At 63.4% G+C, this 57671-nt stretch carries 50 protein-coding genes and 1 pseudogene (2 of these 51 running past the window's edge); 27 read left to right on the top strand and 24 right to left on the bottom strand.

Features of this window, described 5'->3' with window-relative positions:
• The 3 genes from JG739_RS27835 to JG739_RS27825 form a co-directional block, all read right to left on the bottom strand.
• A protein-coding gene (locus tag JG739_RS27835; protein ID WP_202364319.1) for a putative bifunctional diguanylate cyclase/phosphodiesterase crosses the window boundary here: on the bottom strand, positions 1–1337 show its 5' portion. Its footprint begins 571 nt before the window's first position; 1337 of the gene's 1908 nt are visible here — the first part of the coding sequence; its start codon is at positions 1335–1337; its stop codon lies beyond the left edge, outside the window.
• A gap of 164 nt (positions 1338–1501) precedes the next feature.
• Positions 1502–3001 carry an ROK family protein gene (locus tag JG739_RS27830; RefSeq protein ID WP_202364318.1) on the bottom strand — a complete coding sequence of 500 codons (1500 nt, stop codon included), beginning with the start codon at positions 2999–3001 and terminating at the stop codon, positions 1502–1504.
• 154 nt (positions 3002–3155) lie between these two features.
• Positions 3156–4061 (bottom strand): tagatose-bisphosphate aldolase, encoded by a 906-nt coding sequence (locus JG739_RS27825; RefSeq protein WP_202364317.1) that lies wholly within the window; start codon positions 4059–4061, stop codon positions 3156–3158.
• 284 nt (positions 4062–4345) lie between these two features.
• On the opposite strand from JG739_RS27825, the gene JG739_RS27820 reads away from it, so the two are divergent.
• The 5 genes from JG739_RS27820 (at position 4346) to JG739_RS27800 (ending at position 9513) form a co-directional block, all read left to right on the top strand.
• Entirely contained in the window at positions 4346–5251 is a 906-nt protein-coding gene (locus JG739_RS27820) for a sugar-binding transcriptional regulator (RefSeq protein ID WP_202364316.1), read from the top strand.
• A gap of 516 nt (positions 5252–5767) precedes the next feature.
• A complete protein-coding gene (locus JG739_RS27815; RefSeq protein ID WP_202364315.1) occupies positions 5768–6748 on the top strand; it encodes an ABC transporter substrate-binding protein in 981 nt (326 codons plus the stop codon).
• Positions 6749–6831: 83 nt separating this feature from the next.
• Complete coding sequence (locus tag JG739_RS27810) at positions 6832–7884, top strand: ABC transporter permease subunit (RefSeq protein WP_202364314.1); 1053 nt, start codon at positions 6832–6834, stop codon at positions 7882–7884.
• On the top strand, positions 7877–8632 hold the full coding sequence (locus JG739_RS27805) for an ATP-binding cassette domain-containing protein (RefSeq protein WP_202364313.1): 756 nt from the start codon (positions 7877–7879) through the stop codon (positions 8630–8632). The genes JG739_RS27810 and JG739_RS27805 overlap by 8 nt, the downstream gene beginning before the upstream one ends.
• A gap of 626 nt (positions 8633–9258) precedes the next feature.
• Positions 9259–9513, top strand: a complete 255-nt coding sequence (locus tag JG739_RS27800; protein WP_202364312.1) for a DUF768 domain-containing protein — start codon at positions 9259–9261, stop codon at positions 9511–9513.
• 56 nt (positions 9514–9569) lie between these two features.
• On the opposite strand, the pseudogene JG739_RS27795 reads toward JG739_RS27800, so the two are convergent.
• From JG739_RS27795 to JG739_RS27785, 3 genes and pseudogenes are all read right to left on the bottom strand, one after another.
• Positions 9570–10704, bottom strand: a pseudogene (locus tag JG739_RS27795) (DmpA family aminopeptidase).
• 26 nt (positions 10705–10730) lie between these two features.
• Positions 10731–12296 (bottom strand): exodeoxyribonuclease VII large subunit, encoded by a 1566-nt coding sequence (gene xseA, locus JG739_RS27790; RefSeq protein WP_202364311.1) that lies wholly within the window; start codon positions 12294–12296, stop codon positions 10731–10733.
• A 73-nt stretch (positions 12297–12369) separates the two neighbouring features.
• Positions 12370–13326: a LysR substrate-binding domain-containing protein gene (locus tag JG739_RS27785; protein ID WP_202364310.1), complete on the bottom strand. Its 957-nt coding sequence runs from the start codon at positions 13324–13326 to the stop codon at positions 12370–12372.
• A gap of 232 nt (positions 13327–13558) precedes the next feature.
• Here JG739_RS27785 and JG739_RS27780 point away from each other — a divergent pair, with 232 nt between their 5' ends.
• Complete coding sequence (locus JG739_RS27780) at positions 13559–13849, top strand: DUF1127 domain-containing protein (protein WP_202364309.1); 291 nt, start codon at positions 13559–13561, stop codon at positions 13847–13849.
• Positions 13850–13980: 131 nt separating this feature from the next.
• On the opposite strand, the gene JG739_RS27775 is transcribed toward JG739_RS27780, so the two are convergent.
• The 5 genes from JG739_RS27775 to JG739_RS27755 form a co-directional block, all read right to left on the bottom strand.
• Positions 13981–14205, bottom strand: a complete 225-nt coding sequence (locus JG739_RS27775; RefSeq protein WP_202364308.1) for a type II toxin-antitoxin system HicB family antitoxin — start codon at positions 14203–14205, stop codon at positions 13981–13983.
• A 26-nt stretch (positions 14206–14231) separates the two neighbouring features.
• Positions 14232–15113: a DUF937 domain-containing protein gene (locus JG739_RS27770; RefSeq protein ID WP_202364307.1), complete on the bottom strand. Its 882-nt coding sequence runs from the start codon at positions 15111–15113 to the stop codon at positions 14232–14234.
• 119 nt (positions 15114–15232) lie between these two features.
• On the bottom strand, positions 15233–16606 hold the full coding sequence (locus JG739_RS27765; protein WP_091595268.1) for a glutamate--cysteine ligase: 1374 nt from the start codon (positions 16604–16606) through the stop codon (positions 15233–15235).
• 259 nt (positions 16607–16865) lie between these two features.
• Entirely contained in the window at positions 16866–17600 is a 735-nt protein-coding gene (locus JG739_RS27760; RefSeq protein ID WP_202364306.1) for a 16S rRNA (uracil(1498)-N(3))-methyltransferase, read from the bottom strand.
• 31 nt (positions 17601–17631) lie between these two features.
• Positions 17632–18294, bottom strand: coding sequence for a hypothetical protein (locus JG739_RS27755; protein ID WP_202364305.1), 663 nt, complete (start codon positions 18292–18294; stop codon positions 17632–17634).
• A gap of 87 nt (positions 18295–18381) precedes the next feature.
• On the opposite strand from JG739_RS27755, the gene JG739_RS27750 reads away from it, so the two are divergent.
• Positions 18382–19080 (top strand): type 1 glutamine amidotransferase, encoded by a 699-nt coding sequence (locus JG739_RS27750; RefSeq protein ID WP_202367673.1) that lies wholly within the window; start codon positions 18382–18384, stop codon positions 19078–19080.
• A gap of 274 nt (positions 19081–19354) precedes the next feature.
• Complete coding sequence (locus JG739_RS27745; RefSeq protein WP_167378775.1) at positions 19355–19495, top strand: hypothetical protein; 141 nt, start codon at positions 19355–19357, stop codon at positions 19493–19495.
• Here JG739_RS27745 and JG739_RS27740 read toward each other — a convergent pair.
• The 3 genes from JG739_RS27740 to JG739_RS27730 are packed head-to-tail and all read right to left on the bottom strand — an operon-like array spanning position 19492 to position 22293.
• Entirely contained in the window at positions 19492–20268 is a 777-nt protein-coding gene (locus JG739_RS27740; RefSeq protein ID WP_202367672.1) for a metallophosphoesterase, read from the bottom strand. The two genes, JG739_RS27745 and JG739_RS27740, sit on opposite strands and share 4 nt — an antisense overlap.
• A 35-nt stretch (positions 20269–20303) precedes the next feature.
• Entirely contained in the window at positions 20304–21440 is a 1137-nt protein-coding gene (locus JG739_RS27735) for an alpha-hydroxy acid oxidase (RefSeq protein WP_202364304.1), read from the bottom strand.
• Positions 21441–21489: 49 nt separating this feature from the next.
• Positions 21490–22293 (bottom strand): FadR/GntR family transcriptional regulator, encoded by an 804-nt coding sequence (locus tag JG739_RS27730; RefSeq protein ID WP_202364303.1) that lies wholly within the window; start codon positions 22291–22293, stop codon positions 21490–21492.
• Positions 22294–22490: 197 nt separating this feature from the next.
• On the opposite strand from JG739_RS27730, the gene JG739_RS27725 reads away from it, so the two are divergent.
• From JG739_RS27725 to glcF, 4 genes are all read left to right on the top strand, one after another.
• Entirely contained in the window at positions 22491–23813 is a 1323-nt protein-coding gene (locus tag JG739_RS27725) for a DUF3422 family protein (RefSeq protein WP_202364302.1), read from the top strand.
• Positions 23814–23974: 161 nt separating this feature from the next.
• Positions 23975–25471 carry an FAD-linked oxidase C-terminal domain-containing protein gene (locus JG739_RS27720; RefSeq protein WP_202364301.1) on the top strand — a complete coding sequence of 499 codons (1497 nt, stop codon included), beginning with the start codon at positions 23975–23977 and terminating at the stop codon, positions 25469–25471.
• A 224-nt stretch (positions 25472–25695) separates the two neighbouring features.
• Positions 25696–26901: an FAD-binding protein gene (locus tag JG739_RS27715; RefSeq protein WP_202364300.1), complete on the top strand. Its 1206-nt coding sequence runs from the start codon at positions 25696–25698 to the stop codon at positions 26899–26901.
• Between the two features lie 10 nt (positions 26902–26911).
• Complete coding sequence (gene glcF, locus JG739_RS27710) at positions 26912–28243, top strand: glycolate oxidase subunit GlcF (protein ID WP_202364299.1); 1332 nt, start codon at positions 26912–26914, stop codon at positions 28241–28243.
• Positions 28244–28255: 12 nt separating this feature from the next.
• On the opposite strand, the gene JG739_RS27705 is transcribed toward glcF, so the two are convergent.
• Complete coding sequence (locus tag JG739_RS27705) at positions 28256–29176, bottom strand: bifunctional 5,10-methylenetetrahydrofolate dehydrogenase/5,10-methenyltetrahydrofolate cyclohydrolase (protein WP_202364298.1); 921 nt, start codon at positions 29174–29176, stop codon at positions 28256–28258.
• A 260-nt stretch (positions 29177–29436) separates the two neighbouring features.
• Positions 29437–30183 carry a L,D-transpeptidase gene (locus JG739_RS27700; protein ID WP_202364297.1) on the bottom strand — a complete coding sequence of 249 codons (747 nt, stop codon included), beginning with the start codon at positions 30181–30183 and terminating at the stop codon, positions 29437–29439.
• Positions 30184–30397: 214 nt separating this feature from the next.
• Here JG739_RS27700 and JG739_RS27695 point away from each other — a divergent pair, with 214 nt between their 5' ends.
• The 6 genes from JG739_RS27695 (at position 30398) to JG739_RS27665 (ending at position 37778) form a co-directional block, all read left to right on the top strand.
• Positions 30398–31033, top strand: a complete 636-nt coding sequence (locus tag JG739_RS27695) for a DNA-3-methyladenine glycosylase I (protein WP_202364296.1) — start codon at positions 30398–30400, stop codon at positions 31031–31033.
• A 516-nt stretch (positions 31034–31549) separates the two neighbouring features.
• On the top strand, positions 31550–33079 hold the full coding sequence (gene hisS / locus JG739_RS27685; RefSeq protein WP_202364295.1) for a histidine--tRNA ligase: 1530 nt from the start codon (positions 31550–31552) through the stop codon (positions 33077–33079).
• 174 nt (positions 33080–33253) lie between these two features.
• On the top strand, positions 33254–34375 hold the full coding sequence (locus JG739_RS27680) for an ATP phosphoribosyltransferase regulatory subunit (protein WP_202364294.1): 1122 nt from the start codon (positions 33254–33256) through the stop codon (positions 34373–34375).
• Positions 34372–35073, top strand: coding sequence for an ATP phosphoribosyltransferase (hisG, locus tag JG739_RS27675; RefSeq protein ID WP_202364293.1), 702 nt, complete (start codon positions 34372–34374; stop codon positions 35071–35073). Before JG739_RS27680 ends, hisG begins: the two co-directional genes overlap by 4 nt.
• 197 nt (positions 35074–35270) lie before the next feature.
• Positions 35271–37043, top strand: coding sequence for an AMP-binding protein (locus JG739_RS27670; protein WP_202364292.1), 1773 nt, complete (start codon positions 35271–35273; stop codon positions 37041–37043).
• A 261-nt stretch (positions 37044–37304) separates the two neighbouring features.
• Positions 37305–37778, top strand: coding sequence for a VOC family protein (locus JG739_RS27665; RefSeq protein ID WP_202364291.1), 474 nt, complete (start codon positions 37305–37307; stop codon positions 37776–37778).
• Positions 37779–37972: 194 nt separating this feature from the next.
• Here the strand turns inward: JG739_RS27665 and JG739_RS27660 are convergent.
• The 6 genes from JG739_RS27660 to JG739_RS27635 all read right to left on the bottom strand — a co-directional run bounded on the left by JG739_RS27660 (position 37973) and on the right by JG739_RS27635 (position 44389).
• Positions 37973–38916 (bottom strand): IS630 family transposase gene (locus tag JG739_RS27660; protein ID WP_446720497.1). Its coding sequence is split into 2 segments (ribosomal slippage): positions 37973–38580 and positions 38580–38916, totalling 945 coding nucleotides; the frame shifts between segments, so codons are not numbered across the junction.
• 96 nt (positions 38917–39012) lie between these two features.
• Positions 39013–39537, bottom strand: coding sequence for a hypothetical protein (locus tag JG739_RS27655; RefSeq protein ID WP_202364290.1), 525 nt, complete (start codon positions 39535–39537; stop codon positions 39013–39015).
• 385 nt (positions 39538–39922) lie between these two features.
• On the bottom strand, positions 39923–41344 hold the full coding sequence (locus JG739_RS27650; protein WP_202364289.1) for a TRAP transporter large permease: 1422 nt from the start codon (positions 41342–41344) through the stop codon (positions 39923–39925).
• Positions 41341–41988, bottom strand: coding sequence for a TRAP transporter small permease subunit (locus tag JG739_RS27645; protein ID WP_202364288.1), 648 nt, complete (start codon positions 41986–41988; stop codon positions 41341–41343). The genes JG739_RS27650 and JG739_RS27645 overlap by 4 nt, the downstream gene beginning before the upstream one ends.
• 70 nt (positions 41989–42058) lie before the next feature.
• On the bottom strand, positions 42059–43189 hold the full coding sequence (locus JG739_RS27640) for a TRAP transporter substrate-binding protein (protein ID WP_202364287.1): 1131 nt from the start codon (positions 43187–43189) through the stop codon (positions 42059–42061).
• Between the two features lie 291 nt (positions 43190–43480).
• On the bottom strand, positions 43481–44389 hold the full coding sequence (locus JG739_RS27635) for a hydrogen peroxide-inducible genes activator (RefSeq protein ID WP_202364286.1): 909 nt from the start codon (positions 44387–44389) through the stop codon (positions 43481–43483).
• A gap of 162 nt (positions 44390–44551) precedes the next feature.
• Here JG739_RS27635 and katG point away from each other — a divergent pair, with 162 nt between their 5' ends.
• The gene (katG, locus tag JG739_RS27630; protein WP_202364285.1) at positions 44552–46747 is read left to right on the top strand and encodes a catalase/peroxidase HPI; all 2196 of its coding nucleotides are present in this window, start codon (positions 44552–44554) and stop codon (positions 46745–46747) included.
• A 112-nt stretch (positions 46748–46859) separates the two neighbouring features.
• Here katG and JG739_RS27625 read toward each other — a convergent pair whose 3' ends face one another.
• Positions 46860–47537: an MIP/aquaporin family protein gene (locus JG739_RS27625; protein ID WP_202364284.1), complete on the bottom strand. Its 678-nt coding sequence runs from the start codon at positions 47535–47537 to the stop codon at positions 46860–46862.
• Between the two features lie 281 nt (positions 47538–47818).
• Here JG739_RS27625 and JG739_RS27620 point away from each other — a divergent pair, with 281 nt between their 5' ends.
• From JG739_RS27620 to guaA, 4 genes are all read left to right on the top strand, one after another.
• Positions 47819–49108, top strand: a complete 1290-nt coding sequence (locus JG739_RS27620) for an RsmB/NOP family class I SAM-dependent RNA methyltransferase (protein ID WP_202364283.1) — start codon at positions 47819–47821, stop codon at positions 49106–49108.
• 96 nt (positions 49109–49204) lie between these two features.
• Positions 49205–49663: a PaaI family thioesterase gene (locus tag JG739_RS27615; protein ID WP_202364282.1), complete on the top strand. Its 459-nt coding sequence runs from the start codon at positions 49205–49207 to the stop codon at positions 49661–49663.
• 4 nt (positions 49664–49667) lie between these two features.
• Positions 49668–50330 (top strand): 5'-methylthioadenosine/S-adenosylhomocysteine nucleosidase, encoded by a 663-nt coding sequence (locus JG739_RS27610; RefSeq protein WP_202367671.1) that lies wholly within the window; start codon positions 49668–49670, stop codon positions 50328–50330.
• Positions 50331–50386: 56 nt separating this feature from the next.
• Positions 50387–51949 carry a glutamine-hydrolyzing GMP synthase gene (gene guaA / locus JG739_RS27605; RefSeq protein ID WP_202364281.1) on the top strand — a complete coding sequence of 521 codons (1563 nt, stop codon included), beginning with the start codon at positions 50387–50389 and terminating at the stop codon, positions 51947–51949.
• Between the two features lie 649 nt (positions 51950–52598).
• Here the strand turns inward: guaA and JG739_RS27600 are convergent.
• Positions 52599–53246: a TetR/AcrR family transcriptional regulator gene (locus tag JG739_RS27600; RefSeq protein WP_202364280.1), complete on the bottom strand. Its 648-nt coding sequence runs from the start codon at positions 53244–53246 to the stop codon at positions 52599–52601.
• Positions 53247–53353: 107 nt separating this feature from the next.
• Here JG739_RS27600 and JG739_RS27595 point away from each other — a divergent pair, with 107 nt between their 5' ends.
• From JG739_RS27595 to JG739_RS27580, 4 genes are all read left to right on the top strand, one after another.
• Positions 53354–54250: an NAD(P)/FAD-dependent oxidoreductase gene (locus tag JG739_RS27595; RefSeq protein WP_202364279.1), complete on the top strand. Its 897-nt coding sequence runs from the start codon at positions 53354–53356 to the stop codon at positions 54248–54250.
• Positions 54251–54271: 21 nt separating this feature from the next.
• Positions 54272–54745, top strand: a complete 474-nt coding sequence (locus tag JG739_RS27590) for a methyltransferase family protein (RefSeq protein ID WP_202364278.1) — start codon at positions 54272–54274, stop codon at positions 54743–54745.
• Between the two features lie 269 nt (positions 54746–55014).
• Complete coding sequence (locus JG739_RS27585) at positions 55015–56214, top strand: IS256 family transposase (RefSeq protein WP_202362577.1); 1200 nt, start codon at positions 55015–55017, stop codon at positions 56212–56214.
• Positions 56215–57326: 1112 nt separating this feature from the next.
• A protein-coding gene (locus tag JG739_RS27580) for a CBS domain-containing protein (protein WP_202364277.1) crosses the window boundary here: on the top strand, positions 57327–57671 show its 5' portion. 87 nt of this gene lie beyond the right edge of the window; 345 of the gene's 432 nt are visible here — the first part of the coding sequence; it begins with the start codon at positions 57327–57329; its stop codon lies beyond the right edge, outside the window.

The raw sequence follows: 57671 nt of genomic DNA, 5'->3' as shown, positions 1-57671 counted from the left end.
TGAGTTAACAGTTGAAGCATTCCGGTTTCGCGTGCCGCTGCCATGATTTCGGGTGGAGAGATAGAACCATGGATCGGATGGGACCACCTTAGCAAGGCTTCAAAACCGATCACGGCCTCGGTGTCGAGTCTTACGATGGGCTGGAACCAAGGTGCCAGCCTTCTCGCCTCTATTGCCGCATGAAGGTCGCGTTCGATGGATTGGCGACGTTGCAATTCCCTGTCGAGTTCGGCATCGAACAGGCGAAATTCGTTCCTGCCACGACGCTTGGCCGTGTAAAGGGCGACGTCCGCCCGCAGCAACATTTCCGTCAGCTTCGGCCTTTCAGCCAAGTATATTCCAATGGATGCACCAATCCGGACGGACGCGACCTCGGGATAGGGGCTGGCGATTTTGGCTATGATATTGGATGCGAGGCTGCTGGGAGAAAGCGGACTCCTGAGTGAGGGAAAGAACAGCACGAACTCATCGCCGCCGATGCGGGCGAGCGTTGAGCCTGCCGGCGCTTCCTGCTCTATCCGGCGGGCGATCCTGACGAGCAGTTCATCACCGGTCCTGTGACCGTAGGTGTCGTTGACAGATTTGAAGCCGTCCAGATCGATCAGCATTGCAACGAAGGGGCCGTCTTTATTATCGAGCTGACTGATCGCGTGTTCGAGACCGCGTCTGTTGAGAAGCGCCGTCAGGTGGTCCTCCCTGGAATTGCGCTCCATTTCCGCCGCAAGCCGCTCCGCCTCATGTGTCAAGCGGCTCGCTTCGCGGAAGCGGGCTTGTCCAACAAACACGGCTCGAACCAGACCGCCCAAGAAGAGCAGAACGGCGAAAGCAAGAACATAGGCTTCAAAGTTGCCTGTCGCCAGCAAGCACGCCGCTGTGATGAGGAGCGGGGGCGTGATGAAGTTTATCGCTGCCGCGGCATATGAACTGCCATATGTAACCGCACCAGCCGAGATCCCCGCCAGAATAATCAGATGCAGCGGCGCTTGGGTGGTTGTGTAGCCAGCAGTAAGGACGGCAAGAAACGACCAGGCAAACCCTGCCAGGAGAGCAAGGATGCCAAACCGGCGAAGCCGCTGCGAAATCCCTGTTAAATCGTCCTGATGCCCCGTCTCTTTTAGCTGATAACGGGCGAGTCTGAGGCGGGCGGCATTTATCGCATTGACAACCAGGAACCAGATTGCGGCGGCAAAGCCTCCGCCAGAAAGCGCCTGCACCGTCAAAATCAGGCCTGACAAGATGGCGCTTATCGGCATTGAGACGAAGAGACCGGCCCTCAGGTCAGCAAGCTGATCTCCGAGGATTCTGGCCTCCAGCGCGTGTTCTTTCTTGAGGGCCATAGACCAGTCAGTTCGCTTCCGATGCCGCTTCGCAACGCAAGCTTATGCAAGCCCCACTGAAGGACGGGTTAACTGCTCGGCTTGTATCGGCCTTCTGCGACACCTTTGTATGGGTCTCTTCATTTTGTGTGATGGTCGAGAACATGGATCGGCGGCCGCGCTGCCTATCTGTCAGCCGCAATCGTCGCCTGCAGCCATTGCGCGATGGCGTCGAAAGCGATCGGTTTGGTCGTGTCGACGTCAAACAGCGGTCCGCGACGCAGCGGCTCGGCGCGCCTGGCCAGTTCGATCAGTTCGGGGATGTAGGCCGCGCCGGGATGGCCGGCCGGACGCTGGTCGAGCCGTGCGCGATAGCGCTCAGCCAGAATCTCGCCGGGCGCATGGCACCAGATCTCGGCGGTCTGCTCGACGCCGGCGCTGCGCAGATGATCCTCGAGCACCTGGCGCGGCTGGAAGCCGAACCAGGCGTCGACGACAAATATGGCGCCCGCCGGGGCCTCGCCGACGACTGACCAGATCGCCTGGTAACTGGCGCGTCCGAGCGTGCGGTTGAATTCGCGATCGCCGCCGCCGAGCGCTTCGAGGAACGGATTCTTGATCGTATCGAGCGCGAGCAATGGCCAGCCCATGCGCTCGGCGATGCCGCGCGAGACCGTGCTTTTGCCGCTGGCGGGGATGCCGTTGACGAGCACGGCGCGCCGGCCGGGCACGGCGCGCCTGGTGCGATCGAGCCGGGCGGTCGGCGAGAACACTGGCGAGGCTTGTGCAACTTCTGCTTGTGCAACTGCCGCTTGCGCGGCGAGCGCATGCAGGCCGGCGCCGATGACGCCGGCGTCGTCGCCCAGTTGCGCCGCTTCCACCGGGCATTGGTACCAGGGAGCCAGGGCAGGCGCCCTGGCAAGCGCCCGATGGGCCGCCAGGCCGAGTCCGCCGCCGAGCAGTACCAGGTCGGGGTCGAACATGGCCACGGCCGTATCGATTGCCGTACGCAGCGGCCCAGCCCAGGCTTCAAGTACGCCGCGTGCCAACGGATCGCCGCCCGCATCCCGGGCAAAAAGCTGATCGACCGAAACGTCCGGGCCGAGGCCTGCCCGCGCGATGTGACGGGCAAGTGCGGTGCCTGAGCTGGTGGTTTCAACGCAGCCGCGCCGGCCGCAGACGCACGCTTCGCCTGACATGTCGACGGTGATATGGCCGAGCTGCCCCGCCGTCCCCTTGCCGCGGACGATCCGCCGGTCCTGGACCACGGCACCGCCAATGCCGGTTCCGATCGTGAACATGACGATGCTTTCATGGCCTCTGGCCGCGCCGAGAGCCATTTCGGCGACCATTGCCATGTTGCAGTCATTGTCGATCACCACGGGCTTGCCCACCAGATTTTCCAGTCGTTGCGCGGGGGAGACCGAGGCGAGGTTGACATAGCCTCCGGACAAGACCGCGCCAAGCCGCGCATCGACGCGTCCGGGGACGCCGATGCCGATGGCAGCGACTTCGGGGGAATCGAGCCGGCGCGCCATTTCGGCGATCCGGGAGAGCACGAGCTCGGGGTCCGGCGCGCTTTTCTCGGAAATGCGCGCGAGGATTTCGCCCGTGCCGGAAACACGGGCGGCGCGCAGATTGGTGCCGCCGATATCGATCCCTATGGCCATCGAACTAAGAGGCATGTCGTCCTACGCGTGCCTGGTGTGAATGTCGGATAACTACAGCGCCGCGCATCCTGGTGCGCACCAACGCCATAGTACTTTGATCTGCACATGATCCTTTTTCGAAGATCGACTACGATTTTGCATCGCTGATCTTCGGTTCGGGGTCATTGTGCTAGGCGGCTTTCTGCCGGTAGTTTCCGATCACCGCCTGAAGCTCGCGCAACCTCGACACTGCGATGGTCTTAAGCCTCTCCCGCTGAATGTCACGGTCGAGCGAGATACAGTCCTTCCACAGCGACCGGCCGGCGATGACGCCCGACGCGCCGTTCCGCATCGCCATCTCGACCTGGCCCAGGAAGGTTGCGTGGTTGACGCCGGCGGAGAGGACCGCCCATGGCACCTCGCCAGCCATGCTGCTGATCCTGGCGCAGGCTTCCGGCGTTCCGGGATAAGGAAGCTTGAGCACCTTTGCCCCGCATTCCAGCGAAATCCGGGTGCCCTCTTCGACGAGCCAGGGGATCTTGGCGCTATAGTCTTCAATGCTTTCCCCTTCGAGCTGATAGGTCAGGAACTCGACGACGAGCAGGAGGTCCTCTTGCGCGAAATCGGCGATGCATTGGCGCAGAATGCCGACATTATGCTCGTTCGCCTCAGGCCTGTCGGCCCTGAGATAGACCATGATCTTGCCGCCGGTGCCGCCGAGCTCGCGCACGCGGCGCGCGCCGATGCCGGGACCGAGGCGCGACAGGCGGTAGCCGGCAGGCGAGACGTCGAAGCCCGAAGCGTCGAGGCCGATGAGCAGAGCCGTATCGCGGCTCAGCACCCCTTCATCGACAACCCGCGGCACCGCGCAGAGCGGGTCGAGCAGCACGCAGGATGCCTGGCTGGCGAGGTATCGCGTGATGTCGGACTTGGTGTCGCCCAGCATGTCGTTGGTGATCTTGGCCTGTTCGGCGGGGTCCGACGCAAGCAAGCTTCGCATGCCGCCGCGCTGGTCACAGGCAATCGCCATCATCGCCCCGTCCTTGCCGCATATCTGCTGGTAGCCGCGCAACTCTGCGGTCGTCATCTTTGTCATGGGTCTTCTGTCCGATGTTGGCGCCCATTCACCGGGCGCAGATCAGTGGAAACAAGAAAGGTTCAGTTTTACCTGCCTCTCGACAGGAGGTTTTGCCGCTTTGCGGCGCTATCGGACCGAGAAATTTGGCCTTGGCCCGCAATCTGCCGTGGAAACCAGCCCACGTTGCGAGTCAGCCGGATTTGCGCGATAACTCCCATCGGTCGATGGGTCTGTAACACATTGCTGAAAGGAATTGCAAGCTGCCTGCCCCTCCCGCACAAGATGCAGCCGCATCGCGGACAATGCTGCATACCGTCGCCAAACTGCACTATGAGGCGGACATGTCGCAGGTCGATATCGCGCGGCGGCTTGGCGTCTCCACCGCGACCATATCGCGCCTCCTGCAGCGGGCGAGAGCGGAGGGCATCGTACGGATCGAGGTTCTCGATCTTGCAACTCCCGAAGGCATCACCACGCAACTGGTCGAGGCACTCGGGCTTCGTGACGCAGCGGTCATCGAAAGCCCGGCAGCCGGTGCGCTGGCGGCGCTCGCCGCGCCGCTCGGCGCCTTGCTCAAGCAATCCGGACTGACGGCGGGCTCGGTCGTCGCCATCGGCTGGGGGCGCGCCATTCGCGAGGTGATCCAGGCAGGCCTGCCGCGTATTCCCGGCGTTCTTACCGTCGCTGCCACCGGCGGCATGCAGCAGCAGGCGGCGCATTTTCAGATCAACGAGTTTGTGCGGCTCGCCGCCGAACAGTTGGGCGGGACGCCGCATTTCATCCATGCGCCCTATCTGCCGTCCTCGGAATTGCGTGAGGTCTTCCTCGGCGATGCGGCCATCCGCGACAGCGTCGCGCTTTGGGACCGGACCGACGTTGCGATCGTCGGCATCGGGCTGCCCCATTCCGTCAATCCGCCCGAAGCGAGCGCCGCCACGCTGAGCGAACAGACCCTGTTTCATGCAGCGGGAGACGTCATCCGCCATTACTTTGACGCCGAAGGCACGCTCATCCCGTGGGAGGGGGAGGGCCGGATGATCGCAATGTCGCCGGCCCAGCTTCGAGCCGTCCCCCTGGTGATCGGCGTTGCCGCCTCACCGGAGAAGGCAATGGCAATCATTGGTGCCGTCCGCGCCAGGCTTATCAATGCTCTGGTAACGGACACGAAGACGGCTCAGGCCATCCTCGAGGCTCTCTTGCCCCGATAACGGTGGGCCCCGATAACGGTGGGCCCCGATAATGGTGGGCCCCGATAATGGTGGCACGCCGATGTGTGACATCGGCACAGCTGATCGATCCCGAACTGATCGACACCAAACGCCGATCGCGAACCCGCCGCCGCGAAAATTCATCAGTTGTGTCGTCAATGCGTTGGGGCAATAGTCTGCGTGAGGGGCTCTGCGGAGAGGCAGATGGTGTCCGATTTGAAAGCGTTTCGAACCCGGAAATACCAGGTTGCAATTTCTTTCAGCAAAGTGTTACAACCTTGCGGCTAGGCACGCATTCGCCCCGACGGCGCTGTTTCCTGCATCATGCGGAGGCTAGTAACGGGACTGCGCATCAGGTTGGTCGGTTTCGACGGCCGATCTAACGATTTGGGGCGCTCGGGAGGAGGCTGCCCATAACAGGGCGAAATCCGCTTGTCGCCGCCAGGACTTCACAGAGCCGGGACGAAATCGCAATGGCAAAATCTGCCAACATGCCAACATTAGGAGGAGGATGTTATGAAGAAGATTGTTGCCGCCCTGGCGGCTCTCGCCATCTGCGCTGCGGCGCTGGTCACGCCCGCTTTGGCGCAGGACAAAAAATTCACCATTGCGCTCATTCCGGGTCTTACCACCGACGGCTTTTACATCACCATGCGCAAGGGAGCCCAGGCGGCAGCCGATGCCCTTGGCGTGACCCTGGTTTTCCAGGGCGCCCCGGATTTCAATCCGGTAACGCAGGTCCCTGTGCTTGACGCGGTCATCGCCAAGAAGCCGGACGCCATCCTGATCGCGCCGACCGACAAGGTTCAATTGGTCGAACCCCTGCGCAAGGCCCATGACGCCGGCATTCCGGTGATCACCGTCGACACCTTCATCGGCAGCGGCGTCTACCAGACCGGCGCCGGCGAGGCGGATTTCCCTCTGTCCTATATTGCCTCGGACAACATTCTGGGCGGCGAGATCGCGGCGCGGGCATTGGCCAAGGCCATAGGCGACAAGGGCAAGGTCTACGTTTCGAACGTCAAGCCTGGCATTTCGACTACCGACCAGCGTGAAGAGGGTTTTAAGAAGGAGATGGCGGCCAACCATCCCGGCATCACCGTTCTCGAAACCCAGTTCAACGACAACGACGCCAACAAGGCTGCTTCGCAACTGCAGGCTGTGTTCGCGCGCAATCCCGATCTCGTCGGTGTGTTCGGCGCAAACCTGTTCTCGGCGCTTGGCGCGGCCAATGGCGTCCAGCAGGCCGGGCAGACCGGCACCGTCAAGGTCGTGGCGTTCGACGCGCCGACCAGCATTGTCGACAACATCAACACAGGCCTTGTCGACGTGGCGATTGCCCAGCATCCCGCGGAAATCGGCTATTTCGGCGTCGTGTCGGCCTATGCCCATCTGACCGGCCAGTCGATCCCGGTTGCGATCGGCACCGGCTTCACGATCATGGACAAGGCCAACATCGCCGACCCGAACATCTCGAAATACCTCTATTCCGAATAAGTCCAGCCAGTCTCCTTCCGGCCTGCCGGAAGGAGACCTGCGCCGGGTCTCTTTGACCCTGTTTGACCGGATCGGAACCATTCATGACTTCAACATCGCCAACCGAAACGCATGTCGCTCCTCAGGCGGATCACGGTGATCCGGCCAGGAGCTGGCTCGCACGCATCGCCGAAGGACGCGCCTGGCTGTTCCTTGCGGGCCTGATCGTCTGTTTTGAGGTCTGGTCGAGGCTCTCCTTCGGCGCGACCTTCGTGCTCAACCCGTTCAACGTGCAGTCCATTGCGATATTTGCCGTGGCGCCGTTGCTGCTGGCGACCGGGCAGACCTTCGTCATCATTTCGGGAGGCATCGACCTCTCGCTGGGCTTCATCATGGGTCTGGCGGCCGTTGTCGCCGCCCACGCCACGAATATGGCCGGCGTCGCCATGCCGGTGCCCCTGGCCATGATGTTGGGCATTCTGGCGGCCGTGATCGTCGCCGGCGTGCCTGGCGTCATCAATGGCTTGCTGATCTCGCGCCTCAGAATTCCACCCTTCATCGGCACGCTTGGCATGTTTGGCGTGGCGCGCGGTGCTGCGTTCCTGCTGGCCGGCGGCACGACGGTGCCGGTCCAGAATTCCTGGTTCGCGCTGCTTGGCAACGGCAGGTTCTATGGTGTGCCTTATCTCGTCATCATTGCCGCCGTCTTTGTCGTGGTGATGCACTACATCCTGAGCCAGACCCGGTTCGGCCAGCATAATTACGCCATCGGCGCCAATGTGCAGGCGGCGAGTCGCGCAGGCATCGACATCAGGGGCCACATCCTGCGCCTCTACGTGCTTTCAGCGATGTGCGCCGGCCTCGGTGGGGCGCTCTATGCAGCGCGCTTCACCGCGGGCGCCGCCCAGGCCGGCGAACCGTTGCTGCTCGACAGCGTTGCAGCCGTGGTCATCGGCGGCGCCAGTCTGTTCGGTGGCTCCGGCACCATCTTCGGGACGGTCGCCGGCGCCTTGGTCATCGCCGTCATTCAATACGGGCTGGTTTTCGTCAATGTCGAGCCGTTCTGGCAGTTCATCGCCGTCGGCCTCGTCATCATTATCTCCGTCCTTATCGACCAGGCGCAGCGCCGGTTCAGTGGAGCTCGCCAGGATGAATAGTTCCGAACAAACCGCCCCCCTTCTCGAAGTCCGACACCTTTCCAAGCATTTCGGCGCGGTGCAGGCGCTGAATGATTTCTCCATGGCCGTGCGGCCGGGCGAAGTGGTGGCGCTGGCCGGCGACAACGGCGCCGGCAAGACGACGCTGATCAAGGCGATATCGGGCGTCTTCCAGCCGACCGGCGGTGAAATTCTGCTGCGGGGGCAGCCGGTCACCTTCGCGACGCCGCAGGAGGCGCGCGAGAAAGGCATCGAGACCATTTACCAGGATCTCGCTCTCGCCGACAATCTGTCCATCGGCGCCAACATCTTCCTCGGCCGTGAACCCATGCGCAAGGTTTTTGGTTTCTTGCCGGTGCTCGATCGCAAGGCCATGGCCGTCGCCGCCAAGCAGACCATGGGGCGGCTGGATTTCCATGTCAGCCGGCTCGACGCCCCGGTCAGCAATTTCTCCGGCGGTCAACGGCAGGCCGTTGCCATCGGCCGGGCCGTCTATTGGGACGCGCAGATCCTGATCATGGACGAACCGACCGCGGCCCTCGGCGTGCCGGAGCAGCGCAAGGTCATCTCGCTTATCCACCAGCTCAAGGCGCAAGGCCGGGGCGTGATCTTCATCTCGCACAATCTGCAGGATATTTTCGCCGTTTCCGACCGCATCGTCGTGCTGCGCCGCGGCATCCAGGCCGGCGAGCGCAAGATCTCGGAGACCAATCATGACGAAGTCGTCAAGCTGATGGTTGGCGGATAGGCCGATAGTTTCGTTGCTGAAGCAATGCGCGTCCCGAGGCAATGAGCTCCCGGTGGCGAGCCCGCAGCGCGCCGCCATAGCAATTCTCCGGCGAGAAGCGACCGCGGCAGGATCGCCGGCACAGCTACCGCGCCCAACTGCTCAGCATCTCAATGCGCCCGCCCGAATCCGGCGAAAATGCTCGCCCCCGACGATGACAAAATGCCATCCAGATACGCTCGGCGCGGCGGAAAGAAGCAGGACGGCGAGCAGAGTCGACATTGCCTGAGGATGTCACTATATAGCGGCGGCTTTGGCCGCGTACCCAAGCGTTGCGCAGCGAATGGCGCCGCAAAAGTCCCACGTCTGTGACACCTATTGTCATACAAATTGACTGGATTGCCGGAAAACAGCAAGTAGAAACAATGACGCAATCTGGGACATGATCCCAGCCAACGGTGCCAGTCTCCTCAGGAAAATAGAATCTCTTTCAGAATTGAAATGTGCTCCTTGAACCTTCGATGCCCATCAGCCCTGTGGAGCTTGGGCAAGATCGGCTTGCCGGGTGACGACGACTCGGTTGGAATAGGAGCGTGCATCTTTTCGGGGATGCCGGCGTTTATGATCACCAGCCAGGGAACAGCAGCATGAGCGAACACGCGATCGAGTTCTTGCAGGAGTGGATCGGCGAGAAGGTCCACTGCCAGTCCTCGCTGGACAGGATCGAGGAGCAGGCCGAGACCCTCGCCAAGGAATGCACGGCGAAGGCGGCTGAGGCCGGCATACCGCTGGAGGATATCCAGGAAGAGGTCGGCGACATTCAGGAACTTATCGCGTCGAGGCTGGAAGAGGCGGCTGAGGCAGACCAGGACGAAAAGAATTCGGACAAGCCTGCCCAGTGACATGCCGACCCTGCGAAAGGCCGGCTCAAAGACCTGTGTGACACGCCCACACAGTTCTACTTTCCCTGCTTCGCCTCGAATTTGCTCTTAAGCCATGCCTTCGGCAGCGCCGGCACGAAATTGCCGTCGCGCCCGGTCATGTCGTCATTGGCGATCAGCGCATTGAGGATCGCTTCCTCCACACTCCCGATCACGGCGTCGAAGAACGGGTCGATGTCGGTATCTGGGATAAAATCAGCGCTGGCGATGCGGCCTGACGGCGCCAGTGCCGCCTCGCGGTTGGCGGTCGAAAAGGCCAGGAAAATATCGCCCGAACTGTGATAGCCGAAGCCGCCGGTCATGGCGACGCCGAGCGGCGCCCGGTGAGCCAGGCGCTTCATCTGATGCGGCAGCAGCGGCGCATCGGTGGCGACGATCCCGATGATCGAACCCTTTTCGGCACGCGGCGTGCTTTCGCGGATCGCCGGTTCGATGAGATCGGGCCCGGCGCGCAGGCCGCGAATGGTAAAATTGCTCCGCTTGCCGAAATTCGCCTGCACGAAGGCGCCGACCGTGTAGTGCCGGCCGTGCCATTCGACGAGGCGCGATGCCGTGCCGGAGCCTGCCTTGAAACCGAAGGCGATCATGCCGGTGCCGCCGCCGACGCTGCCTTCCTCGATCGATCCGCTGGTCGCGCCATCGAGGGCCGCGGCGACATGCTCAAACCTGAGATGGTGGCCATTGATGTCGTTCAGGAAGCCGTCATAGGTTTCCGCCGCCACCGGCAGGCCCCAGCCGCTGTCGAGCGCGGCCGGCAGCACGCGCTGCATCCAGCGCAGCGTTGCGTCGCGTGAAACGCCGCAGGAATGCGTGTTGGTGATGGTGATCGGAAAATTGAAGGCGCCGGTTTCCTCGATGATGTGCGAGCCGGTCAATTCGCCATTGCCGTTCTGGCTGAAAAATGCCGGCAAAGACCGGCGTGGCCAGCTCGGCGCGCGGTCGGGGCAGGATGGCGGTCACGCCGGTGCGCACCGGGCCCTTGCCGACCACCAGCGCACCTTCGCCCGAAATCAGCGTCGAATAACCGACCGCAACGCCAGCCACATCGGTGATGGCGTTGAACGGTCCGGGCGTGCCGTCAAAGCCAATGCCGAAGGCTCGCGCGCGGGGCTTGCCGGAAGGCGTCGTCGGGTGATGTGGATTGCCAGTCATAGGCGTTCAGAAGAAATCATCGGCACTCAGAACAGTGAGCCTTGGCTGCCGGGCTCCTTGGCTTTGGTAGCCGGCTTTGCAACAGTTTTCGGCCGTGCCGCGCCGCTGGTCGCAATCGCATCGGCGGTCCCGTCGGCGAACTCCAGCGAAAGTGCCAGCCCCGGCACCACTTCCGCCGCTTGCTTGATCACCGCCCCGTCGGCGTCTTTCACCAGGGCGAAGCCGCGCGCCAGCACCGCCTTGTGCGACAGCGTCGCCAGCAGCCGGTCGGCCTGGGTCAGTTTCCCGCGCAAGCGCTCGAGCCGCACCGAAATCACCCGGTCCTGTCGCCGCGACAGCGCCGCCAAAATATCTGCCTGCAATTTCTGCCGCCTTGCGAGCGGCGCCGGCGACAGCCGCGCCGCGGTGCGCGAAAACCGCATTCGCCGCTCGCGCACGATGGCGAAGAACGCCGCTTGCGCGCGGCCAAGGTCGCGGCCGGCCAGCGTGCGGGCCTCGTTCATGCGTCGCGACAGGGTGGCCGGCGTCAGCCGCTGCGCCTGCAGCCTGGCTCGCTTGCGTTGGACGCTGACGGACAGCGCCCGGCCAAGCCGGCTCGTCGCCTCGTCGAAGCGCCGGCGCGGCAGCGCCAGCAATTGGTCGGGAGAGGGCAGCGCCCGGGCGGCGGCACGCGCTGCCTGGCGCTTGCGCTCGAAATTGCGCGACACCGCGGCCTTGAGCCGCGCAGCAAGGCCGGCAAGCGTCACTTCGAGGTCGGCGCGCACGGGCACGGCGATTTCGGCGGCGCCCGTCGGTGTCGGCGCCCGCACATCCGCCGCCAGGTCGATCAGCGTCCAGTCCGTTTCATGGCCGACGGCGGAGATCACCGGAATGCGTGAGGCGGCGACGGCGCGGGCCAGCGCCTCGTCATTGAACCCCCAAAGATCCTCGAGGCTGCCGCCGCCGCGCGCTACGATCAGCAGGTCGGGCTGCGGGATCACGCCATCATGCGCCAGTGCGTTGAAGCCGTTGACGGCGGCGGTCACTTCCGCGCCGGCCGTTTCGCCTTGCACCCGCACCGGCCAGACCAGCACATGCAGCGGAAACCGGTCCTTGATCCGGTGGATGATGTCGCGGATGACAGAGCCTGTCGGCGAGGTGACGACGCCGATGACGCGCGGCATGAACGGCAGCAAGCGCTTGCGGCCGGCATCGAACAGGCCTTCGGCCTGCAGCCGGCGCTTGCGCTCTTCCAGCAGTGCCATCAGCGCCCCGGCGCCGGCCGGCTCCAGATTGTCGATGACGATCTGGTAGGTGGACTTTCCTGGATAGGTGGTGAGCCGGCCGGTGGCGATCACCTCCATGCCTTCTTCGGGGCGGAACTTCAGCCGGCCCATCGTGGTCTTCCAGACCACGGCGTCGAGCCGTGCGCGGTCGTCCTTGAGGCAGAAATAGGCATGGCCGGAGGAGTGCGGCCCGCGGTAGCCTGATATTTCTCCCCGCACCCGCACATTGCCGAAGACGTCCTCGACCGTGCGCTTCAGCGCGCCGGAAATCTCGCTGACCGTGTATTCGGTGGCGTTGGTGCGTGATTCGGATACTGCGTTGCTCATTGGCCGATTGGGGGGCGGTTGTCCTTCCGCGTCAAGACGGGTGTGTCCGGTGCCGGCCAATTGCGGGGGTTTTTCACCAGCCCGGCGAGATCTGGTTCGGCTTGGTCCGCTTCGTCTTGGAGAAGGCAAATGCCGGGAAGTCGAAGCTTCCCGTCTCTTCGCCGAGCGGCACGGAGATATTGTCGAGGCTTTCCGAAATGTGACGGGCCAGCGCCTCGACGATCTCCGGACGCGACGTCTGGCCTCGCATGATGCCGATGCGGCAATCGGGCAGGGTACCGAACCCGTCGGCATCGCCCAGCACCCGCATGCCGGGGCGCAGCGCGCATTCCGGCAGCACCGAGATCGCCAGGCCGGAAAGCACAGCGGCGGTGATGACGGTTGCCGAGAAGCTGGTAAACAGGATGCGGTAGTCGCGGTTCTGCCGGTCGAGCACGTCGACGGCGGCCCGCCGCCAGATGCAGTTCGGCCGGCCGAAGGCCATCGGCAGAACTTCCTGTTCATGCGTCGCGTGGTTGGCCGAAGTCACCCACAGTAGCGGTTCGCGCCGCACCACTTCCGACTGGCCGTGCGCGTCACTGTGCGTCACCAGCGCCAGATCGAGATTGCCGCGCTTGATATGCTCGACCAGCCCCGGCGTCGGCTCGCAGATCACGGTCAGTTCGACACGTGGATTGGAACGGGCGAAGCGCGCCATGATCTCGGGCAGAAAACGGTCGGCATAGTCGTCCGGCGTGCCGATGCGGATCGTGCCTTCGAGCCGCCGGTCGTCGAAGGCGGCCAGCGTTTCCCGATTGAGAAACAGCAACCGTCTTGCATAGGAGAGCAGCCTGTCGCCCTCCTCGGTCAGCCTGTTGGTGCGGCCGTCTTTTTCGAACAGCGGCTTGCCGATCCGTTCCTCCAGCCGGCGCATCTGCATGGACACCGCCGACTGGGTCCGATGCACCGCTTCCGCCGCGCGGGTGAAGCTGCCGGTGTCGACGATTGAGACGAAGGTCTGCAACTGATCGAGATCGAGTGGCGCTTTCATCGGTCTAATCCATCATTAGTGTTGATGCTAAAGATTAGAAACATTCGTTGGATTAATCAATCGAACGATGGCAAATTTACGACTGTCCACATGAAGGCAATGCATGTCGCCTAAAAGTGGTCACCGGTTTTAGGACAACGACATGCATCTTCTATGTGAATCGGGACCGGAACGGCCGCTGTTTCCAGCGCCGATTGCCCGTCCCTGTCCGTTCGAAATGAAGGAGACTGACATGGCTACGTTTGATTTCGCCACCGAGACTTCGCGCATCACGTCGCGTCCGGCTATTGCGACGCGCGTGGTCAATACCATCTCCGACGTCTATCGCGCCTGGAAAAACCGCCGCGCCTTCTATCGCCTTGGCGAGATGTCGGATGCCGAACTTGCCGACATCGGCTTGACGCGCGCCGATCTCCACGTCGCCATCGACGTGCCGTTTGGCCGCGATCCAACCGAGAGGCTTCGCGCCATCGCGGCCGATCGCGCAGACACGATCGAGGATATTGCCCGCAAGGTGACCTGATCGCGCTGGTGGCGCGCCCTGGCGCGCGGGGCGCTACAGGATTTCGCAGGCACCCACTCCCTGCCGGTTTCCCCGCCGGCCCGCCTGCACACTGCCCGGTCCTCCCAAGGATCGGGCATTTTTCTATGAAGTCAGGCGAAGGCCAGCTTTCGCGACGGCCTCGGTATAGGTCTGCCAAGTTCGTGCGCGGCTTCTATCCAGGATGCTATGGCGTCCTGGACGTTCGCGACGGCCTCTTCAGGAGTGTCCCCATCGCTCATACAGCCCGGCAGATCAGGTACCAAGGCCGAAAATCCGCCTCCGTCTTCTGTAGCGAGCGGTGCGATGACGACCGGATATTCAAGTCTGCCCGTCATGCCTCTTTGCCTCGCGGCGCATTTGTTTACCGCCGGTCCATGCCTCGCTTGAATTGATCGAAGATCGATTCCATGCCCTTCTGGTAATCGTCGCGCTGCTTCGCGCCCGCCTCGAACATCTTGCCGAACAAATCGTCGAACGGATTGCGTGGCCTGCCGCTCGGATTGGTCTGCGGCTGCGGCGTTTCCCGCTGCTGTGGCGCCTGACTCGGCTGCGACTGCTGCGCACCACCGCCGAACATGTCCTGCAGCACCTTGCCGAGCGGATTGTCGCCGTAGGGATTGGGCGCCTGCTGCGGCTGACCCTGCGGCTGCTGCGCGCCGCCAAACATATCCTGCAGCATCTTGCCGAACGGATTGTCCATCGGGCCGGGCTGTGGTGCCGGGCGCTGTTGCGGCGCCTGCGCGCCGGCCTGCCGCATCATCTGCTCGATGATCTCGCCGAGCGGATTGCTGCCGCCACCGAATCCGCCTGCTGCCTGCATCTGATTTGTGGTCTGCTTGAACAGGCCGCCCATCATCATCGAAGCCACGACCGGCAACATCTGCTGCAAGATCTGCTGGCTGACGCCGCTCACCTGCGCTGCCTGGCTGGCAACGGCGCGGGATAGGTCTTTTGAGCCGAACAGATGGCCAAGAATGCCGTTGCCTTCATCGACGCCCTGCGGCGAAAAGGCCCGGCTAGCGTCCTCGAAATATTTGGCGTGCTGGCCACTGGCCATTGCCGTCATGAACGCGCCGAGCCCGTACGGGTCGGAGGTGCTGCGCTTCAGCCCCTGTGAAAAGGCCGGCAGCAGCGCCTCGACCGCCGATTGCGCTTGCTGCTGCGAAAGCCCGAACTGTTGGGCCAGGGCCTGCATGCCGTTGCCGTTCTGCGCCTGCGCCAGAATGTCGAACAAGGAAGGCATTGGTTTTCTCCTCCGGGAAATCCTCGTAGGAGCGAGCCTATCGCATCGGCCCGAAAATCGGAATCGATTTTCGGAAAGCGCTTCTTTCCTGAGCTGTCGGCCAAGCCGATAGCAAACGGCTAATACGCATACTCCATGAACACCGGTTCGATCGAGCCGCCCCAGCGCGTATGATAGGCGGAGAGCAGCTCCTCGGCGCTGGTGGTGCCGCGCGCGACGACTTCGTCCAGCGTGCTGAGGAACGACGTTTCGTCGTAGCCGTCGCGGTTCTTGCGGCCGCGGTTCTTCAGCCCCATGCGCGAGATGACGAGCACGTCGCGGGCGATCTCGCGCAGTGTCGTGTTGCGGAACGGCGCCGAAATGCCCTGTTCCGGCACGGCGTTGCGCATCGCCAGAACCTCTTCATAGCTCCAGCTCGAGGTCAGCGCCTCGGCCGCGTCGAGCGCCGCCGCGTCATAGAGCAGCCCGACCCAGAAGGCCGGCAGCGCGCAGATGCGCCGCCACGGTCCGCCATCGGCGCCGCGCATTTCAAGGAAACGCTTCAATCGCACGTCGGGAAACAGCGTTGACAAATGGTTCGCCCAATCGCCCATCGTCGGCAGCCCGTCAGAAATCTCGTTGCGGGCCGCACCTGCCATGAACTGGCGGAAGGTGACGTGCGTCATGTCGTGGTAGTGGCCGTCGCGGATGACGAAGTACATCGGCACGTCGAGCGCCCATTCGACATAGTCGGCGAAGCCGAAATCGGGCGAGAAGCAGAAGTCGAGCAGGCCCGAGCGCTGGTTGTCGGTGTCGCGCCAGATGTCGCCGCGCCAGCTCTGAAATCCGTTGGGCCGGCCCTCGGTGAACGGCGAGTTGGCGAACAGCGCCGTCGACAGCGGCTGCAGCTTCAGCGACACCTGCATCTTGCGGCGCATGTCGGCCTCGCTTTCGAAGTCGAGATTCACCTGGATGGTGCAGGTGCGGTACATCATGTCGAGGCCCTTGCTGCCGACCTTGGGCATGTAGCGCGTCATGATCTCGTAGCGCGATTTCGGCATTTTCGGCGTCTCGGCCAGCGACCATTTCGGGCTGCCGCCGAGGCCGAGGAAGCGGATGCCCATCGGCTCGGCGATCTCGCGCACCTGCGCCAGATGCGCATTGCCCTCGCGGCAGGTCTGATGGATCGTCTCCAGCGGCGCGCCGGACAGTTCGAACTGGCCGCCAGGTTCCAGCGAAATCGCGCCCCGGCCGGTCGGCTCGACCAGGCCGATGATACGGCCGGCATCCATGATCGGATCCCAGCCGAGTTTTTCCTGCATGCCCTCGAGAATGGCGCGGATGCCGTGCTCGCCGCCATAGGGCACCGGCGCATTGCCGTCGACATAGAACGGGAATTTCTCGTGTTCGGTGCCGATGCGCCATTTGTCACGCGGCTTGTTGCCTTCAGCCAGGTGCTCGACAAGCTCGTCGACGCCTTCGATCGGCCGGAAATCGGTTGTGTCGCGCGCCATTACAAGTCCTCTAGCACATGACCCCGAAATCGCCTCGATTTCGCTGGGGATCATGTGCCCAATCAAGTGCTACAGCGTCCTTTGCGCGTCCGAAAGGACGCGCGGCGCTGTAGGTGGTCGGACGACCGCCGGCGCTAAATGGACGAAATGTCAGTAGGCGATCAAGCGAAAAATCCTGAGCCACAGGGTAACTGGAATTGATTGACGCTGCATCTTCCCTCTCCCCTTCTTCCGCAACAAGGGGAGAAGGGAAGAAACTTCACCAATCCCCGATTGTCGCCTGTATCACGGCCAGTGCCGCCACCGCAGCCGTATCGGCGCGCAGGATGCGCGGACCGAGCGGAATCGCGGTTACGAAAGGCAGCGCCCGCAGCATCCTTCGTTCCTCGTCGGAAAACCCGCCCTCGGGCCCGACCAGCAGCCCGAGCCTCTTCTCCCGCACCGCCTGCAGCGCCGGCAGCGGATTGTTGGTGGAGGCATCCTCGTCGCAGAAGATCAACCGCCGCTCCTTGTCCCAGCCGGCCAGCAGGCGCTCGAATTTTTCCGCTTCGCGCAGCTCCGGCACCGCCAGGATGCCGCATTGTTCGGCGGCCTCGACGACATTGGCGCGCAGCCGTTCGATGCCGGGCTTTGCCACCTGCGTGTGCCGGGTGATGACCGGCTGCAGGACGCCAGCGCCCATTTCGACCGCCTTCTGCACCAGATAATCGAGCCGACCCTGCTTTAGCGGCGCAAAGCAGTAGACGAGATCGGGCAGCGGCGGCTGCGGCCGCTGCAAGGCCAGCACCTTGAGCCGCACCGCCTTTTTTGACCTGGCGGCGATTGCCGCCGACCATTCGCCGTCGCGGCCGTTGAACAACAGGATTTCGGCGCCTTCGCCGAGCCGCAGCACATGCAAGAGGTAATGGCCCTGCTGCGGGCTCGCCTCAAATTCGACATTCGGTCCGAGGTCGTCGGGCACGAACAGCCGCTGCATCTTGTAATTGGCGCGCATCGCCGAGGAATGGGCGAGCCTAGCCTTGGCGTCAAGTCTCGGCCGAGGGATGCCAGACCGGTTCGTAGCCTTGCCTCAGCACGGAAACGGTGGTTGCCGGCGTGAGCAGGCGGATTGGACGGTTGGCAAAACCGCCAAACCCCACGGGATCGCCATAACCGGCGAAACTCCAGGGCAGTGCGGCGCCGTCAAACAGGGCGTACGCCCTGTTTCCTGACGAGACCATGGCGCCGTCCGGCAACCCGGCAAGCTCTTCCGCGGATACGGCCCGTGCCTGCCCACCCGACGCCAGCCGCTCCCTATGCAGCCGCTTGTCGACCTGCGGTGCGCGCGGCTCGGCAATGCCGAAGGCGATGCCAAAGCGCCGGACGAAATCCTTGGCCCGCTCGCGCCGGCAGAAGAAGCAGGGCCGATGCCCGGCCGAGAGCGCGGTCACCTCGTCCAGGAAAAACAATTCGGTCCAGCCGGCCTTGCCACCCGACTGGTCGTCGCTTTGCCTGTTGCGGCCCATCGGCTCGCGCCGCACATCGCCGAATTCGCAGACGCAGATGATCCAGGCCTGCAGCGCCCAGCGCTTTTTCAGCAGCGTCTTCGTTTCGGGGTCATGGATGATGCCGCGATTGCCCATGAACAGGCCGCGCTCCGGCACGGCGTGGATGACGCCGAACGGGTCGACCCGATTCTGCAGTGGCATAGCTTTCTCCCCGGATACGTATCTTGGCCGGAATGACGGCGGCATGATATCGCTCGTCGCATCGTTTTCATGTCAGCAGGTTTTTCAATGCGGGTGCTGGTGGTCCAGAATTTCGACAGCGAGGGCCTTGGCCAGATCGGCGCAGCCCTTGTCGAGGCGGGCGCCGATATCGACCTGCGCCGGCCCTATTGTGGCGAGACGCTGCCGCGCGACAGCGCTGCGCACGACGCCATGGTCGTGCTCGGCGGCGCCCAGAATGCGCTGGACGACGAGATTTGCCCGTATTTTCCTGAACTTCTCGACCTGACGCGCGATTTCGCCGGCAAGGATCGCGCCGTGCTTGGTATTTGCCTTGGCAGCCAGCTGGTCGCGCGCGCCTTCGGCGGCGAGAACCGGATCGGCACCGCCTCGGAATTCGGCTGGCACAAGGTCTCGCTCACGCCGGCGGCGACGGCTGATCCGGTGCTCGCCGCGCTGCCCGAAAACTTTCCGATCTTCGAGTGGCACGACGACACCTTTGTCTTGCCCGAAAACGCCGTGCGGCTCGCCGGCAACAAGGTCGCCGAGAACCAGGCGTTTCGCATCGGCCGCGCCGTCTATGGCTTTCAGTTCCATTTCGAGGCGGACCAGCCGATGGTCCGCGACTGGAGCGCATCCTTCGCATCGCTCATTGCCGAACGGCATCCGGACTGGAGCGATCGGCTCGACGACGAAATGGCCCGCCACGGAGCGGATGCCGATGCCGCCGGGCTGGCCATCGCCCGCGCCTGGGTGGCGACGATCTGATCAATCAGTACCGACGTTGCATATTTGGCACGCCGGCAAAAATCCGCTGTGGACGGCATGTTTCGTCGTTGGCTTGTGGCCGCCCGCCACCCTAGAAGGCAGCCGCTCTGCATCGTCCGTGCAACGCGATGAACCTTTTGGGTCACTCGCGCGACACATCGCCGATACAGAACATGCCTAAAAGCAGTGAAATCGTCGAAACCTTGCGACGCATTTCCCGTTTCAACCCATTCGTAACCCGCCCCGTGCACAGATGCAGGAAGCTCAACAAGAGATGACGTCCGTGAAAGCAGCGCTTCTGTCCTTTGTCATGTTGTCGGCCATCGTCTTGTGCGGCCTCGGCACCTATGCCGGCGACGCAGCCAACAACCACAACGCCGTCGACGGCTACGGCGTCACCGCCGCGCTTCGCTAAGCGCCCCTCTCGCCTGACACCACCAGGATACGCTTGTCGGCACCCTCGACGACGAGCGCGCTGAGGTTTCCCGTCTGGTAGGCGAGCGTGTCGATATTGACGCGGTTGACCATCACCTGGGCCTCCGGCACCGGCGTGTGGCCATGCACCACGATTTTTGGATGCAGGCCGGAATGATTGTGGAAGACATCGCGGATCCAGATCAGGTCCTGCGTGCTCTGGCTTTCCAGCGCAATGCCTGGCCGGATGCCGGCATGGCAGAAGAAGAAGTCGCCGAAGGTCAGTGAAAACGGCAGCGACTGCAGGAACTCGACATGGCTTTTCGGCACCGCCTCGACAAGTTCTGCATGGCCTTGCCGCAGTGCCGCCTCTGACCTGCCAAACCATGCGCCGCCGCCTTCATTGAGCGCTACGCCATAGGATTGCGCGGTCTGGATGCCGCCATAGCGCATGAAAAGCCCGTCTGCATCGGGGGTTTCGAGGAAGTCGAGGAAGCCGATGTCGTGGTTGCCGGCGAGCATCAGGTGGCGCGGGTCGCGTTTTCGCACTTCGATAAGGAAATCGAGGACGCTCTTGGAGTCCGGGCCGCGATCGACATAGTCGCCGAGATGGATGACACGCCAGTCGGCCGGCCGCGCCTGGCTGATCTCGGCCGCGATCCGGCGGTACATGGCAGCGAGCAGGTCGAGCCGGCCATGCACGTCGCCGACCGCATAGATGCGCATGCCTTCCGGTCCGCGCGCGTCGAGAAAGTGGATGCCGGGGGCAGTCAATGCTTCCATCTCCGTGATCATGCCGTCACGGGAGTCTAACGCCGAAGCTGATCCTTGCCCATGTCGGTCACCAGACGCTTTCCGCACAGTGCCAGCGTTATGTCCATCTCCTTGCGGATGATTTCCAAGGCTTTGGTGACGCCTTCCTTGCCAAGCGCGCCGAGGCCGTAGAGGAAAGGCCGGCCGATATAGGTGCCCTTGGCGCCGAGGCACAGCGCCTTCAGCACGTCCTGGCCCGAGCGGATGCCGCCATCCATATGCACCTCGATCGTGTCGCCGACCGCATCGGCGATCTCTTCCAGCACCGAGATCGACGACGGCGCGCCGTCGAGCTGGCGTCCGCCGTGATTGGAGACGATGATCGCGTCGGCGCCGGTCTTGGCCGCCATCAGCGCGTCCTCCTTGTCGAGGATGCCCTTCAGGATCAGCTTGCCGCCCCAGCGCTCCTTGATCCAGGCGACGTCCTTCCACGACAGATGCGGATCGAATTGCTCCGTCGTCCACGACGACAGCGAGGTGAGGTCGCCGACGCCCTTGGCGTGGCCGACGATGTTGCGAAAAGTCCGGCGCTTGGTGCCGGCCATGCCAAGGCACCAGCCAGGCCTGGTCGCCACCTGCCAGACATGCTTCGGCGTGAAGCGCGGCGGCGCCGACAGCCCGTTGCGGATGTCCTTGTGGCGCTGGCCGAGGATCTGCAGGTCGAGCGTCAGCACCAGCGCCGAGCACTTCGCCGCCTTCGCCCTGTCGATGAGACTGAGGACGAAATCCTTGTCGCGCAGCACATAGAGCTGGAACCAGAACGGCTTCCTGGTCACCGATGCGACATCCTCGATCGAGCAGATGCTCATCGTCGACAGCGTGAACGGCACGCCGAATTCCTCCGCCGCCTGCGCCGCCAGCATCTCGCCGTCGGGGTGCTGCATGCCGGTCATGCCGGTCGGCGCCAGCGCCACCGGCATCGCCACCTTCTCGCCGATCATGGTCGATTCCAGCGAGCGGTTGCTCATGTCGACCAGCACGCGCTGGCGGAACTTGATCTTTTGGAAATCCTCCTCATTGGCCCGGTAGGTGCTTTCGGTCCATCCGCCGGAATCGGCATAGTCGAAGAACATCTTCGGCACGCGGCGGCGCGCCAGGTCCTTGAGATCGGCGATGGTGAGAATCATGCTCATGGGCTTCCCGCTGATGGTTCGCTAATTCGTCGCAATTCTTAGCCGGCTCTCACGAGCGTTTCCTTGCCGGCTCGCCGTCGCCGGCCTCGGAGCGCTGCATCAGCCTCAGCCGCGACACACGTTGCCAGTCGCCGCTGCGCTCGGCCTCGGCCATGGTGCGTTCGACATGGGTGATATGGTCCATCGCCGCCTGCCGTGCGGCCGCCGGATCGCCGGCCTTCACCGCCGCGTAGATCGCCCGGTGCTGCGAAAGCAGCGCCTCGCGCGCGCCCGGCACGTTGAACACCAGGAGCCGGTTCTGGAACACGCCGTCCGACAGCAGCCGATAGCACGAGCGCAGCGTGTGCAGGAGGATGATGTTGTGCGCACATTCGCAGATCGCGTGGTGGAACTCGACGTCGATTTCCGCCTCGTCGTCGAAATTTCCGGTCCGGTGCGCCTCGTCCATGCGCGCCATGATGCGGTCGAGCAGCGCCAAGTCATCTGATGTGGCGCGACGCGCCGCATACTCGGCCGCCACCGCCTCGATCTCGCGGCGGTACTCCAGATAGTCGGTTGCCGCCTTGCGGTGCATCGAGATCAGGTCCGTCACTGGCTTGGTGAACAGCTGGCCGATGACGTCGGCGACATGGGTGCCGCCGCCGGGCCGGGTCGTCAAAAGCCCGCGCCCCTCCAGCGTCTTCAGCGCGTCGCGCAGGATCGGCCGCGACACCTCGAACCGGCGCGCCAGCTCGCGCTCGCCCGGCAGCCTGTCGCCAGTGCGCAGAACGCCTTCGAGGATCAGGCTCTCGATCTGCTGCACCACCTCGTCGGCGGTGCGGGAATGCTCGATCCTGGAGAAAATGTCGCTCAACGGGGATGCCTGGGATTGAACCGGTGTCGCGCAGGATAGAGCCAGTGTCGGCAACTGGTCAAATTATTTATCCAGTTCGCCCGCTTTGCCGGGTCCGACGTCGCCCCGGCATATCGCTTTCGGCTAATTTGTCGTTTGCGTGCCCCGGCAATTGGCTCTAGAGGGACACGGATTGCACTAGGCCCGGGGGACCAGCCGTGGCAGATGACCCATCCAATCCAAAATCTCAGCCGCGAGTCAAAGGCAGCGTCATGGGCTTTCCCGCGCATGAGGGACGGCCTGGCGCGCTTGGCGAGGTTCACGCCCGTCCGCATCCGCTGGTCGAGATACCGCGTGTGCTGGTGCAGCTTTCGTTCATGACCGAAGCCGGGTCCGGCGTCGACCAGGCGGTGCTTTCCGAATTGTCGCGGCGCCTCGGCATCGCTGCGCCTGACCCTCATGCCCGCCACCACGCGATGAAGTGGGGCAAGGGCTCGCTGCGCTGGGAACGGCATACGGAATTCTCCACCTATCTGTGGGAAGGACCGCTCTCCGAGAGCGGCCCGCGCCAGGAAGGTTCGCCTTTCGGCAACGGCTTTTCGCCGCCGGGAACGGTTATTTCCGGCATCAGGCTCGAAATCCGTAAATGGACCCAGGCGAGCGAAAGGCTGATCGCCGGCTTCGACCCGACCAGCCTGTGCTATTCGCTGGTCGAGCGCGGCAACGCCGCCATCGTCACCGATTTCCGCCAGGATGGTGACGGCATGACCCGCATGCTGGTGCTCGATCGCGGCCTGACGCCGGCACGCACCGGCGCGCTGGCGCAGCGGCTGATCGATATCGAAACCTACCGCACGCTGGCCATGCTTGGCCTGCCGCTGGCGCTGATGCTGTCCGGTCGCGCCCGCCGCATCGAAGACCGGCTGGCGCAGACCACGCTGGAAATGAAGGTCGCCGAAACCCGCGACAACCAGACGCTGCTTGCCGACCTGACCGAGCTTGCCGCCGAACTGGAGGCCGATGCAGCCTCCAGCCTCTATCGCTTCGGCGCCAGCCGAGCCTATGACGGCATCGTCCGCGAACGGCTGGAGGCGCTGGAGGAAGAGGCAGTGCCCGGCTACGACACCTGGGGCGGCTTTCTGCAGCGCCGCGTCGCCCCCGCCATGCGCACCTGCCGTTCGGTCGAGGAGCGTCAGGCCAATTTGTCGACCAAGCTCACCCGCGCCACCACGCTGCTGCGCACCTGGGTCGACGTCGAGGTCGAGAAGCAGAACCGCGATCTGCTGGCGTCGATGAACAACCGCGCCCGCCTGCAATTGCGGCTGCAGCAGACGGTGGAAGGGCTCTCGGTCGCGGCCGTCTCCTACTACGTCGTCGGCCTCATCGGATACGTCGCCAAGGGCGCCTCGATCTTCGGCCGTGCCGTCGCGCCCGAGGTCGTCACCGCCGCCTCGGTGCCGCTCGCCATCCTGCTGGTCTGGTGGGGCGTGCGCCGAGTGCGCCGCCTGCACTCCGAACCCGCCAAGCCGGCAGGCGAGTAGGCCAGGCAATCTCCCCCCTTGAGGGGAAGATGGCGCCGAAGGCGACAGAGGGGGGTCGTCTCGCATGGAGCGCCAACCTCGTTTCGCGGCCAAAGCAGGATTTGCAACAAGCGCCTGCCGCTGGTAAAAGATTTTTACCAGTCGATCGAAGGAGACTGTTGATGTCCGGCCTGCTGATGCCGAAGCCAGACGACGCCACGATGCGCCGGCGCGACGAGATCGTCGCCGATATGCGCATCATCGTGCCCGGCGAGGGCGTCGTCGACGCGGCCAATTCGATGCGCGCCTTCGAGAGCGACGGCCTCACCGCCTATCGGCAATTGCCGCTGGTCGTGGTGCTTCCCGAAACGGTGGCGCAGGTTTCGCGCGTGCTGAAATATTGCAACGACCGCAACATCCGCGTCGTGCCGCGCGGTTCCGGCACCTCGCTGTCCGGCGGCGCGCTTCCGCTGGAAGACGCCGTGCTTTTGGTCATGAGCAGGTTCAACCGCATCCTCGAGATCGATTTTCCCAACCGCATCGTCGTCGCCCAGCCGGGCGTCACCAATCTCGGCATCACCACCGCCGTCGAGCAGGAGGGCTTTTATTACGCTCCCGATCCATCCTCCCAGATCGCCTGCTCGATCGGCGGCAACGTCGCGGAGAATTCCGGTGGCGTGCATTGCCTCAAATACGGCCTCACCGCCAACAATGTGCTCGGCATCGAGATGGTGCTGATGAACGGCGAGGTGGTGCGGCTCGGTGGCAAGCATCTCGACGCCGAAGGCTACGACCTGCTCGGGGTGATGACCGGTTCCGAAGGGCTGCTTGGCGTCGTCACCGAGGTCACCGTGCGCATCCTGAAGAAGCCGGAGACGGCGCGCGCGCTGCTGATCGGCTTCCCGACCAGCGAGCAGGGCGGCCAATGCGTCGCCGACATCATCGGCGCCGGCATCATCCCGGGCGGCATGGAGATGATGGACCGCCCGGCGATCCATGCGGCCGAGGATTTCGTCCATGCCGGCTATCCCCTGGATGTCGAGGCGCTGCTGATCGTCGAGCTGGACGGGCCGGGCGTCGAGGTCGATCATTTGATCGGCCTGGTCGAAGCCATCGCCTATAGGAACGGCTCGACCACATGCCGCATCTCGCAATCGGAGCAGGAGCGGCTTAGTTTCTGGGCCGGCCGCAAGGCGGCCTTTCCGGCGGTCGGCCGCGTCTCGCCGGACTATTACTGCATGGACGGCACCATACCGCGCAAGGAACTGCCGCGCGTCTTGCACGGCATGCGTGAACTCTCCGAAAAATACGGGCTCGGCGTCGCCAATGTCTTCCATGCCGGCGACGGCAATCTGCATCCGCTGATCCTCTATGACGCCAACGTGCCGGGCGAGCTCGACAAGGCGGAAAGTTTCGGCGCCGACATTTTGCGGCTCTGCGTCAAGGTCGGCGGCGTGCTGACCGGCGAGCACGGGGTGGGGGTGGAGAAGCGCGACCTGATGCCGGAAATGTTCAACCAGATGGATCTCGACCAGCAGATGCGGGTCAAATGCGCTTTCGACCCCAACCATCTGCTCAATCCAGGCAAGGTGTTTCCGCAGCTGCGCCGCTGCGCCGAGCTCGGACGCATGCACGTGCATCGCGGCCAGACGGCGTTTCCGGACATTCCGAGGTTTTGAGTGCGTATGTTGGCGCTTGAACACCCCCCTCTGTCCTGCCGGACATCTCCCCCTCAAGGGGGGAGATTGGCAGCTTCGGCGCTCCGCCCTTCCTCCAACGCTGGAGATTGGCGAAGCACTACGCGGCATCCGATCTCCCCCCTAGAGGGGGAGATGTCCGGCAGGACAGAGGGGGACGCGAAGGAACGCGGCATGTCTGCATTGGCGACTGGCGCGTCCTCGTCATGACCACCTTGACCCCCGCCACCGCAGCCGAAACTCTCGCCACCGTCCAATGGGCCGCGGCGGAACAATCGCCGCTCGAAATTCTTGGCCATGGCTCGAAGCGCGGCATCGGCCGTCCGCAGCAGACCGAGCACACACTCGACCTGTCGAAACTGTCAGGCGTGACGCTCTACGAGCCGGCCGAACTGGTGCTGTCGGCGAAATCGGGCACGCCGCTGGCCGAGATCGAAAAATTACTCGCCGAAAACGGCCAGCAGCTCGCCTTCGAGCCATTGGACTATGGCCCGCTGCTCGGCGGCGAAAAGGGAAAAGGCACGATCGGCGGCGTACTGGCCGCGAATCTTTGCGGCCCGCGCCGGCTGAAGGCCGGGGCGGCGCGCGATCATATTCTTGGCGTGGCAGCGGTTTCCGGGCGTGGCGAGCCGTTCAAGTCGGGCGGCCGCGTGGTCAAGAACGTCACCGGCTACGACCTCTCCAAGCTCATGGCCAACAGCTGGGGCACGCTTGCCGTCGTTACCGACGTCACTTTCAAGGTGCTGCCCGCTGCCGAGACCGAAGTCACGCTGGCTTTGCGCGGCCTGCTCGACGATCATGCCGCGGCCGCTATGGCGCTGGCGCTCGGCTCGAGCGCCGAAGTGTCGAGTGCTGCCCATCTTCCCGAACGCGTTGCCGCACGGGTCGCCGGCGGCAGTCTCGGCAGCACCGCCGCTACATTGCTGCGCGTCGAGGGGTTTGGGCCGTCGGTCGCCTACCGCATTGCGGCGCTGAAAGACCTGCTCGGAAATGCCGGGCCGCTCGAGGAAATTTCGAGCGAGGTCTCGCATTCCCTCTGGCGCGACATCCGCGATTGCGCGCCGTTTGCCGACGGCCTGGAAAAGCCGGTGTGGCGCGTGTCGATGGCGCCGGCGCAGGGCCACCAGATGGTGCTGGCGCTGCGCATGCAGGCGGCCGTCGATGCCTTCTATGACTGGCAGGGCGGACTGATCTGGCTGCGCATGGAGCATGGCGATCCCGAAGCCGATCTTCTGCGCGCACTGGTGGGGCAGTATGGCGGCGGCCATGCGACGCTGGTACGCGCCGCCCCTTCGCATCGCGCCGCTGTGCCGGTGTTCGAGCCACAGGCGCCGAAAATGGCAGCGTTGTCGGCACGGCTCAAAGCCGAATTCGATCCGAAGGCGATCCTCAACCCCGGCCGCATGGCTTAGGAGGTACGAGATGCAGACCAATTTCTCAGCTGCCCAGCTTGCCGATCCGCATGTCGCGGAATCGGAAAAGATCCTGCGCAAATGCGTGCATTGCGGCTTCTGCACGGCCACCTGTCCGACCTATGTGACGCTTGGCAATGAGCTGGATTCGCCGCGCGGGCGGATCTACCTGATCAAGGACATGCTGGAGAACGGCCGTCCGGCCGACAAGCAGATCGTCACCCATATCGACCGTTGCCTGTCCTGCCTCGCCTGCATGACAACCTGCCCGTCAGGCGTCAACTACATGCATCTGGTCGACCATGCCCGCGCCCATATCGAGGAAACTTACAAGCGGCCGCTGCCCGATCGGCTAACGCGCGCCATGCTGGCCTTGGTCCTGCCTTATCCCTCGCGGTTTCGCGCTGCGCTCAAGCTGGCGAGGCTCGGTCAGCCATTCGCCGGTCTGCTGGAAAAGCTCCCGGCGCTGAAGCCGCTGGGTGCGATGCTCAAGCTCGCCCCGGCGTCGGTTCCGGCGCCCTCGCCAATGGCTTCGCCGGGCATCCATGCCGGGCAGGGCACGAGAAAAAATGGCCGCGTCGCCATCCTCACCGGCTGCGCGCAGTCCGTGCTCGATCCCGCCATCAACGACACGACGATCGCGCTGCTGACGCGGTTGGGCGTCGAGGTCGTGGTTCCCGAGGGCGAGGGCTGCTGCGGCGCGCTGGTCCATCACATGGGCCGCGAGGCGGCAGCCCTTGCCTCGGCCAGGCGCAACGTCGACGCCTGGACGCGCGCCATCGAGCAAGGCGGGCTGGACGCCATCGTCATCACCGCGTCCGGCTGCGGCACCACCATCAAGGACTATGGTTTCATGCTGCGCCTCGATCCCGCCTATGCCGACAAGGCGGCGCGGGTGTCGGCGCTGGCCAAGGACGTCACCGAATATCTGGTGGAACTCGAGCTGCCCGAGCCGGTGCGCCAGCCCGGCACCATCGTCGCCTATCACTCCGCCTGCTCGATGCAGCACGGCCAGAAAATCACCCGCCAGCCGAAGGAGCTTCTGGCAAGGGCCGGTTTCGTTGTGCGCGAGCCGCGCGAGGGGCATCTGTGCTGCGGCTCGGCCGGCACCTACAACATTTTGCAATCGGAGATTTCGGCTCAGCTGCGTGACCGCAAGGTCAGGAACATCGAGGCGACCGGTGCTGCAATCGTCGCCACCGGCAATATCGGCTGCATCACCCAGATCGCCTCGGCGGCGAAGCTGCCGGTGGTGCATACGGTAAAGCTGCTCGACTGGGCTTATGGCGGGCCGCAGCCGGAGGGCGTTCCGGACAGCAGGGCAGCCGTTGCAGCGGAGTGAGACGCTGCCGGCTTATTCCGCCGCCAACTTGTCCGCAGCCCCGTAGGTCGCCTGGTAAAGCGCGCGCTGTCGGCTGAGCGCCACCATCGTGTTGCGCAAAAGGATCGCCACGGTGATCGGGCCGACGCCGCCCGGCACCGGCGTGATCCAGGACGCCACTTCCTTGACGCTCTCGGCGTCGACGTCGCCGACGATGCGGCTCTGCCCGTCCGGTCCGACCTCGGCATTGATCCCGATGTCGATGACGGCTGCACCCGGCTTGACCATGTCGGCCTTGATCAGCCGCGGCCTGCCGACGGCGACGAACAGCGCATCGGCGCGCCGCGCGTGTGCTGCCACCGAACGCGTCATGTGATGGCAGACCGTCACTGTCGCGCCCTCGCTCATCAGCAGGAAGGCGATCGGCTTGCCGACGATCTCGGAGTGACCGACAATGACGACCTCGAGCCCCTTGAGATCGAGACCGGTCTCCTTGAGCAGTTCGACCGAAGCGGCGGCCGTGCACGGCGCGAGGTCGAGCTGGTTGTAGACGATGTTGCCGATCGAGGCTGGATGCATGCCCTCGACGTCCTTGAGCGGATGCACCGCCGCCTGAAGCGTCTTGATCGGGATATGCACCGGCACCGGCCGCTGGATGATGATGCCGGTGACGCGCGGATCGGCATTCAGGCCATGGATCGCCGCTTCGAGTTCGCCGGCGGTAATATCGGCGGCAAACCGCCTTTCCTCGAAGTCGATACCGGCCAATGCCGCCTTGGCGCGCTGGTTGCGCACATAGACATCGACTGCCGCCGTGTCGCCGACGGTGATCGATATCAGTTTGGGCGCAAAACCTTCGGCGGTGGCGATCGCCGCGTCCTCGCGCACCGAGGCGATGATGCGTTGGGCGACCGGACCGCCCCGGAGATAGCGGCTGTCATCGGACAGGGACATTGAGCTAGGCCTTTGTCTGGAAGCGTTGCAGCCGACATAGCAAAATACCGAGGAGAATGGCAGCGAGAATGCGAACCGCCATGCCGCGGGCGCGACGTACCACCCTGCCAAACTATCCTATGGCGTCCCGGAAACAGAAAGGGCAGCGCGGATTGCCGCGCTGCCCTTTCGTGACTGACCGTATCCCCACACGGCCCGTCCCCCGAATTCCGATGATCCAGAGTCTTCTGGACAGACTCCGCAACAAAATCAACCGCAGATTACATCACCACAACCGTCGTGCCAACATCGACCCGCTCATAGAGGTCGACGACGTCCTCGTTGCGCATGCGAATGCAGCCCGACGACACGGCGCCGCCGATCGTCCATGGTTGGTTGGTGCCGTGGATGCGGTAGAGTGTCGAGCCGAGATAAAGCGCGCGCGCACCGAGCGGGTTCTCGACGCCGCCGGCAACATAGGTCGGCAGATAACGGCCTTTGGCTGCCTCACGCGAAATCATCACCGCCGGCGGTCGCCATTCGGGCCAGACCCTCTTCTGCGAGATCTTGTGCTTGCCGGCCCATTCGAAGCCCGGCTTGCCGGTGCCGACGCCATAGCGCCGCGCCTTGCCGTTGTTTTCGACCAGATAGAGGAAATTCTCCCGCGTATCGATAACGATCGTGCCCGGCTTCTCCGGGCCGTCATAGGCGACTTCCTGCGGCAGGTAGATCGGGTTGATCTGCGGGCGCGCGACAATGCGCTTCTTGGACGGCGCCTGCAACGCCGCCGTGTGCAGCTGAGCCGGTTGCGCCTGCCGTTGAGAACGGCGCTGCGGCCTTTGCATCTCTTGCCGGTTCTGGCGGACGATGCCCGGCGCGCGGCCAAGCTGCAGCACCCAGGGCGCCGAAAGGTCGGGACTCACCATCACCGGCGGCCTGTCGGCATAACGGTCGTTGGCGCTGGAGGATGTAGCGGCAGTGGCCAGCACGGCTGCGGCGCCAAGCAGCGGGAACAAAAATGTCTTCATCGGAACGCATCCTGATCGTCGAACATGCCGGGGCGAGAAAAGCGCCCCCGATGTCGCGAACATTGGGCGCGGAGCAGCAACCGAAACATGAATCGGAATGCGTAAAATACCGCATTGTCAGTAAAGCTTTCGGTGTGGTTACCGGCCGGTTCAGGAATCTGGTAAAGCCGCGGTAAAGGCAGCGCTGAGGCGCATTAACCAATGGAATTCCGCCATGGATGAGAAGACAGGCCTGCTCGCCGGACCCGATGGTATCGCGCGCTGCTTCTGGCACGGCAATCTGCCGGATTATTTGCACTACCACGATCACGAATGGGGCCGGCCGGTCGCCGACGACCGCAGGCTGTTCGAAAAGATCTGCCTCGAAGGCTTTCAGTCGGGCCTGTCCTGGCTGACCATATTGCGCAAGCGCGAGAATTTTCGCGAGGCGTTCGCCGGCTTCGATATCGACAAGATCGCCGCCTTCACCGAACAGGATGTCGAGCGCCTGCTCGGCAATGCCGGCATCATTCGCCACCGCGGCAAGATCGTCTCGACCATCAACAACGCCAGGCGCGCGCGTGAACTGGCCGACGAGGCCGGCTCGCTGGCAGCCTGGTTCTGGAAGTTCGAACCCGGCCCGGACGAACGGCCCGAAATCGTCGATCTCGTCCATCTGCGCGCCAACCCGACCACGGCAGTCTCGGTGCGGATTTCGAAGGAGCTGAAGAAGCGCGGCTGGAGCTTTGTCGGCCCGACCACCGTCTACGCCTTCATGCAGGCCATGGGGCTGGTCAACGACCATCTCGAGGGCTGCGTCTGCCGCGAGCAGGTCGAGGCGGAGCGCAAGGCGTTCAAAAGGCCGAAGTAGCTTCCTTCTTGCCTTCTCCCACAAGGGAGAAGGCAAGGGGCGCTCAAAACTCAAACGCCGCCGGCGCCGGCCAGGAAAAGTCCGGCGATGATGGCCGCAAGCGTGGCAAAAGCCGGATATATCACCAGCAGGCTGGTCACTAGCGCGTCGCGCATGGTCGGTCCTTTGCGCTCTTCCGCGGCGACCTCGAATGGTCCCGCCGTTTGGCCTGCCGGTCTCGGCGCATGGCCATCAGCCGCCCGCGAGCGGGCAGCTCGCGGGCGCCGCTGTCGATGATGTCGAATTCCCGTGCCGTGGTCATGGCCCGAACCCCTTGTTTCGGCGCGCTTTATCGGCTGCGATTGTGTCGGCACGATGCCGCGCTTATGGCGGAATTGTTTCGTTGTGGCTCGGTTTGTTTCAGGAAAGGTGCAAACCCTTGCCGCTCCCGGCTGCATCGGTTAGGACACGCGCGCTGTGGAAATTCAATAATTTTGTCGATCCACGGAACGTCACGAAAGATCGAGTATCCAGGCCATGGCCGACAAATCGGAAAAGATGAAAGCGCGGCTGCCGCGTGGGCTTGTCGACCGCGGCGCCGAGGATATCCGTGCCGTCGAGAAGATGATGGCGACGATCCGCTCGGTCTATGAGCTGTACGGCTTCGAGCCGGTCGACCAGCCGCTGATCGAATACACCGATGCGTTGGGCAAGTTCCTGCCCGACCAGGACCGGCCGAACGAAGGTGTTTTCTCCTTCCAGGACGACGACGACCAGTGGCTGTCGCTGCGCTACGACCTGACCGCGCCGATGGCCCGCTTCGTCGCCGAAAACTTTGAACGTCTGCCGAAACCCTATCGCAGCTACCGCTCCGGCTGGGTGTTCCGCAACGAGAAGCCCGGCCCCGGCCGCTTCCGCCAGTTCATGCAGTTCGACGCCGACACGGTCGGCACGCCGGGCGTTGCTGCGGACGCTGAAATGGCGATGATGATGGCCGACGTTATGGAGGCGCTCGGCATCAAGCGCGGCGACTATGTCATCCGGGTCAACAACCGCAAGGTGCTCGACGGCGTGCTCGAGGCGATCGGCCTTGGCGGCGATGAGAATATCGGCCGCCGGCTGTCCGTGCTGCGGGCAATCGACAAGCTGGACAAGTTTGGACCGGAAGGCGTCAAGCTTTTGCTGGGCAAAGGTCGCTGGGACGGCGGTAAAGAGGGCGAGGGGGATTTTACAAAGGGCGCTGGGCTAGACGAAGTTCAAGCAGCGTTCGTTGTCGCCGTCGTTCTTCACAACCAACACGTCGAGGCTGGGCTCAAAAACGATGTAGGTAAATGGAACAGGGCCCTTGGGGCCAACCCCACCGCCGAAGCAGGATTTGCTGAACTCAAAGAGATTGAAACGCTTGTCCTAGCTGCAGGCTATGGTCCGGACCGCATCCGCATCGACCCTTCCGTCGTCCGCGGCCTCGAATATTACACCGGCCCGGTCTACGAAGCCGAACTGCTGGCCGAAATTCCCAACGAAGAGGGAAAAATCGTGCGCTTCGGCTCGGTCGGCGGTGGCGGGCGCTATGACGGGCTGGTCTCGCGCTTTCGTGGCGAGCCGGTGCCGGCGACGGGTTTTTCCATCGGCGTCTCCAGGCTGATGACGGCGCTGAAGAACCTCGGCAAGCTCGATACATCAGAGGTGATCGCGCCGGTCGTCGTGCTCACCATGGACAAGGACACGGAAAGCCTCGGCCGCTACCAAAAGATGGTGGCCGAGCTGCGTGCCGCCGGTATCCGCTCGGAAATGTATCTCGGCGGCGCCGGCATGAAGGCGCAGCTCAAATATGCCGACCGCCGCGGCAGCCCGGTCGCCATCATCCAGGGCGGCGACGAACGGGCGAAGGGCGAGGTGCAGATCAAGGATTTAATCGAGGGCGCCCGGATGTCGGGGGAGATTGTGGACAACGCCGAATGGCGCGCGGCGCGGCCGGCTCAGGTGACGGTGGCGGAAAGCGATCTGGTTGGCGAGGTGAGGAAGATGCTGGCGGCGCAGGCGGAGGAGCGGGCGCGTGGCAAGTAGAGCGCCAGCCTTGCCTTCTCCCCTTGTGGGAGAAGGTGGCCGAGCGAAGCTCGGTCGGATGAGGGGTGTTCCAGGGAACGCCAACGCCTCATTTCTTCCAGCACCCCTCATCCGTCTTGGCGCTGCGCGCCAATCCACCTTCTCCCACAAGGGGAGAAGGCAAGGTGGCGTCTTATGACGTCCCGCTACCCCGCCATCGCATCAGACATCACAAAGCTCTTCGCCGCGCGCAACACGCATGCGGTCGAGGTGGCGGTGCTGCAGCCGGCCGACCCGTTCCTCGATATGGCCGGCGAGGATTTGCGCCGGCGTATTTTCCTCACCGAAAGCGAGACCGGACAGACGCTTTGCCTGCGGCCGGAATTCACCATCCCGGTCTGCCTCGACCACATTGCCAGCCAGGCCGGCACGCCGCGCCGCTATTCCTATCTCGGCGAGGTGTTTCGCCAACGCCGCGAGGGGGGAAACGAGTTTTTCCAGGCCGGCATCGAGGATCTCGGCGACGGCGATACGCCGCAAGCCGATGCCCGATCGCTGGCCGATGCGCATGCGCTGCTTTCGCTGGTGCTGCCGGGCCAGGAACTAACGATCACGCTCGGCGACCAGACTGTTTTCGAGGCGGTGCTCGCCGCACTCGGCCTGCCGCGCGGCTGGCGCATGCGGCTGGCCCGCGCCTTCGGTTCGGCGGCGATGCTGGAGGCAGCGCTTGCCGACCTCGCCAACCCGCCGCGCAATGGCCAACTCGCCGGCGCGGTCGCAGCCCTTGTCCTCGACGGCGATCTGGACGGGCTTTCGTCGCACATCGCCGGCGGCATGGAGCAAGCGGGCCTGTCGGCGTCGGCCGGCCGGTCGCCGACCGAGATTGCGCGGCGCTTGATCGAAAAGGCCGAGCTGCGCAGCGTGCGGCTGTCGAACGAGGCGTTTTCGGCGCTGAAGACTTTTTTGGCGATCGATGTGGTGCTCGACGGCGCGGCGAAAGCGCTCGAAACCTTCGCAGCCGGCGCCGGCCTTTCGCTGGGCGCGGCGCTGGACAATTTCTCCGCGCGCGCCAAGGCGATCGAAGCGCTTGGCCTGCCCTTGGCAAAAATCCGCTACGACGCCGCCTTTGGCCGTCCGCTCGACTACTACACCGGCCTGGTCTTCGAGATCGCGGCGCAAAACAGCGACCGGCCGCTGGTCGGCGGCGGACGCTATGACCGCTTGCTGACGTTGCTCGGCGCGAAAACGCCGATCCCCGGCGTCGGCTTTTCCGTCTGGCTCGATCGCATCGAAGCGTTGCGGGAGAAGGCGCCATGATCACGCTGGCGATCCCGTCGAAGGGCCGGCTCAAGCAGCAGGCGCTGGACGTGCTGGCCAAAGCCGGGCTTGCCGTCAGCCTGCCCGGCGACGAGCGCAAATACCGCGCCCAAATCGAAGGCGTGGAAGCGGTCGAGGTGGCGTTCCTGTCGGCCTCAGAGATCGCAGGCGAAATCGGCCAGGGCTCGGTCGACCTCGGCATCACCGGCGAGGATCTGATGCGCGAAAGCCTCGCCGACTGGGAGGCGCGCGCGGAGATCGTCGCCCGCCTCGGTTTCGGCAATGCCGACGTCGTGGTGGCGGTGCCCGATATCTGGCTCGACGTCGATACGATGGCCGACCTCGACGATGTCGCCGCCGATTTCCGCCAGCGCCACGGCAGGCGGCTCAGGATCGCCACCAAATACTGGCGGCTGACGCAGCAGTTCTTTTCGCAAAAGCACGGCATCCAGGTCTATCGCATCGTCGAGAGCCTGGGCGCCACCGAAGGTGCGCCGGCGGCGGGATTGGCCGATGTCGTCGTCGACATCACCACGTCAGGCTCGACGCTGCGCGCCAATCATCTGAAGGTTTTGGCAGACGGCGTCATCCTGCGCTCGCAAGCCTGCCTGGTCGCATCGCGCAAGCCGCGCGCGACGGCCGACGAGGCTGTTCTGCGCGATATCGCGGCGAAGATGAGCGCTCTCCCTCCCCCTTGAGGGGAGGGTGCCTCGCGGAGCGAGGCGGGTGGGGTCGTCTCACGTCGAGCACTGCCGCAACGACCCCACCCGTCCATCCGCCTTCGGCGGCTGTCCACCCTCCCCTCAAGGGGGAGGGATTGCGCTCCAGTACCATCAACGGGATTTCCACCACCCCGGCAGGCTGATAGACTCGGTCGCCTGCGGAGGAGACGGCGATGCCGATCAATCTCGACGAGTTGAAGAATGCCACCAACCTGCGCGGCCGCCGCCCGCCCAATGGGGCTACGTTTGTCGCACCAGTCGACGGCAGGGCGCATGTTTCGGGCGAGCGCACCGTGCCGCTGCTGCAGCAGACGATCCCGGCGCTGCTTTCCGACACCGTCAGCAAATACGGCACGCTCGATGCCGCCGTCTTCGTCGACCAGGACAAGCGCTTCACCTGGAGCGAACTTTCAGACACGGTCGACGCGCTGGCCGCAGGCTTCCTGGCGCTCGGCCTGGCAAAAGGCGACCGCGTCGGCATCTGGTCGCCGAACCGCTGGGAATGGCTGGTGACGCAATTCGCCACCGCCCGCATCGGCCTGATCCTGGTCAACATCAACCCGGCTTATCGGCTGACCGAACTCGACTATGCGCTGAACAAGGTCGCTTGCCGAGCGCTGGTCACGGCCGTCAAATTCAAGAGCTCCGACTATCTCGGCATGATCGAGACGCTGGCGCCGGAGATCGCGACGGCAACGCCGGGCGAGCTCGATGCGAAAAAATTGCCGGCGCTGAAAATCGTCATCCGCATGGGCGAGGAACATTCGCCCGGCATGCTCAATTTCACCGACGTGCTGGCGATGGCCGGGCGCGACGAGCATGACAGCCTCGACCGGATCTCCGAGGGACTGAAGCCCGGCGATGCCATCAACATCCAGTTCACCTCAGGCACGACAGGCGCGCCCAAGGGCGCGACGCTGACCCACAACAACATCGTCAACAACGGCAATTTCGTCACCTCGGCGATCAGGCTGACCGTTGACGACCGGCTGTGCATCCCGGTGCCGCTCTATCACTGCTTCGGCATGTCGATGGGCACGATCGGCTGCGTCACCAAGGGCGCGACGATGGTTTTCCCGGGCGAGGGGTTCGATGCCGGCGCCACGCTGAAAGCGGTGGCGGGCGAGCGCTGCACCGGCCTCTATGGCGTGCCGACCATGTTCGTCGGCATGCTCGACCATCCGGATTTCGACACCTTCGATCTCACCAGCCTGCGCACCGGCATCATGGCCGGCTCGCCGTGCCCGATCGAGGTGATGAAGAAGGTGGTGTCGCTGATGCATATGGCACAGGTGACAATCGCCTATGGCATGACCGAGACCAGCCCGGTGTCGTTCCAGAGCAGCGTCGACGACCCGCTGGAAAAGCGCGTCTCGACCGTCGGCCGCGTCCACCCCCATGTCGAGGTCAAGGCGATCGATGCCGATGGCGCGACCGTGGCGGTCGGCGCGCCGGGCGAGCTCTGCACGCGCGGCTATTCGGTGATGAAGGGCTATTGGGACGACGAGGAAAAAACCCGCGAGGCGATTGATCCCGACGGCTGGATGCACACCGGCGACCTCGCCACCATCGACGCCGAGGGTTACTGCAACATCGTCGGCAGGGTCAAGGATATGGTTATCCGCGGCGGCGAGAACGTCTATCCGCGCGAGGTCGAGGAGTTTCTCTACCGCCACCCCAAGGTCAGGGAAGTGCAGGTGTTCGGCATCCCCGATCCGAAATTTGGCGAGGAGCTTTGTGCCTGGATCGTGCTCAAGCCGGGCCAGACCGCCACCGAGCAGGAGATCAAGGCCTTCTGCGCCGGCCAGATCGCCCATTACAAGGTCCCGCGCCACATCCGCTTCCGCAGCGAATTGCCGATGACGGTGACCGGCAAGCCGCAGAAGTTTTTGATGCGCCAGGCGATGGTTGACGAACTGGGGCTGGTGACGCCGAAGACGGCTTGATGCGTCCGCGTCGCGCCAGGGGTCGCAATGTTGGTCCGCCTTGCGGACGCTCGAACATTCCCGACGCATTTCAGGGGCGGACCCTCGCTTGTCGTCCTGAACCGGGCCAAAGCGAACAGCGACGTTAAGGTAAGCTTGCCCCTGCGGGGCGCGACTGACGCGTCCCGGGGTGGAGAAAAGAGGTTGGCCACCTATTTCGGAAGAGGGCGGATGGGGAAACAAGGCCGAAAATCCTGGCCTCAAAGCGAAAGGAACCTGCAAATGGCAAAGAATACGATTTGCCTCTGGTACGATAAGGACGCAGAGGCCGCCGCCCGCTTCTACTCCGAGATCTTTCCTGACAGCGTGGTGGGTGCCGTGCACCGTGCACCCAGTGACTACCCGGCCGGCAAAGAAGGCGACGTGTTGACTGTGGAATTCACAGTCGCGGGCCTTCCTTGTATCGGACTCAATGGAGGTCCCGAGTTCAAGCACAATGAAGCGTTCTCGTTCCAGATCGCCACCGACGATCAGGAGGAGACCGACCGCTATTGGAATGCCATCGTCGGCAATGGCGGTCAGGAGAGCGTGTGCGGCTGGTGCAAAGACAAATGGGGGATTTCCTGGCAAATCATTCCGCGCGTGCTGACTGACGCAATGGCGGCTGGCGGCGACGAAGCAAAGCGCGCGTTTGATGCGATGATGACCATGGTGAAAATCGACGTCGCCGCGATCGAGGCGGCGCGACGCGGTTGACGCTCCATCGCCTCTTGCGGCCAAATTGCTGCCAGAGCTCAGCTCGCCACCCAGTGCGGCCGTCCGCCCGTGCCTTCGATTTCCACGGTCAGCTGGCTCTGAGCGGGCATGTCGCGGGCGATCAAAGCGACGTTCGCACACGAAGCGCACACTTCAATCCGACTGTGCCAGCTCGGTGCTAGAGCGGGATGAGATTACCTGCGGTCATAGCCTGAGTTTGCGAAGTAATTTGAGCACTCGAGCGGTGTGACGCGGTTGAGAATCTGGCCGATGGCGTTGCAGACCGTTTCAACGGTGCGCTTTGCGGCCTTTCGCAGCCAGTGCTTGAGCTTGGCGAAGAGCTGTTCGATCGGATTGAGGTCAGGCGAGTATTTCGGCAGGAAGAAGAGCCTCGCGCCGGCCTTTCGGATGGCGCGACGCACGGCCTTGCCTTTGTGGCTGCCGAGATTGTCCATCACAACGATGTCGCCCGGCTGGAGAGTGGGCACGAGAACCTTCTCGACATAGAGGAGGAACCTCTCGCCGTTGATCGGCCCGTCGATGAGCCAGGGCGCTTCGACGCGATCATGACGCAGCGCAGCCAGAAAGGTCATTGTCTTCCAGTGGCCATTGGGAACTTTGGCCTTGATCCGCTGTCCGACCGGTGCCCAACCCCTGAGCGGGGCCATGTTGGTCTTGGTCCAGGTCTCGTCGATGAACACCAGGCGGGCGGGGTCGATCCGGTCCTGATACAGAACCCATTGCCTCCGTCGGCGCGCAACATCGGGACGATCTTGCTCGGCGGCGATCAGCGTCTTTTTTTGTGAGACAGCTTCTCGGCGTGCACGAACTCCCACACCGAGCGGTAGTCAACCTTCAGGCCACGCTCGCCAAGTTCGGCCACAAGCCCGCGCAAGGTGAAGTCCTTCTCCCGGCAGCGCTCGACAAGCCAGTCGCGCCACGCTCCCGATATCTTCTTCGGCTTGTAGCCGCCCACTTGGCGGGGCGCCACGCTCCCCGTCTGTTCCACCCGCTTCAGCCACTCGATCGCCGCGCTGTAGCTGACGCCAAATCGAGCAGCCGCCGCGCGCCGCGAAAGCCCTTCAACCTTGACCGCCGCAACAACCCGTTCGCGCAGGTCCATTGAATATCCAACCATCAATGCTGGCCTCCTGCCCAGCAGCAAGGTTGAATCAGATCATCGCTGATTTGGGAATCCCACGACTCCCATAAATCTCATCCCGCTCTAACAAGGCTAAACCGCCGGTCCTTCGAGCCCGCTTCTCTCGTGCGAATTCCACAGGTACCAGCCGAGGACGGTACCGAAGAAGAATGTGTGGGCAATGAACTGCACGACCGGGCTTGCTTGCAGGAACCAAGGGAATGCGATCGGCGCGATCACATAGAAATTGACGAGCCACAAGGCGAGGCCAAAGATGCTGCCGACAACAATGAAGGTGGCTTGCCCGCGCAGCATTGCGGCAATCTCCCCGAACACGATCCCATAGGCGATGGCCAGGATTAAATGCACGATCACCCCGGCGATGCCGGCCGTCAGGAGCGGGTAGCCGGGATCGAGAGCTTCCGGTCCAAGCGCGATGGCGCCGATCATGCGCAGGGGCATGAAGAACGCTTCCGCCCCCATCGTGAACGCACTCGCCGCCATTTCGAACGCCGCAAAGACGATGCCTGCAACGATGCCAGCGACAGCCCCCTGCTGCAGTCCCCATCGGATGTCGCGCGGCGTCACCGGCGTATGGATGTAATCACGGTAAGCCATAACACTGCTCCCTGTTCTGGACGCAGATTCCTCCGTAAAATCAATGCCGGGAACGCGTCGGCGGTTACGGACGTCCGGTACACTTCACGAGGATTTGATTGAATTGATGTTCCTCAGGCTGAGCTGACGGCTCGGCCCTTTGCTCGCATCAACGCTGCAGCCATGCAGCTTCCCGCGACCTGGCGCTTACCTCGCACGAGACCTCAGTTGGCTCCAAAGATCGTAGCCCGCAAGGAGCACGCCGATGCCGACCGCAACGCCTAGATCGGGGTGTGGGACGAATCGGATTACGACGCCGAAAAACGCCAGAAAGACAATAAACGCCAAAGCGGCCAGCAAGCGGCTCAAATTCATCTGTTGTCCCCCACTCGCCGCAGCATCACTGTCAGCCCCCGTAGATCAGGTTGGGCAGCCCGTAGACGATCTGCGGGAAAATGTAGATGATGACCATGCACAGGATGACGATCAGCATATAAGGCATCATCCCTCGGAAAATATCCGAAAGCTGAACATGCGGCGGCGAAATGCCCTTGAGGTAATAGGCCGACATCGCCATGGGCGGCGACAGAAAGGCCGTCTGTAGGTTGACTGCGACGAGCACGCCGAAAAACAGCGGGTCGATCTCGAAATGCGCCAACAGCGGCAAAAAGATCGGAACGAAGATCACGATAATCTCCGTCCATTCCAGCGGCCAGCCCAGGATGAAGATGATGATCTGGGCGACGATCAGAAACATCAGCGGCGACATGTCGAGGCCGGTGACGAAATCGCTGATCAGTTGCTGGCCTCCCAGATAGGCAAAGACCGAGGCGAAGGTCGCGGAGCCGACGAACAGCCAGCACACCATCGCGGTCGTGCGCGCCGTCAAGTAGACGGACTCCTTCAGGCGTTGCCAAGTCAGAGCCCGGTAGGCGGCGGCCAGCACGACGCCGCCGAGCGCGCCGATGGCGGCAGCCTCCGAGGGCGTGGCAAGGCCGAACAGGATAGCGCCGAGCACCGCGAGGATCAGGGCCGCCAGGGGTACGAAGGAGGTCAGCAGCATCCAGCTGATTTGCAGGACCGAATAGTGCCCTACCTCGTCTTGGGTCGGCTTCGGCGCCACCTGTGGCTGCAGCACCGCCATCGTCACCACATAGATCAGATAAAGGCCGGCAAGCAGCAGTCCCGGAAGCAGGGCTGCCGCATACATGCGGACCACCGACACACCCGCCGTCGCGCCATAGACGATGAGCAGAATCGACGGCGGAATGAGGATGCCGAGGGTTCCGCCCGCGCAGATCACTCCCGAGGCATATCTGACGTCGTAACGCGCCTTCAGCATGGCGGGAAACGCCAGCAGGCCCATGAGTGTCACGACCGCGCCGACAATGCCTGTGGCCGTAGCGAAAAGGGTGCAGGTGATGAGGGCAGCCACCGCCATGGAGCCAGGAACGTGCCGGGTAGCGATGAAGAGGGTGCCGAAAAGGCGCTCGATGATATTGGCCCGCTCGACGATGTAGCCCATGAACAGGAACAGCGGGATAGCGGTCAGCACGTCGTTCGAAATCACTGAATAAGTCTGATTCACGAACAGATCGAAAATGCGGTTGTTGAAGAAGCCGCCGATCCAATGCTCCGCAAGCGTCCAGCCGTCGGCACCATCCTCAACCGCGCGTTCGTAGGCGCGCCACATCCGCCCCGGATTTAAATAAGCGTAGTAGCCAAAGGCGACCCCGAGCGCCATCAAAGTGAACGCGACCGGGAAGCCAAGGAAGATCGCCAGAAGCAGAATGAGCAGCATCGCGACGGCGACCTGAGGATCGCTCATCTGTCTTCTCCGTCGCCGTCGGGTCGACTGTCGGGGTGGAGGAACGGGAGGTCGACTGCCTCCGAACCGTGATGCAGAACATCGAGCGTCTTGGCTTCCATCAGCACCTTCTCGGTCTCTTCCACGTCTTCAGCCGCGCGCGGCCATGTTCCGCTTCGAAGACAGACGACGCAGCGGAACACCTGGGCAATCCCCTGCACGAAGAGCAGGATGCCCGCCGCCACGATGACCGCCTTGAACTGGAAGATCGGAATCCCGGCCGGACTGTTCGAGCTTACCTCGAGATAGCGGAAGCTGCGAGCGGCATACTTCCAGCCGGCCAGAACCAGCGCCATGACGCCTGGGAAGAAGAAGATGAAGTAGAGCACGAGTTCGACCGCCGCTTGCACGCGCGGCCGCCACAGACGGTAAATGAAATCGCCGCGCACATGCCCGTCCCGCGACAAGGTATAGGCGCCGGCCATCATGAACATGGTGCCGTAGAGCATGTAGCTGAGGTCGAATGCCCACGCGGTCGGCGCGCTGAACAGGTATCGCACGACAACTTCATAGCTCACGGCAAGCGTCATGATGACGACGCTCCAGGCGAACACCTTGCCAAACCATGCCGAAAGTTCATCGGCGAATGCAATGTAACGGAGCATGTGCAGGGTTCCCGTCGGGTGCAATCCGGCGGCCCGCAGGACCGCCGGATTGCCAAAGCGGAGGCGCGAATTAGAGCTTCAGCTTGCCTGGGAAGTAATGTTCGTATGCCAGTGTCAGGTCGGCTGAATTCATAAGCTCGTAGTAGACAACGCGTTCGACCCATTGGCGCTGGCTATCGAGCACCCGCTTCATGAACTCATCCGCCTCCAGCGTCGGGAGGATCTTGTCCCAAGCCTGGAGTTGTGCGTCGAGAATCTCCTTGGAGGTGCGGTGCACGGTGACACCGTGCTCGGTTTGCAGTTTCTGCAGGTCGGCCGAATAGTTGTCGAGGGCCACTGCGGTGGTCGCGGTGCTGGCCGCTTCCACGCCATATTCGAGAATAGCCTTCAAATCGTCGTCGAGGTCGTCGAATACGTCCTTGTTGAACAGGAATTCGAACGACTCGCTCGCCTGATGGTAGGACGACAGGATGTAGTGCTTGGCGACGTCCTGCGAACCGAAGCGAAGGTCGGATGACGGATTGTTGAATTCGAAGGCGTCGATAACCCCGCGCTCCATGGCCGGCACGATTTCACCGCCGGGCAGCTGCGCCACGCTGAGGCCGAGGTTCTGCATGAGATCGGCGGCAAGACCCACCGTCCGATACTTGAATCCCTGCAGTTCAGCGGTTTTCGTGACAGGATTCTTGAACCAGCCGAACGGCTGCGCCGGCATCGGGAAGCCATAGAAGCCGACGACATTGAGGCCCATGATCTCCTGCGTCAGCTCGCGGTAGAGATCCTTGCCGCCGCCCTGGTGGAACCAGGCGAGCATGGTGGTGGCGCTGCCGCCAAACACGGGGCCGGTTCCGAAAAGCGACGCGGCCTTGTGCTTGCCGTACCAGTAGACGGGGACGGTATGCGCGGCGTCGATGACGCCGTCATTGACGCCATCCAGTACCTGGAACGCGCCGACGACCGCACCCGCGGGCAGGAGCTCGAACTTCAGCCGGCCGCCCGACATCTTTTCGACGCGCTCGATGTATAGCCGCGCGAAATCCATCCAGATGTCCGAAGCAGGCCAGGAGGTCTGCATCTTGATGGTGACCGGCGCCTGCGCCAGTACGGCCGGGGCCGAGAGCGTCGTCGCTGCAGCCGCGCCGGCGGTGATGGCGGTGGACTTTTCCAGGAACCCGCGACGCGAGATCTTCTTGTCGGACATTTACTCCTCCCAGTGTTGTAAACGCTTCTGCCACAACCAGAATATGCGAACTCGCCCCTTGCGCAACCAGTTTCGCTGCCGGTGGCATCGAGCATCGGCGTTCGGTCTGGCACAAGCGCCAATATGTTTCCGCATTCGGCGATTTTTGTAGTCGGGCGTATCCTTGTTCTGGCCTCCATAACGAATGTAGCACTGCTGCGCGGCATGCCAAGGCGGTGGTAACGTCCCCAGGGTTGGCCGTCCGCGCAAGAGACTGAGGTCAATCGGACTCTCTGACCAACATCCTCCACCTCAGGCCGCCAGCACCGCTGCGTTCAGCCCGCGAATAATCTTGGCCAGTTCGACGCATTCGTCATGCCGCACCTTATTGCGTCGCCAGGCGAGGCAGATCGTGCGCTGCGGCATCGGCTCCTGGAACGGCACGATCTTCAAATCGCGCAGGGCGCTGGCCGGCCCTGCCGCCATTTCCGGGATAAGCGTGACGCCGAGCCCGTGCGCCACCATCTGCAGCAGCGTCGTCAGGCTGGTCGCGCCATAGCTCGCCATTGCCACCGGCCGCACGCTGCCGCAGACGGCAAGCGCCTGTTCACGCAGGCAGTGGCCTTCTTCCAGCAGCATCAGCCTTTCCAAAGCCGGGCTTTCCGGCGGCACCGGCGGCGAGGCAAAGGCGGGATCGCCCGCCGGCACGGCAAGGAAGAACCGGTCGCAGAAAAGCGGCTCGGTGATCAGCCCGGACTGATCGAGGGGAAGGGCCGCGATGAAGGCGTCGAGCTTTCCCAGGGCGGTGTCCTCGACCAGCGAGGCGGTCACCGCTTCACGCAATTCGAGCTGCAAGGCCGGGAAATGCCGTTTCAGCTCCGGCAGCACATGCGGCAGCAGATAGGGCGCCACCGTCGGGATGATGCCGAGCCGGAAACGCCCTTCCATGGCGGGGCGGCCACGCCGGGCCGTGGTCTCGATCTCGCGGATGTCGGCAAGAATGCGCTCGATACGCGGCAGCATGGCCAGTGCCTCCTCGGTCATCCGAACCGATTTGCCGCCGCGCTCGAACAGCCGGCAATTCAGCCGCAGCTCCATCTCGGCGATCTGCGAGGACAGCGCCGGCTGGCTGACGCCGGCGAGCTCCGCGGCGCGGCCGAAATGCAGCGTCTGCGCTAGTGCCTCGAAATATTGCATCTGCCGGACGGTGAGACCAATCATAAGGAAAACCTATCGCAACAAACAGGAAAGGCAATTTGTTTTTATCGGCAATGCGGCCTAGTCTGGAACCATTCCAGAATGGCGTGGCTCAGGGCCCGTCCGGAAAATCAACAAATCCCCGGAAAATCAACAATCCCGGAAAACGACAAATCGGAGAGAACGATGGACGCAAAGACCGATGACACCAGCGCGGGAAAATGCCCGGTCGTGCACACGACAATCGCCAGGGCCAATCGTGACTGGTGGCCGAACCAGCTGAATGTGCAGGTACTCCACCAGCAATCCGCACTGTCCGATCCGATGGGCGAGGCGTTCGACTACGCCAAGGAATTCAAGAGTCTCGATCTGAACGCCGTGATCAAGGACCTGCATGCCCTGATGACGGACTCGCAGGAGTGGTGGCCGGCCGACTTTGGCCATTACGGGCCGCTGTTCATCCGCATGGCCTGGCACAGCGCCGGCACCTATCGCATCGGCGACGGCCGTGGCGGTGCCGGAGCCGGCCAGCAGCGCTTCGCGCCGCTCAACAGCTGGCCGGACAATGTCAACCTCGACAAGGCCCGCCGGCTGCTGTGGCCGATCAAGCAGAAATACGGCTGCAAGATCTCCTGGGCCGACTTGATGATTCTCACCGGCAACGTCGCCCTGGAATCGATGGGCTTCAAGACCTTCGGTTTTGCCGGCGGGCGCGCCGACGTCTGGGAGCCCGAACAGGACATCTACTGGGGCCCCGAAGGCAAGTGGCTGGCCGACGAGCGCTACAGTGGCGACCGTGATCTGCAGAACCCTCTCGCAGCCGTGCAGATGGGCCTGATCTACGTCAACCCGGAAGGGCCGAACGGCAATCCGGACCCGTTGGCCGCGGCGCGCGATATCCGCGAAACCTTCGCGCGCATGGCCATGAACGACGAGGAAACCGTCGCGCTCATCGCCGGCGGACACACCTTCGGCAAGACCCACGGCGCCGGCGATGCGACGCTGGTAGGCCCCGAGCCGGAAGCAGCCGGCATCGAAGAGCAGGGCCTTGGCTGGGCGAGCACGTTTGGCACCGGCAAAGGCGGTGATGCGATCGGCAGCGGCCTGGAAGTGACGTGGACCACGACGCCGACGAAATGGGGCAACAACTTCTTCGACAATTTGTTCGGCTTCGAATGGGAGCTGACCAAGAGCCCGGCCGGCGCGCACCAATGGACGCCGAAGGGCGGCGCCGGCGCGGACACCGTGCCCGATGCCCACAACCCGGCAAAGCGCCACGCGCCTTCGATGCTGACCACCGACCTCGCTCTGCGGTTCGATCCTGCCTACGAAAAGATCTCGCGGCGCTTCCATCAGAATCCGGACCAGTTCGCCGATGCCTTCGCCCGCGCGTGGTACAAACTGACCCACCGCGACATGGGCCCGCTCGTGCGCTATCTCGGCCCGCTCGTTCCCAAGGAAGAGCTGCCGTGGCAGGATCCCATCCCGGCGGTCGACCATGTGCTGGTCGATGAGCTGGACGTGGCCGCCCTGAAGGCGAAGATCCTCGCCTCCGGCCTGTCGGTGCCGCAACTGGTGTCGACGGCCTGGGCGTCCGCCTCGACCTTCCGCGGCTCCGACAAGCGCGGTGGCGCCAACGGCGCGCGCATTCGCCTGGCGCCGCAGAAGGACTGGGACGTCAACCAGCCGGCCCAGTTGGCGAAGGTGCTGGAGAAGCTCGAAGCGATCCGCAAGGAGTTCAATGCTTCGCAGTCCGGCGACAAGAAAGTCTCGCTCGCCGACCTGATCGTCATTGGCGGCGGCGCCGCTATCGAAAAGGCCGCGAAGGACGCCGGCAACGACGTGAAGGTTCCGTTCACGCCGGGCCGCATGGATGCGTCGCAGGAGCAGACCGACGTCGACTCCTTCGCCCCGCTCGAACCGACCGCCGACGGTTTCCGCAACTATCTCAGCGGCCCGCTGCGCTTGTCGCCCGAGGAGGCGCTGGTCGACCGGGCGCAATTGCTGACGCTGACGGCGCCGGAGATGACGGTCCTCGTCGGTGGCCTGCGCGTGCTCGGCGCAAATGCCGAGCAGTCAACGCACGGCGTCTTCACCAAGCGGCCCGAGACGCTGACCAACGACTTCTTCGTCAACCTGCTCGACATGGGCACGGTGTGGAAGGCGACATCGGACGCCAAGGAATTGTTCGAAGGACGCGACCGGGCGACAGGCGAGCTCAAGTGGAGCGGCACCCGCGTCGACCTCATCTTCGGTTCGCATTCCCAGCTACGCGCGCTGGCCGAAGTCTATGCGACTGCCGACGCCAAGGAGAAATTTGTGAACGACTTCGTGGCGGCGTGGAACAAGGTGATGGACGCCGATCGCTTCGAACTCGTCTGATCGGCGCCATGGCCCGAAGCGGGATAGCTTCCCGCCTGCGGTAAGCTTCTTAAGTCTCAACAAGAAAGGCGCGGGCCAGACCCGCGCCTTGCTTGATTCAGCCCTTCGATTGTCAGTCCTTTTCGAAGATACGGGTCTTGGCGACCAGGCCGGCGATGGCGCCGCCGATCAGCGGTGCGACGATGAACAGCCAGAGCTGGCCGATCGCCGCACTGCCCGAAAACAGCGCCGGGCCGATCGAGCGGGCCGGATTGAGCGATGTGCCGGTCACCGGAATGATGGCGAAGTGCAGTCCCGCCAGCGTCAGGCCGATGACGAGGCCGGCAAAGGCCGTCGTGTGGCTGCCGCTGGTGACGCCGAGGATTACCGTGACAAAGGTGAAGGTTCCGATCAGCTCCCACAGGAACGCCGAGCTGACGCCCCACTTCGTCGCATCCCAGCCATTGGCGCCGAAGCCGCCGGTATGGCCGCCGACCTGCCCGGAGACGATGATCCACAGCGCCAGCGACGCAATGATTGCGCCAATGACCTGCGCGATCCAATATGGGATGACGTCCTTGGCCTCCATTCGGCCGGCGAGGAACACTCCGAGCGTCACCGCCGGGTTGAGATGTGCGCCCGAGATCGGGCCGATCGCATAAGCCGCCGCGATCAGGCCGATGCCGAATGCCAGACCGATGCCTTCCTGGCCGAGCGGCAGCGCGCCGCCGAAGCCGCCCGTCACCACCGAAGCCGTGCCGATGAACACCAGTAGAAATGTGCCTAGAACTTCCGCCAGATAAGTTTTCATTGCCCTCTCCTTGTAATTTCCCGTCGATCCGCTTGCAGTTCTTGGCGAATCACGCAGCGGAAGACTATCGCAACTTCAAAAGTTTGAAAGCACAGCAATGCGAGGGTCGCCGATGCCAACAGAGCTGCGTTCGATCCGCACTCTCACAGGCTAAGGGCGAGGGGCAGCGCAAACCGGAAGCGGCTGCCCTCTGCCTCCAGGACTCTCCGCGCTTGTGTGCGCCGGTCGCGCGCTTTAGAGCAGGGCCCCGGAATTGATTTGCTGAGTAACGGAATAACAAGATGCGACTGGGCGGACGGCTGGCAGCGGCTATCGAAGTGCTGGAGGATATCGGCCGGCGGCACCGGCCGGTCGCCGATGCGCTGAAGGATTGGGGCCTGTCGCACCGCTTCGCCGGCGGCGGCGATCGCGCCGCGATCGGCAATATCGTCTACGACGCGCTGCGGCGAAAGCGCTCGGCCGGCTGGCTGTTGGGCGAAGATACGCCGCGCGCCATCGGTTTTGGCGCGCTGCTGCTTGAATGGAACCAGACGGCGCAGTCGTTGAACGAAGCGCTCGACGGTGACAAGTTTGCGCCGCCGCTGTTGAACGACGACAAACTGAAGGCCATCGCTGACCGCCGGCTCGACGCTGCGCCGCCGGCGGTGCGCGCCGATATTCCGGATTGGTGCGAACCGCTTTTCGAGCGGGCCTTCGGTGCCAGTTGGGTCGATGAAGGTGCGGCGCTGGCGACCCGCCCGCCGCTCGACCTCAGGGTCAACACGCTGAAGGCCGATGGCAACAAGGTGCTCGCCGAACTGGCCGACACCGGCGCCAGGGCTGCACGAATTGCACCGCACGGCATCCGCATCCCGCCGATCGCGGGCGACGGCAGGCACCCGAACGTGCAGGCCGAACCGGCCTTCCAGAAAGGCTGGTTCGAGGTTCAGGACGAAGGCTCGCAGATTGCCGCCACGCTGGCTGGCGCCGAGGCAGGGATGCAGGTCCTCGACTTTTGCGCCGGAGCCGGCGGCAAGACGCTGGCCCTGTCGGCGGCGATGGACAATCGCGGCCAGGTGTTTGCCCATGATTCCGAAAAAGCGCGGCTGGCGCCGATCTTCGACCGCATCCGCCGCTCGGAGAACCGCAACGTGCAAATCGTCACAAAGCCGACGGAACTCAGCCCCCTCGCGGGCCACATGGACATCGTCGTGGTCGACGCCCCCTGCACCGGCAGCGGCACCTGGCGGCGCCGGCCCGATGCCAAATGGCGGCTGACGCAGAAGCAGCTCGATGCGCGCAAGGGCGAGCAATCGGCGATCCTCGACGCAGCCAAGACCTTCGTCAAACCGGGCGGGCTGCTGGTCTACATCACCTGCTCGGTGTTCGACGAGGAGAACGGCGAGCAGGTCGCTGCCTTCCTGGATCGCAACGGCGGCTTTGTCCCGGTCGATCATCGCCAGCTCTGGAACAGCCGCTTTCCCGGCCACGAGACGGCCGTGCGCATCGGCGCCTCGGGAGGCATTTCGCTGTCGCCAGCCCTGAGCGGTACCGATGGGTTTTATGTCTGTGCGCTGCGCAAGGGTGGCTGAACCTTGCCGGCGGAACTATTGCTGCAGTGCAGCAATAGCGATTGCCTGCCGCTCATGCCTCTGCAATAAGCTTTTCTGACAGGAGCGTGACAAGCCATGGCAGCAGAGATCGTACCCGCCCCGAACTATGAGGACCGCGTCAGGACGTCCTTTGCGCGCCAGAACGCCATGGCCACCATCGGCGCCGAGCTGACGCTGGTGACGCCCGGCATAATCGAGATCGAGATGCCCTATTCGGCGGCGCTGACCCAGCAGCATGGCTTTCTTCATGCCGGCGTCATCTCGACGGCGCTGGACTCTGCCTGCGGCTATGCGGCGTTTTCGCTGATGCCGGAAAGCTCCAGTGTGCTGACCATCGAGTTCAAGGTCAATCTGCTGGCGCCGGGCCGGGGCGAGCGTTTTCTGTTCCGCGGCTCGGTGACCAAGCCCGGCCGCACCATCATCGTCGCCGACGGCCAGGCCTATGCCTTTGCCGTCGATGGCGAGGCCAAGCTGATCGCCACCATGACCGGAACGATGATGACGGTGGTCGGTCGCGATGGCATTGAAGGCTGATCCGATGCGCAAGGCCGTCAGAATTGCCGGCAGGGACGTCCTCTTCGTGATGGCGGCGCAGGTCGAATACGGGCCGCATCTGCAGCGGCTGTTCACGCCTGTCATGACAGGGGTGGGTCCGGTCGAAGCGGGTGTCACGCTGGGCGCGGAACTGTCATGGCTCAAATCTGAAAAGGCGCTGCCGGACCTCGTCGTGTCGCTCGGCTCGGCCGGCAGCCGGACTCTGGAACAGACGGAGATCTACCAGGCCGTTTCTGTCGCCTACCGCGACATCGACGCCTCGCCATTGGGCTTCGAGAAGGGCGCGACGCCGTTTCTCGACCTGCCAGTGACCGTGCCGCTGCCGTTCAGGATTCCAGGCATAAGAGAGGCGACGCTGTCGACCGGCGCGGCGATCATTTCCGGCAGCGCCTATGATGCGATTGGCGAGGACATGGTCGACATGGAGACTTTTGCCTGCCTGCGAGCCTGCCAATTGTTTGGCGTGCCGCTCGTCGGGCTGCGCGGCATTTCCGACGGGGCTGCCGATCTCAGGCATGTCGACGACTGGAAGGAGTATCTCCATGTCATCGACAAGAAGCTGGCGGATGCGGTGACGCGGCTGGAACAGGCGATCGGCTCCGGTGCGCTGCAGTTTGGACCATCGCATGGCGCGGAAACGGAGTGACAGAGACGCATTCGCAACCCATTGCGCCGACTCGTTTCTTTCTCTAAACGCTCGCCATGAAGATAGCCAATCATCCCGACACCGTCCTGATTGTCGATTTCGGCAGCCAGTTCACGCAGCTCATCGCCAGGCGCATCCGCGAGGCCGGCGTGTTTTCCGAGATCGTGCCGTTCCAGTCGGCCGAAGCGGCGTTCAGGCGCATCAATCCGAAGGCGGTGGTTCTCTCCGGCGGCCCGGCCTCGACCGGCGACATCGGCAGCCCGCGCGCGCCGCAGATCGTCTTTGACGCCGGTGTGCCGGTGCTTGGCATCTGCTACGGCCAGATGGCCATGTGCGTGCAGATGGGCGGCGTCGCCGAAAGCTCCGACCATCGCGAATTCGGCCGTGCCTTCGTCGAGATCCAGAAGGACAGCCCGCTGTTCGAGGGCCTGTGGGCGCCGGGCCAGCGCCACCAGGTGTGGATGAGCCACGGCGACCGCGTCATCTCGCTGCCCAAGGGATTCGAGGTGTTCGGAAAATCGGAAGGCTCGCCCTTCGCCATCTTCGGCAATGTCGAACGCAAGATGTATGGCATCATGTTCCACCCCGAAGTGGTGCACACGCCGGACGGCGCGCGGCTGCTGCAAAACTTCGTCCACAAGATCGCCGGGATCGAAGGCGACTGGACGATGCGCGCCTACCGCGAGCACGCGGTCGAGACGATCCGCAAGCAGGTCGGCAAGGGCAAGGTCATCTGCGCGCTTTCGGGCGGCGTCGATTCCTCGGTCGCAGCACTGCTGATCCATGAGGCGGTCGGCGATCAGCTCACCTGCATCCTTGTCGACCACGGGCTGATGCGCAAGGACGAGGCATCAGGCGTGGTCGAGATGTTTCGCCAGCACTACAATCTGCCGCTCATCCTGGTCGATGCTTCGGATCGTTTTATCGGCGCGCTCGAAGGCGAGTCGGACCCGGAAAAGAAGCGCAAGACCATCGGCCGGCTGTTCATCGAGGTGTTCGAGGAAGAGGCCGAGAAGCTCGGCGGCGCCGATTTCCTGGCGCAAGGCACGCTCTATCCCGACGTCATCGAAAGCGTCTCCTTCACCGGCGGCCCGTCGGTGACCATCAAGTCGCACCACAATGTCGGCGGCCTGCCCGAGCGCATGAACATGCAGCTGGTCGAGCCGCTGCGCGAGCTGTTCAAGGATGAGGTCAGGGTGCTCGGCAAGGAACTCGGCCTACCCGACAGCTTCATCGGCCGGCACCCGTTTCCCGGACCCGGTCTTGCCATCCGCTGCCCGGGCGGCATCACCCGCGAAAAGCTGGAGATCCTGCGTGAGGCCGATGCCATCTATCTCGACGAGATCCGCAAGGCCGGCCTCTACGACGCCATCTGGCAGGCCTTCGCCGTGCTGCTGCCGGTGCAGACCGTCGGCGTCATGGGTGATGGCCGCACCTATGAATTCGTCTGCGCGCTGCGCGCCGTCACCTCGGTCGACGGCATGACGGCGGATTTCTACCACTACGACATGGCGTTCCTCGGCGCCGCCGCCACCCGCATCATCAACGAGGTGCGCGGCATCAATCGCGTCGTCTACGACGTGACGAGCAAACCGCCGGGCACAATCGAGTGGGAGTGAGGGAAACGGCGATGATAGGCGGCTCTAGCGTAGTATTTCGCAAAAAATACAATGATTTGCGGGCAGGGCAGACTGCTAGCCAAGGCACATTATCAATGGAATTGACAAATCTATCAAGTCATTGAAATCGTTAAGTTTATCGGAGCGCCTGGCGCGGCTCGCAGCTTGTAGCAGATCACTCTGACGGTACTTTTGACGGTGTTTTTCGTATCCGACAGAGCATTCTAAAAAGTACCGTCATTCGTTTAGGGTTTGACGGTACTTTTCTGTGTGTCAACGCTTTGAAATATACAACGAAAACGCCCCGTAGCATGACATTTCCGCGCTGACGGTACTTTAGTTATCGACATACATAGTTTTCAGCTTTGGCTGCGGTACCGATCGATGTTCCGGACCCGATCGCATATCGTCGGATGGCACCGTCGCATCACCTATCAAATGTTGTCGCGACTGCTGCCGGATCTGCGATGGAGAGAAGCGTCGACCGCATCCAGGCGGGAGCTTGGACCGCGGTAGTGCGAGCGTCTTTTTATCGTTGGGAGAAAGATGAGGTGCCGCGATCTGTGCAAGCTCGGCCGCGCGCGCCGGCCCAATATGACGAAGCGCCTGGACGACGGTCCCGGCCAAGCTGCCCCGAGCAATCAAATGCTTATCCGCCCGCGTGGTCGTTGCCACCGTGCGCGGCGATGAACATGGCGACGGCCGACCGGCAATAGGATTCGATTTCGTTGTCGTCCTCTGCTCTCGCCTGATCGAAGCGTGCGATAATCAGGAGATCGGATCCTTTGAAAAGCGCGGCAAACAAGCGGGCAGACCGGAGAGGATCGGGCACGTTCAGAACCGCCTTCGCGTGCAACTGACGCAACAGGGCCTCGATTTGGGCGATGATGTGGGCGGGGCCGGCTTCGTAATGGAGCTTGCTCAACGCCTGTTGATTCGTCCTGTCGGTCATGACCATGGCTTCGACACTGCGGACGCCCGGGCGCAACAGCGTGCGAAGCAGGGATGATCCCACCGCCATGAGCTGATCTTCGGCCGAACCGCCGACGCCTTCAAAAAGGGCCTGTGGTACAAACTGATGGCAGCGGGCCGCAAAGGCCGCGCTGAACAGCGCCTCCTTGTTCTCGAAGTGCCTGTAGATGCTGAGCTTGGATATCTTCGCCCGCTGGGCGACCATGTCCAATGTCGTCGCTTGAAAACCCAGTTCCGCAAAGAGTTCGCCCGCGGCGTCGACTATCGTTTGGCCAAGCGCCTCGTTGGCGGGCCGGCCGCGCCGGCCCTGGCTAATTTCGGTCACGACAATTCCAGTCCTTGACAGTATCCTATTTCTTGAATTACGATACCACGCAGTGTCTAAAATATGCAAGGCAGGCCCAGCCTAACCACAACACGGAGCCCACCACCATGGATGACGTCATCATCATCGGCGGCAGCTTTGCCGGTCTCGCCGCCGCCTTGCAGCTCGGCCGTGCCCGCCGCAAAGTCACCGTTCTCGATACCGGCCTGCCGCGCAATCGCTTCGCCGGCCACTCGCATGGTCTGCTCGGCCACGATCACAAGCCACCGCTGGACATCCTGGCCGAGGCGCGGCAGCAGCTGGCGCGTTATCCCACGATCAGGCTGGTCAATGCCCGGGCCGACAGCGTCTCCGGCGCCATCGACGATTTCTCCGTACTCACTGCCGATGGCGCAAGCCTTGGCGCGCGCCGCCTGATCCTGAGCTATGGCGTCGCCGACCAGATGCCTGATGTTCCGGGCTTTGCCGAAGGCTGGGGCACCTCCATCGTGCCCTGCCCCTATTGCGACGGCTTTGAAGTCGCCGGCCAGCATTGGGGCCTCGTCTGGTCCGGCCGGCAGTCGCACAATCAGGTCAGGCTGTTCCACGATTGGACCGACAGGTTGACGGTCTTCGCCGATGGTCACGACATTCCGCCCGATATCCGGGCCGATCTGACGCGCCGCAACACACCTGTCGTCGATGGCCGGATCATCGAGATCGCCCATCACGGGGGCCATAACGCCACCGTCAAGCTCGATACCGGCACAAATGTCGCGGTCGACATCCTGTTCGCGCATCCGCGCAACAAGCCGTCCGCAAACCTCCATGAAACACTGGGCCTCGCCACGGTCGATACGCCCCTCGGCATCATCCTCAAGGTCGACGAGCGCCGCGAAACCAGCATGCCCGGCATCTACGCCGCCGGCGACCTCGCCAACCCCCTTACGCCGCCATCGGTCACCCTGGCATCATCGCACGGCGCGATGGCGGGTATCTTCGCCCAGCAGTCGATGCTGGTTTGAGAGCAGAGATTGGAGAGGAGCATGGCCGTCGAACCGGACAGCGCGGGTGTGCGCTTCCCTCCGCCCTTCGTCTATCTGGGAGCGCTGCTGTTGGGGCTGGCGGCGGAGCGGTTCGTCACCCTGCGCTCTTTCGGCATCGACTGGCGGTTGCTGGTCGCGACGGGCGCGCTGCTGTTCGTTGCCGGCGCGGCGATGATCCTTGCGGCGGCGGGGCTGTTCCGGCGGCTGGGCACCAACGTTCCGCCGTCGCAGCCAACGACCCTCATCGCAACGACCGGTCCTTATCGGTGGACCCGCAATGCCATGTATCTCGGCATGGCGCTTACCTATGCCGGCCTTGCGATCGGCTTCGACGGGCCGATCGCCTTCGCCTTGCTCCCGTTGGTGCTGATCGCGATCCAGACGCAGGTGATCGCCCGCGAGGAGCGCTATCTCGAAGCGAAGTTCGGCGACGACTACCGCCGCTACAAGGCCGAGGTTCGCCGCTGGCTCTGACTATTCCGCCGCTGCCGCCTGCGGGGCCTTCTGATAAACCAGCACCGGCTTCCTTGCCGCGAGCTATCATATTCTGAAGGTTGCGGGCCGGTGTCACGGAACGCGGGCCCCCTCTCCCCTGAGGGGCGTCTTTGGCCGGTCAGCCGGATAGTGTTCTGAAGGTTCTGCAAAAAGCTCTGGAGAGAGAACAGCCCTTACTCTGAGGCGAGGGGCGGCCATGGCACGCTGGTGACGTTGCGATCACCGATTCCCGTGGAAGGGTAAGTGCCATGACCAAGCGAGAGGTTAGACTGAGCAGAGGCGAGTTGAAAGCGTTGCTGTTGTCGGATGAGGACGGCTTCCGCAGAGTTTTGCAGACTGTGGTGCAGGAGGCTTTGGAAGCCGAGATGACGGAGGCGATCGGGGCCGAGAAAGGCGAGCGGACGACGGAGCGGGTTGGTTACCGGTCCGGCTATTACGAACGCAAGCTTGTGACGCGGGTTGGCGTGCTGGAACTTCGGGTTCCGCAAGATCGGGCCGGCCGGTTCTCGACGGAGTTGTTTGAGCGTTACCAGCGCTCGGAGAAGGCACTGGTATCGGCGCTGGTCGAGATGTACGTGCAAGGCGTGTCGACGCGCAAGGTGAAGGCGATCACCGAGGATCTGTGCGGCCATTCCTTCTCGGCCTCGACGGTAAGCCAGGCGACGGCGCGGCTGGATGAGGCGCTGAAGGCGTTCTTTGAGCAGCGGCTTGCCGAACCTTACCCGTACCTCATTCTGGACGCGCGCTACGAGCGGGCGCGCGAGGCCGGCGTGATCGCCAGCCAGGCCGTCTTGGTGGCGATCGGCGTCGACTGGGAAGGCCGGCGCCAGGTGCTCGGTGTCGAGCTGGCCAACCGTGAAAGCCATTCGAGCTGGCGCGCGTTCGTGGCAGGGCTCAAGCAGCGCGGGCTCGCCGGCGTCGAGTTTGTCGTCTCCGACGACCATCCGGGGCTCAGGGCAGCGATCCGCGAAGTCCTGCCCGAGGCAGTCTGGCAGCGCTGTTACGTGCACTTCCTCAGAAACGCGCTCGATTATGTGCCGCGCAAGGTCGATGACGACTGCCTGATGGAGCTCAGATGGTTCTATGACCGGCGCGACCTCGCCGAGGTCAAGCGCGACCTGGCGCAGTGGATCGCCAAATGGCAGGCCAAATACCCGAAGCTGGTGGATTGGGTGGAGAACAACATCGAGGAGACGCTGAGCTTCTATCGGCTGCCGCTGCCGCATCACAAGCACATGAAGTCGACGAACATGCTGGAGCGGCTGAACCAGGAGATCAAGCGGCGCACCCTGGTCGTTCGCATCTTCCCCAACCCGCAGAGCTGTTTGCGGCTGGTTCGGGCATTGGCGGTGGAGATCCACGAGAACTGGCTCGAGGCGACCCGCTACCTCAACATGGATCATCTGCGCGAGCACAAGAAGGAGAACCTGAGGGCACTGGCCGCCTGACGCGGCCGCCATGTCCGCCGCTCCGCTAAACACGGGGGCTGCGCGGCGGACACGCCAACGTCACCGCTGAATGCCACGCCATTTTTGCAGAACTTGACGCACACAACTGTCAGCCGTCTCGAAGGGGCAGTTGAGCAAAACGATTCCTAGGCTCAGGCCGGTCCGCAAACGGTCCCAAAAGACCCACAGGCTTTCTACAGGTTATTCAACCTCGCCCGGCCCCCCTGCGGGAAGAAATTCAGCAAGTGGAGGGCGCGACATTGCACCTTGAACCGTGCTGTTGGCCCTCGGAGCGGGTGGGTCTTGAGGTGTCCAGTTTATGCTGCGGGGAGTGTCCAGTTTGCACTGAGTGGGAGTGACGGGAAGACCTAATAAATTCGGCGAAGCGGCTGTTTTTGACTAGATTAGCGCGGATCCTCGGCTGTCCGGAAGATCATCTGCCGCACATGATCAATGACGATCCTGATCGTCTTGTCACACTAACGCCCGCCATAGTGATTCCACTGCTCACTCGATCGACCCGGATGTTTACCACCAAGGTTTCGCGTCCGACGATGTGATGTCGCCCGGCATATTCTTCTGTTTCGAGGGCCAGCCCTGGAGCAGGCGCTGAACAAATGCAAGACCGCCAGATTCATCACCTTTCAGTGCTCAACCGGTAGAAGCGGACGACGGGTCTCACCCTCGCTGAGTGATATCGCTCTGAAGAGCGAAAGTTCGATCCTCGCGCCGCTTACCAAAATCGTCGCACGCGACGCTGAACGGCACCTGCGCGCCGCCTGGGGTTCAGGGACGCCTGCAAGAAATAGACGAGAGCGGCATGCGTTTGGAGGGAACCAGGCATGCGCCCCTGAGCCCGACGGAATTGGCTTCCGCGGAATCCGTGACGGCGCTCTCGGCTGGTCGATGAGCATCGGCGACGGCACGGCGACCCCTGTAGCAGGCGGCGGTTTGTGTGAGCCAATCATGAAGGCCTACCGCCAGGAAGCACTGGCGCCTGGGCACGCAGGTCGGACTTGAAATATGAAGGCGCGCGGCGCACGATGGCGCAGAAATGCACCGAGAGGGAGATGGGGCGGAGGGCTGGAGCGTAGCAGCGCTTGGAGGAAGCCATGAACGTCAAATCGATTCTCGAGGACAAGGGTCGAGCCGTCGAGACGATCGGCCCGAACGAGACGCTCGCCGTGGCGATCAACAGGCTCGCCGAACACAGGATCGGCGCACTGGTCGTTACCAATAGTGATCGCAAGGTGGTCGGCATCGTGTCCGAGCGCGACGTCGTCTGCGCCTTGGACAAGCATGGGGCTGCGGCGCTGGAGCAGAGTGTCCGTCACGCAATGACCGCCAAGGTCAAGCTCTGCACCGAGAACCACACGATCAACCAGGTCATGGAGATCATGACCACAGGCCGCTTCCGCCACCTGCCCGTGGTGAAGAACGGCCAACTGGACGGCATC

The organism is Mesorhizobium sp. L-2-11 (assembly GCF_016756595.1).
Lineage (GTDB): Bacteria > Pseudomonadota > Alphaproteobacteria > Rhizobiales > Rhizobiaceae > Mesorhizobium.
The sequence above is the reverse complement of the archived record's forward strand: the minus strand, read 5'-3'. Positions and strand labels throughout refer to the sequence as shown.

Excerpts from the sequence above, each read along its gene's own strand:
- JG739_RS27610 (WP_202367671.1), top strand. The coding sequence starts at position 49,668 with ATGCGCAAGGCCGTCAGAATTGCCGGCAGGGACGTCCTCTTCGTGATG.
- JG739_RS27745 (WP_167378775.1), top strand. The coding sequence starts at position 19,355 with ATGACGTCCGTGAAAGCAGCGCTTCTGTCCTTTGTCATGTTGTCGGCC.
- JG739_RS27825 (WP_202364317.1), bottom strand. The coding sequence starts at position 4,061 with ATGACAAAGATGACGACCGCAGAGTTGCGCGGCTACCAGCAGATATGC.
- JG739_RS27615 (WP_202364282.1), top strand. The coding sequence starts at position 49,205 with ATGGCAGCAGAGATCGTACCCGCCCCGAACTATGAGGACCGCGTCAGG.
- guaA (WP_202364281.1), top strand. The coding sequence starts at position 50,387 with ATGAAGATAGCCAATCATCCCGACACCGTCCTGATTGTCGATTTCGGC.
- JG739_RS27650 (WP_202364289.1), bottom strand. The coding sequence starts at position 41,344 with ATGAGCGATCCTCAGGTCGCCGTCGCGATGCTGCTCATTCTGCTTCTG.
- JG739_RS27585 (WP_202362577.1), top strand. The coding sequence starts at position 55,015 with ATGACCAAGCGAGAGGTTAGACTGAGCAGAGGCGAGTTGAAAGCGTTG.
- JG739_RS27775 (WP_202364308.1), bottom strand. The coding sequence starts at position 14,205 with ATGACGGGCAGACTTGAATATCCGGTCGTCATCGCACCGCTCGCTACA.
- JG739_RS27750 (WP_202367673.1), top strand. The coding sequence starts at position 18,382 with ATGCGGGTGCTGGTGGTCCAGAATTTCGACAGCGAGGGCCTTGGCCAG.
- katG (WP_202364285.1), top strand. The coding sequence starts at position 44,552 with ATGGACGCAAAGACCGATGACACCAGCGCGGGAAAATGCCCGGTCGTG.
- JG739_RS27735 (WP_202364304.1), bottom strand. The coding sequence starts at position 21,440 with ATGAGCATGATTCTCACCATCGCCGATCTCAAGGACCTGGCGCGCCGC.
- JG739_RS27830 (WP_202364318.1), bottom strand. The coding sequence starts at position 3,001 with ATGCCTCTTAGTTCGATGGCCATAGGGATCGATATCGGCGGCACCAAT.
- JG739_RS27770 (WP_202364307.1), bottom strand. The coding sequence starts at position 15,113 with ATGCCTTCCTTGTTCGACATTCTGGCGCAGGCGCAGAACGGCAACGGC.
- JG739_RS27805 (WP_202364313.1), top strand. The coding sequence starts at position 7,877 with ATGAATAGTTCCGAACAAACCGCCCCCCTTCTCGAAGTCCGACACCTT.
- xseA (WP_202364311.1), bottom strand. The coding sequence starts at position 12,296 with ATGAGCAACGCAGTATCCGAATCACGCACCAACGCCACCGAATACACG.
- JG739_RS27765 (WP_091595268.1), bottom strand. The coding sequence starts at position 16,606 with ATGGCGCGCGACACAACCGATTTCCGGCCGATCGAAGGCGTCGACGAG.
- JG739_RS27780 (WP_202364309.1), top strand. The coding sequence starts at position 13,559 with ATGGCTACGTTTGATTTCGCCACCGAGACTTCGCGCATCACGTCGCGT.
- JG739_RS27810 (WP_202364314.1), top strand. The coding sequence starts at position 6,832 with ATGACTTCAACATCGCCAACCGAAACGCATGTCGCTCCTCAGGCGGAT.
- JG739_RS27755 (WP_202364305.1), bottom strand. The coding sequence starts at position 18,294 with ATGCCACTGCAGAATCGGGTCGACCCGTTCGGCGTCATCCACGCCGTG.
- JG739_RS27705 (WP_202364298.1), bottom strand. The coding sequence starts at position 29,176 with ATGTCCCTGTCCGATGACAGCCGCTATCTCCGGGGCGGTCCGGTCGCC.
- hisS (WP_202364295.1), top strand. The coding sequence starts at position 31,550 with ATGGCCGACAAATCGGAAAAGATGAAAGCGCGGCTGCCGCGTGGGCTT.
- JG739_RS27645 (WP_202364288.1), bottom strand. The coding sequence starts at position 41,988 with ATGCTCCGTTACATTGCATTCGCCGATGAACTTTCGGCATGGTTTGGC.
- JG739_RS27760 (WP_202364306.1), bottom strand. The coding sequence starts at position 17,600 with ATGCGCGCCAATTACAAGATGCAGCGGCTGTTCGTGCCCGACGACCTC.
- JG739_RS27820 (WP_202364316.1), top strand. The coding sequence starts at position 4,346 with ATGCTGCATACCGTCGCCAAACTGCACTATGAGGCGGACATGTCGCAG.
- JG739_RS27595 (WP_202364279.1), top strand. The coding sequence starts at position 53,354 with ATGGATGACGTCATCATCATCGGCGGCAGCTTTGCCGGTCTCGCCGCC.
- JG739_RS27800 (WP_202364312.1), top strand. The coding sequence starts at position 9,259 with ATGAGCGAACACGCGATCGAGTTCTTGCAGGAGTGGATCGGCGAGAAG.
- JG739_RS27620 (WP_202364283.1), top strand. The coding sequence starts at position 47,819 with ATGCGACTGGGCGGACGGCTGGCAGCGGCTATCGAAGTGCTGGAGGAT.
- JG739_RS27625 (WP_202364284.1), bottom strand. The coding sequence starts at position 47,537 with ATGAAAACTTATCTGGCGGAAGTTCTAGGCACATTTCTACTGGTGTTC.
- JG739_RS27640 (WP_202364287.1), bottom strand. The coding sequence starts at position 43,189 with ATGTCCGACAAGAAGATCTCGCGTCGCGGGTTCCTGGAAAAGTCCACC.
- JG739_RS27670 (WP_202364292.1), top strand. The coding sequence starts at position 35,271 with ATGCCGATCAATCTCGACGAGTTGAAGAATGCCACCAACCTGCGCGGC.
- glcF (WP_202364299.1), top strand. The coding sequence starts at position 26,912 with ATGCAGACCAATTTCTCAGCTGCCCAGCTTGCCGATCCGCATGTCGCG.
- hisG (WP_202364293.1), top strand. The coding sequence starts at position 34,372 with ATGATCACGCTGGCGATCCCGTCGAAGGGCCGGCTCAAGCAGCAGGCG.
- JG739_RS27715 (WP_202364300.1), top strand. The coding sequence starts at position 25,696 with ATGACCACCTTGACCCCCGCCACCGCAGCCGAAACTCTCGCCACCGTC.
- JG739_RS27665 (WP_202364291.1), top strand. The coding sequence starts at position 37,305 with ATGGCAAAGAATACGATTTGCCTCTGGTACGATAAGGACGCAGAGGCC.
- JG739_RS27695 (WP_202364296.1), top strand. The coding sequence starts at position 30,398 with ATGGATGAGAAGACAGGCCTGCTCGCCGGACCCGATGGTATCGCGCGC.
- JG739_RS27720 (WP_202364301.1), top strand. The coding sequence starts at position 23,975 with ATGTCCGGCCTGCTGATGCCGAAGCCAGACGACGCCACGATGCGCCGG.
- JG739_RS27815 (WP_202364315.1), top strand. The coding sequence starts at position 5,768 with ATGAAGAAGATTGTTGCCGCCCTGGCGGCTCTCGCCATCTGCGCTGCG.
- JG739_RS27700 (WP_202364297.1), bottom strand. The coding sequence starts at position 30,183 with ATGAAGACATTTTTGTTCCCGCTGCTTGGCGCCGCAGCCGTGCTGGCC.
- JG739_RS27785 (WP_202364310.1), bottom strand. The coding sequence starts at position 13,326 with ATGAAAGCGCCACTCGATCTCGATCAGTTGCAGACCTTCGTCTCAATC.
- JG739_RS27635 (WP_202364286.1), bottom strand. The coding sequence starts at position 44,389 with ATGATTGGTCTCACCGTCCGGCAGATGCAATATTTCGAGGCACTAGCG.
- JG739_RS27590 (WP_202364278.1), top strand. The coding sequence starts at position 54,272 with ATGGCCGTCGAACCGGACAGCGCGGGTGTGCGCTTCCCTCCGCCCTTC.
- JG739_RS27655 (WP_202364290.1), bottom strand. The coding sequence starts at position 39,537 with ATGGCTTACCGTGATTACATCCATACGCCGGTGACGCCGCGCGACATC.
- JG739_RS27680 (WP_202364294.1), top strand. The coding sequence starts at position 33,254 with ATGACGTCCCGCTACCCCGCCATCGCATCAGACATCACAAAGCTCTTC.